Origin of the sequence: Marinobacter sp. KM021 (assembly GCF_050707965.1) — a bacterium.
Classification (GTDB): domain Bacteria; phylum Pseudomonadota; class Gammaproteobacteria; order Pseudomonadales; family Oleiphilaceae; genus Marinobacter; species Marinobacter shengliensis.
The window spans coordinates 1,312,315-1,369,985 of sequence record NZ_CP136129.1; the positions used below are offsets into that span (position 1 = coordinate 1,312,315).

56 protein-coding genes (2 of these 56 only partly in view) are annotated in these 57,671 nt (G+C 59.2%); 33 read left to right on the top strand and 23 right to left on the bottom strand.

The window, feature by feature from the left end; genetic code table 11:
• Positions 1–1,265: the beginning of a chromosome segregation protein SMC gene (smc, locus tag RVM24_RS06140; protein ID WP_431475137.1), read on the bottom strand. 2,227 nt of this gene lie to the left of the window's left edge; only the first 1,265 of its 3,492 coding nucleotides appear in the window; its start codon is at positions 1,263–1,265; the stop codon falls past the left edge of the window.
• Position 1,266: 1 nt separating this feature from the next.
• Positions 1,267–1,947: a GntR family transcriptional regulator gene (locus RVM24_RS06145; protein WP_061332186.1), complete on the bottom strand. Its 681-nt coding sequence runs from the start codon at positions 1,945–1,947 to the stop codon at positions 1,267–1,269.
• 285 nt (positions 1,948–2,232) lie between these two features.
• Between RVM24_RS06145 and RVM24_RS06150 the strand changes: the two genes are divergently transcribed.
• Entirely contained in the window at positions 2,233–3,159 is a 927-nt protein-coding gene (locus RVM24_RS06150; protein WP_106695871.1) for a GGDEF domain-containing protein, read from the top strand.
• A gap of 16 nt (positions 3,160–3,175) precedes the next feature.
• Here RVM24_RS06150 and rluB read toward each other — a convergent pair whose 3' ends face one another.
• From rluB to sdhC, 13 genes are all read right to left on the bottom strand, one after another.
• Positions 3,176–4,198 carry a 23S rRNA pseudouridine(2605) synthase RluB gene (gene rluB, locus RVM24_RS06155; protein WP_106695872.1) on the bottom strand — a complete coding sequence of 341 codons (1,023 nt, stop codon included), beginning with the start codon at positions 4,196–4,198 and terminating at the stop codon, positions 3,176–3,178.
• 38 nt (positions 4,199–4,236) lie between these two features.
• Positions 4,237–4,905: an SMC-Scp complex subunit ScpB gene (gene scpB / locus RVM24_RS06160; RefSeq protein WP_431475138.1), complete on the bottom strand. Its 669-nt coding sequence runs from the start codon at positions 4,903–4,905 to the stop codon at positions 4,237–4,239.
• Positions 4,906–4,919: 14 nt separating this feature from the next.
• Positions 4,920–5,747, bottom strand: a complete 828-nt coding sequence (locus RVM24_RS06165) for a segregation and condensation protein A (protein WP_431475139.1) — start codon at positions 5,745–5,747, stop codon at positions 4,920–4,922.
• Between the two features lie 37 nt (positions 5,748–5,784).
• Positions 5,785–6,999, bottom strand: coding sequence for a tryptophan--tRNA ligase (locus RVM24_RS06170; protein ID WP_082780552.1), 1,215 nt, complete (start codon positions 6,997–6,999; stop codon positions 5,785–5,787).
• Positions 7,000–7,194: 195 nt separating this feature from the next.
• The gene (gene sucD, locus RVM24_RS06175) at positions 7,195–8,067 is read right to left on the bottom strand and encodes a succinate--CoA ligase subunit alpha (protein ID WP_011784666.1); all 873 of its coding nucleotides are present in this window, start codon (positions 8,065–8,067) and stop codon (positions 7,195–7,197) included.
• Positions 8,067–9,233 carry an ADP-forming succinate--CoA ligase subunit beta gene (sucC, locus tag RVM24_RS06180; RefSeq protein ID WP_061332180.1) on the bottom strand — a complete coding sequence of 389 codons (1,167 nt, stop codon included), beginning with the start codon at positions 9,231–9,233 and terminating at the stop codon, positions 8,067–8,069. The genes sucD and sucC overlap by 1 nt, the downstream gene beginning before the upstream one ends.
• Before the next feature lie 195 nt (positions 9,234–9,428).
• On the bottom strand, positions 9,429–10,871 hold the full coding sequence (gene lpdA, locus RVM24_RS06185) for a dihydrolipoyl dehydrogenase (RefSeq protein ID WP_431475140.1): 1,443 nt from the start codon (positions 10,869–10,871) through the stop codon (positions 9,429–9,431).
• A gap of 35 nt (positions 10,872–10,906) precedes the next feature.
• A complete protein-coding gene (gene odhB, locus RVM24_RS06190; protein WP_072677188.1) occupies positions 10,907–12,124 on the bottom strand; it encodes a 2-oxoglutarate dehydrogenase complex dihydrolipoyllysine-residue succinyltransferase in 1,218 nt (405 codons plus the stop codon).
• Between the two features lie 25 nt (positions 12,125–12,149).
• The gene (locus RVM24_RS06195) at positions 12,150–14,987 is read right to left on the bottom strand and encodes a 2-oxoglutarate dehydrogenase E1 component (RefSeq protein ID WP_061332177.1); all 2,838 of its coding nucleotides are present in this window, start codon (positions 14,985–14,987) and stop codon (positions 12,150–12,152) included.
• 317 nt (positions 14,988–15,304) lie between these two features.
• Positions 15,305–16,009, bottom strand: a complete 705-nt coding sequence (locus tag RVM24_RS06200) for a succinate dehydrogenase iron-sulfur subunit (RefSeq protein WP_058091183.1) — start codon at positions 16,007–16,009, stop codon at positions 15,305–15,307.
• Positions 16,010–16,024: 15 nt separating this feature from the next.
• Positions 16,025–17,797, bottom strand: a complete 1,773-nt coding sequence (gene sdhA / locus RVM24_RS06205; protein WP_058091184.1) for a succinate dehydrogenase flavoprotein subunit — start codon at positions 17,795–17,797, stop codon at positions 16,025–16,027.
• Between the two features lie 3 nt (positions 17,798–17,800).
• Positions 17,801–18,145, bottom strand: a complete 345-nt coding sequence (gene sdhD, locus RVM24_RS06210) for a succinate dehydrogenase, hydrophobic membrane anchor protein (RefSeq protein WP_061332176.1) — start codon at positions 18,143–18,145, stop codon at positions 17,801–17,803.
• Positions 18,139–18,513 (bottom strand): succinate dehydrogenase, cytochrome b556 subunit, encoded by a 375-nt coding sequence (gene sdhC / locus RVM24_RS06215; RefSeq protein ID WP_058091197.1) that lies wholly within the window; start codon positions 18,511–18,513, stop codon positions 18,139–18,141. The genes sdhD and sdhC overlap by 7 nt, the downstream gene beginning before the upstream one ends.
• A gap of 477 nt (positions 18,514–18,990) precedes the next feature.
• On the opposite strand from sdhC, the gene gltA reads away from it, so the two are divergent.
• Together gltA and RVM24_RS06225 are read left to right on the top strand one after the other, a co-directional pair.
• Complete coding sequence (gene gltA, locus RVM24_RS06220; RefSeq protein ID WP_061332175.1) at positions 18,991–20,265, top strand: citrate synthase; 1,275 nt, start codon at positions 18,991–18,993, stop codon at positions 20,263–20,265.
• Positions 20,266–20,370: 105 nt separating this feature from the next.
• Positions 20,371–21,240, top strand: a complete 870-nt coding sequence (locus tag RVM24_RS06225) for an NAD(P)-dependent oxidoreductase (RefSeq protein WP_431475141.1) — start codon at positions 20,371–20,373, stop codon at positions 21,238–21,240.
• A gap of 36 nt (positions 21,241–21,276) precedes the next feature.
• Here RVM24_RS06225 and topA read toward each other — a convergent pair whose 3' ends face one another.
• From topA to fadB, 3 genes are all read right to left on the bottom strand, one after another.
• On the bottom strand, positions 21,277–23,916 hold the full coding sequence (gene topA / locus RVM24_RS06230; protein ID WP_286922355.1) for a type I DNA topoisomerase: 2,640 nt from the start codon (positions 23,914–23,916) through the stop codon (positions 21,277–21,279).
• A gap of 264 nt (positions 23,917–24,180) precedes the next feature.
• Positions 24,181–25,356, bottom strand: coding sequence for an acetyl-CoA C-acyltransferase FadA (gene fadA / locus RVM24_RS06235; RefSeq protein ID WP_106695880.1), 1,176 nt, complete (start codon positions 25,354–25,356; stop codon positions 24,181–24,183).
• Between the two features lie 32 nt (positions 25,357–25,388).
• Complete coding sequence (gene fadB / locus RVM24_RS06240; RefSeq protein WP_286921198.1) at positions 25,389–27,536, bottom strand: fatty acid oxidation complex subunit alpha FadB; 2,148 nt, start codon at positions 27,534–27,536, stop codon at positions 25,389–25,391.
• Between the two features lie 314 nt (positions 27,537–27,850).
• On the opposite strand from fadB, the gene RVM24_RS06245 reads away from it, so the two are divergent.
• Entirely contained in the window at positions 27,851–28,669 is an 819-nt protein-coding gene (locus RVM24_RS06245; protein ID WP_431475142.1) for a hypothetical protein, read from the top strand.
• Between the two features lie 130 nt (positions 28,670–28,799).
• The gene (locus tag RVM24_RS06250; RefSeq protein ID WP_072677182.1) at positions 28,800–29,231 is read left to right on the top strand and encodes a universal stress protein; all 432 of its coding nucleotides are present in this window, start codon (positions 28,800–28,802) and stop codon (positions 29,229–29,231) included.
• 46 nt (positions 29,232–29,277) lie between these two features.
• Here the strand turns inward: RVM24_RS06250 and RVM24_RS06255 are convergent, their stop codons facing one another.
• From RVM24_RS06255 to RVM24_RS06265, 3 genes are read right to left on the bottom strand one after another with little or no spacing between them, the layout of a single operon-like run.
• Positions 29,278–29,946 (bottom strand): DUF6901 family protein, encoded by a 669-nt coding sequence (locus RVM24_RS06255; protein ID WP_061332169.1) that lies wholly within the window; start codon positions 29,944–29,946, stop codon positions 29,278–29,280.
• Positions 29,943–31,880, bottom strand: a complete 1,938-nt coding sequence (locus RVM24_RS06260) for an ATP-binding cassette domain-containing protein (RefSeq protein ID WP_431475143.1) — start codon at positions 31,878–31,880, stop codon at positions 29,943–29,945. Before RVM24_RS06260 ends, RVM24_RS06255 begins: the two co-directional genes overlap by 4 nt.
• A gap of 5 nt (positions 31,881–31,885) precedes the next feature.
• The gene (locus RVM24_RS06265; RefSeq protein WP_374786544.1) at positions 31,886–32,683 is read right to left on the bottom strand and encodes an MOSC domain-containing protein; all 798 of its coding nucleotides are present in this window, start codon (positions 32,681–32,683) and stop codon (positions 31,886–31,888) included.
• A gap of 545 nt (positions 32,684–33,228) precedes the next feature.
• Between RVM24_RS06265 and RVM24_RS06270 the strand changes: the two genes are divergently transcribed.
• The 7 genes from RVM24_RS06270 to RVM24_RS06300 all read left to right on the top strand — a co-directional run bounded on the left by RVM24_RS06270 (position 33,229) and on the right by RVM24_RS06300 (position 39,191).
• Complete coding sequence (locus RVM24_RS06270; RefSeq protein ID WP_427776057.1) at positions 33,229–34,251, top strand: hypothetical protein; 1,023 nt, start codon at positions 33,229–33,231, stop codon at positions 34,249–34,251.
• Positions 34,252–34,369: 118 nt separating this feature from the next.
• Positions 34,370–34,609 (top strand): AlpA family transcriptional regulator, encoded by a 240-nt coding sequence (locus RVM24_RS06275; protein WP_003296444.1) that lies wholly within the window; start codon positions 34,370–34,372, stop codon positions 34,607–34,609.
• A gap of 10 nt (positions 34,610–34,619) precedes the next feature.
• Positions 34,620–35,483: a ParA family protein gene (locus tag RVM24_RS06280; RefSeq protein WP_106763485.1), complete on the top strand. Its 864-nt coding sequence runs from the start codon at positions 34,620–34,622 to the stop codon at positions 35,481–35,483.
• Positions 35,467–35,727, top strand: coding sequence for a type II toxin-antitoxin system HicA family toxin (locus tag RVM24_RS06285; protein ID WP_003296446.1), 261 nt, complete (start codon positions 35,467–35,469; stop codon positions 35,725–35,727). The genes RVM24_RS06280 and RVM24_RS06285 overlap by 17 nt, the downstream gene beginning before the upstream one ends.
• Positions 35,720–37,414: a ParB family protein gene (locus RVM24_RS06290; protein ID WP_106763754.1), complete on the top strand. Its 1,695-nt coding sequence runs from the start codon at positions 35,720–35,722 to the stop codon at positions 37,412–37,414. Before RVM24_RS06285 ends, RVM24_RS06290 begins: the two co-directional genes overlap by 8 nt.
• Positions 37,415–37,425: 11 nt before the next feature.
• Positions 37,426–37,986, top strand: a complete 561-nt coding sequence (locus RVM24_RS06295; RefSeq protein ID WP_003296448.1) for a DUF2857 domain-containing protein — start codon at positions 37,426–37,428, stop codon at positions 37,984–37,986.
• Entirely contained in the window at positions 37,986–39,191 is a 1,206-nt protein-coding gene (locus tag RVM24_RS06300) for an STY4528 family pathogenicity island replication protein (protein WP_106763487.1), read from the top strand. Before RVM24_RS06295 ends, RVM24_RS06300 begins: the two co-directional genes overlap by 1 nt.
• Before the next feature lie 79 nt (positions 39,192–39,270).
• On the opposite strand, the gene RVM24_RS06305 is transcribed toward RVM24_RS06300, so the two are convergent.
• A complete protein-coding gene (locus tag RVM24_RS06305) occupies positions 39,271–39,528 on the bottom strand; it encodes a hypothetical protein (RefSeq protein ID WP_041609531.1) in 258 nt (85 codons plus the stop codon).
• A 21-nt stretch (positions 39,529–39,549) separates the two neighbouring features.
• Here RVM24_RS06305 and RVM24_RS06310 point away from each other — a divergent pair, with 21 nt between their 5' ends.
• The 6 genes from RVM24_RS06310 to RVM24_RS06335 all read left to right on the top strand — a co-directional run bounded on the left by RVM24_RS06310 (position 39,550) and on the right by RVM24_RS06335 (position 46,170).
• Complete coding sequence (locus RVM24_RS06310) at positions 39,550–40,338, top strand: PFL_4669 family integrating conjugative element protein (protein WP_003296450.1); 789 nt, start codon at positions 39,550–39,552, stop codon at positions 40,336–40,338.
• Entirely contained in the window at positions 40,335–40,865 is a 531-nt protein-coding gene (locus tag RVM24_RS06315) for a DUF3158 family protein (protein ID WP_015879464.1), read from the top strand. The genes RVM24_RS06310 and RVM24_RS06315 overlap by 4 nt, the downstream gene beginning before the upstream one ends.
• Before the next feature lie 73 nt (positions 40,866–40,938).
• On the top strand, positions 40,939–41,340 hold the full coding sequence (locus RVM24_RS06320) for a single-stranded DNA-binding protein (RefSeq protein WP_003296452.1): 402 nt from the start codon (positions 40,939–40,941) through the stop codon (positions 41,338–41,340).
• Between the two features lie 274 nt (positions 41,341–41,614).
• Positions 41,615–43,624 carry a DNA topoisomerase III gene (locus tag RVM24_RS06325; protein WP_106763491.1) on the top strand — a complete coding sequence of 670 codons (2,010 nt, stop codon included), beginning with the start codon at positions 41,615–41,617 and terminating at the stop codon, positions 43,622–43,624.
• 351 nt (positions 43,625–43,975) lie between these two features.
• The gene (locus RVM24_RS06330; protein WP_003296454.1) at positions 43,976–44,287 is read left to right on the top strand and encodes a hypothetical protein; all 312 of its coding nucleotides are present in this window, start codon (positions 43,976–43,978) and stop codon (positions 44,285–44,287) included.
• A gap of 290 nt (positions 44,288–44,577) precedes the next feature.
• On the top strand, positions 44,578–46,170 hold the full coding sequence (locus RVM24_RS06335) for an ATP-binding protein (protein ID WP_106763493.1): 1,593 nt from the start codon (positions 44,578–44,580) through the stop codon (positions 46,168–46,170).
• On the opposite strand, the gene RVM24_RS06340 is transcribed toward RVM24_RS06335, so the two are convergent.
• Positions 46,160–46,393: a hypothetical protein gene (locus tag RVM24_RS06340; protein WP_431475144.1), complete on the bottom strand. Its 234-nt coding sequence runs from the start codon at positions 46,391–46,393 to the stop codon at positions 46,160–46,162. The genes RVM24_RS06335 and RVM24_RS06340 overlap by 11 nt on opposite strands.
• Positions 46,394–46,531: 138 nt before the next feature.
• On the opposite strand from RVM24_RS06340, the gene RVM24_RS06345 reads away from it, so the two are divergent.
• The 15 genes from RVM24_RS06345 to RVM24_RS06415 form a co-directional block, all read left to right on the top strand.
• A complete protein-coding gene (locus RVM24_RS06345) occupies positions 46,532–47,095 on the top strand; it encodes a hypothetical protein (RefSeq protein WP_106763496.1) in 564 nt (187 codons plus the stop codon).
• Between the two features lie 332 nt (positions 47,096–47,427).
• Positions 47,428–47,640: a hypothetical protein gene (locus RVM24_RS06350; RefSeq protein ID WP_106763498.1), complete on the top strand. Its 213-nt coding sequence runs from the start codon at positions 47,428–47,430 to the stop codon at positions 47,638–47,640.
• Positions 47,641–47,663: 23 nt separating this feature from the next.
• Entirely contained in the window at positions 47,664–48,056 is a 393-nt protein-coding gene (locus RVM24_RS06355; RefSeq protein WP_003296459.1) for a hypothetical protein, read from the top strand.
• Positions 48,057–48,153: 97 nt separating this feature from the next.
• On the top strand, positions 48,154–48,615 hold the full coding sequence (locus tag RVM24_RS06360; RefSeq protein WP_058167139.1) for a hypothetical protein: 462 nt from the start codon (positions 48,154–48,156) through the stop codon (positions 48,613–48,615).
• Between the two features lie 101 nt (positions 48,616–48,716).
• Positions 48,717–49,379, top strand: a complete 663-nt coding sequence (locus RVM24_RS06365; RefSeq protein WP_058167138.1) for a hypothetical protein — start codon at positions 48,717–48,719, stop codon at positions 49,377–49,379.
• 120 nt (positions 49,380–49,499) lie between these two features.
• Positions 49,500–50,243 (top strand): hypothetical protein, encoded by a 744-nt coding sequence (locus RVM24_RS06370; RefSeq protein ID WP_058167137.1) that lies wholly within the window; start codon positions 49,500–49,502, stop codon positions 50,241–50,243.
• Between the two features lie 291 nt (positions 50,244–50,534).
• Complete coding sequence (locus RVM24_RS06375; protein ID WP_003296462.1) at positions 50,535–51,347, top strand: hypothetical protein; 813 nt, start codon at positions 50,535–50,537, stop codon at positions 51,345–51,347.
• A gap of 592 nt (positions 51,348–51,939) precedes the next feature.
• Positions 51,940–52,854 carry a DUF3577 domain-containing protein gene (locus RVM24_RS06380; RefSeq protein ID WP_033947817.1) on the top strand — a complete coding sequence of 305 codons (915 nt, stop codon included), beginning with the start codon at positions 51,940–51,942 and terminating at the stop codon, positions 52,852–52,854.
• A 153-nt stretch (positions 52,855–53,007) separates the two neighbouring features.
• Positions 53,008–53,835 carry a DUF932 domain-containing protein gene (locus tag RVM24_RS06385; protein WP_003296474.1) on the top strand — a complete coding sequence of 276 codons (828 nt, stop codon included), beginning with the start codon at positions 53,008–53,010 and terminating at the stop codon, positions 53,833–53,835.
• Between the two features lie 98 nt (positions 53,836–53,933).
• Positions 53,934–54,620, top strand: coding sequence for a DUF3275 family protein (locus RVM24_RS06390; protein WP_058167136.1), 687 nt, complete (start codon positions 53,934–53,936; stop codon positions 54,618–54,620).
• A gap of 89 nt (positions 54,621–54,709) precedes the next feature.
• Entirely contained in the window at positions 54,710–55,051 is a 342-nt protein-coding gene (locus RVM24_RS06395) for a hypothetical protein (RefSeq protein WP_106763501.1), read from the top strand.
• Positions 55,052–55,133: 82 nt separating this feature from the next.
• On the top strand, positions 55,134–55,790 hold the full coding sequence (locus tag RVM24_RS06400) for a hypothetical protein (protein WP_106763503.1): 657 nt from the start codon (positions 55,134–55,136) through the stop codon (positions 55,788–55,790).
• Positions 55,791–55,856: 66 nt separating this feature from the next.
• The gene (locus RVM24_RS06405) at positions 55,857–56,966 is read left to right on the top strand and encodes a DUF6094 domain-containing protein (RefSeq protein ID WP_058167133.1); all 1,110 of its coding nucleotides are present in this window, start codon (positions 55,857–55,859) and stop codon (positions 56,964–56,966) included.
• A 55-nt stretch (positions 56,967–57,021) separates the two neighbouring features.
• Positions 57,022–57,342: a hypothetical protein gene (locus RVM24_RS06410; RefSeq protein WP_015879475.1), complete on the top strand. Its 321-nt coding sequence runs from the start codon at positions 57,022–57,024 to the stop codon at positions 57,340–57,342.
• Positions 57,343–57,440: 98 nt separating this feature from the next.
• Positions 57,441–57,671: the 5' portion of a hypothetical protein gene (locus RVM24_RS06415; protein ID WP_427776059.1), read on the top strand. The gene runs 66 nt beyond the window's last position; 231 of the gene's 297 nt are visible here — the first part of the coding sequence; the start codon lies at positions 57,441–57,443; its stop codon lies beyond the right edge, outside the window.

Genomic DNA, 57,671 nt, shown 5'->3' on the forward strand with positions numbered 1-57,671 from the left:
AGTTTGCCGTGACGGTTCTGTAGTTGGGCAATAGCGTCTTCAAGCGACCGGATTCGGGATTGGGCGAGTTCCGCCTGGCGCCGAGCGTCGGATGACCGGGTGCTGAACTCCTCCCACCGGTGCTGCCAGTCACTCATGGCGTCTTCGGCCAGCTGGAGCTTCTCTCCGGATTCTTCCGAACGCAGGGCCAGGGCTTCCTGCTCCGGCTCGATCATATCGAGCTCTTCCTGAATGCCCGCCAGCTTTTGTTCATCCTGTTCAAGCTCGCGCCCGAGCTCACGCTGGTTAGCCATGGCCTGATCCAGCTCTGCGGCGGTCTGGCGGCTACGCTCCCTCTGGTGCTCCAGGCTTTGTTCGATCCGGGCAATATCGGCGCCGGCTTCGTAGTAGCGTGCCTGGGCCCGGTTGAAAAGTTCGGTGCGTTCGTGGTGGTCTTCCCGAAGCGATTCCAGGGAGGTTTCGAGATTAACCCGTTCGGTCAGCAGTTTTTCCAGCTCGAGTTCGGTATCCCGAATCTTTCCACGCCAGGACTGTAAGTCATTATCCAGCGCCTGCCAGCGCAGCACCGTAAGCTCGGCCTTTTTCTGCCGTTCTTCCTGCTTGTAGGCCTTATACTTCTCGGCCGCGGCCGCCTGCCGCTCCAGATGCTGCAACTGGCGCCCTAGCTCCTCCCGGAGGTCGGTAAGCCGTTCCAGGTTCTCCTGGGTGCGCTTGATCCGGTTCTCGGTCTCGCGCCTTCGTTCCTTGTATTTGGAGATTCCCGCGGCTTCCTCGATGTATACGCGCAGCTCTTCAGGCTTCGCCTCAATCAACCGGGAAATCATGCCCTGCTCGATGATTGCGTAGCTACGAGGGCCAAGGCCGGTGCCCAGGAACAGATCGGTGATGTCCCGGCGGCGACATTTGGCGCCATTCAGGAAGTATTCCGATTGCCCCTCACGGGACACACGGCGCTTGACCGAAATTTCGTTGAACTTGACGAATTCACCAGGCGCGGTGCCATCACCGTTATCGAACACCAGTTCGATAGACGCCTGGCCGACAGGCTTACGGGCACTTGAGCCGTTAAAGATGACGTCCGTCATGGACTCGCCGCGCAGATACTTGGCGGAGCTTTCACCCATCACCCAGCGCACGGCGTCGATGATGTTGGACTTGCCACAACCGTTTGGCCCCACCACCGCCGTCATGTTGGACGGGAATGGCACCGTAGTGGGATCAACAAACGACTTGAAGCCAGCCAGCTTGATGGACTTGAGCCTCATATCAGGCGTTCTCCTCCGTGAGAATGCTCAAAACCTGTGCTCTCTGGTGTTCGCCGAAATCCTGGATAACCCGCTCCAGGAGAGCTGAATCGCCCTTAACCGCCGCATCTGCCAGATGACGGAAGAAAGTGCCGGTTTCGGCGATCTCACTTCTGAAATGCTCAAGGGCTACGTAATAGGTGCGGCTGATGGCGGGCCGGAAATTCTCAAGGGTTTCTTCAAGAAACGGGTTTTCGACCAATCGGTAGGCGTAACGCATGACGCCGAAGCCGGCGTCTATGACCTGTTCCGCGGCATCAGTGGCATTGGAATTGAGTGCATCAATGACCGCCTGAAGCTCCTTGACCTGGCTCATCACGCCACCAAGCTCGGAACCGGACCACCGCTCCAGCACTTTGCGCCCGAGCATGCATAGCAGATCGATGTAGATATCGTACAGGGCGTTGACCGAACCCGGGGTCAGGTCAGACACCACCGCCCCCCGGCGCGGAAAGATTTCCACCAGGTGGCGGCGCTCAAGTATCAGCAGCGCTTCGCGCACCGAGCCACGGCTGACATTCAGCTCACCGGCCACCTTCAGTTCCTGAATCCGCTCCCCCGGCTTGAGATCACGAATGATGATCCGTTGCCCGATATGCTGCGCGATTTGCTCTGAAAGGCTCTCCGGTGCCTGAAATCTCATAAACCTGATGCTCTCTTGTTATGACAGGACATGGTCAAGCGCAGAAGTTTATCACAGCCTCCGGCCAGCCCCACCCCTTGTCTGACATTTTGATTGCAGGTTTTGCACCAGCGGCAATGCCCTGCCGGAAAAATGGCGCTTTCAGACAATCACCCCATCCAAAACCTCAAAACGCAATAAAGAAAACATCATATTTCATTGTTTATAATGCCTTTATTTTCAATGGCACAGTTCATGCTGGTGAGGCTGTCACTATACCCTTTTCCAGAAGCAGAGCGAGCCATTGTGAAAAACCTGACTTCGATTCAGCCGTCAAAGACGCAGCCGGCCAGGCTGGCCGCCCTGAAGCAGTCGTTTCATGACTGGAACCAGTCCCCTGATGTTCTCACCAAGCTCGCCAAACGGCTGTCTACCACCCTGTCACTGGAAACCCAACTCGGTATCATCGCAGACGAGATTGCACAAACCATCCCGTTTGATGCCCTCAATTACCGGCATCGGATTGCCCGGCAGGATTTTGTGTTCTCAACCGGTATGGGCGGGCCCCATCGCTGCGAATACCGCCTCACGCTGGAAGGAAGTTACTATGGCACGCTCGCGTTTCAGCGCCGGCAAAAGTTTACAGACGAAGAACTTACTGGCCTGGAGATGATGCTCTCGGCAGCCATCTGCCCACTGCGCAACGCCTGCCAGTACATCGCCATTGAGCAAGCCGCGTTGACCGACGCCCTGACCGGCATTGGTAACAAACGTGCCCTTGACGAAGCTCTGCTGCGGGCAAGCGCTCTGGCCGACCGGCATGGCGCGCCCTGGAGCCTCATCCTGTGCGACCTGGATCACTTCAAACTGATCAATGACAACCACGGGCACGTGGTTGGGGATCATATCCTGACCAGAACCGCAGAGAAGCTGGAACAAGCCATTCGAAATTCAGACACCGTGTATCGATTTGGCGGGGAAGAATTTGCCGTATTACTGCCTCACACCAGTGAGCAGGAAGCACGGGAAGTTGCCGAGCGCATTCGCCTGGCGATCGAAAGTATTCGGGTGGATGGTGGTGAGACGCCACTGACGGTTACCGGCAGCTGCGGTGTGGCAACCCACCTTGCAGACGAGGCGCCGGAGCAGTGGCTGGCCCGGGCAGACGAAGCGTTATATCGGGCGAAAGCACAGGGCCGCAACTGCACCCGCGTTTTCGCCAGTATTTCCTGAGCGACAGTTGGGGGGCTTATTCGCCCCGATTGTTACGAGCCGGCTTCTTTGCGCCTGACCTTGCTTTGCGGTCATCGCGCTTTGGCTTGGCGGGCGCAGAGTCGCTGACCTGCCAGGTTCCCTTGCGGGCACGCTGCAGAGACTTTCCGGGACTTTTTCGTCGCCTGCGATCGTGAGCCGCCTGCTCACCGGGGGTCTTTTGCGGAATATCCACCGCAGACAGCCCGACGGCCTTGCTCAGGGCATCCACACCTTTCTGATCCAGCTCTTCCCATTTGCCCAGGGTAAGACGGCTTGGCAAGAAAATTGGCCCATAGCGCACCCGCTTAAGCCTGCTGACCCTAACCCCCTGGGACTCCCACAGGCGCCTGACTTCCCGGTTCCGTCCTTCCATCAGGGTCACGTGGAACCACTGGTTGATGCCGCTGCCGCCAGCGGGAGCCAGGTCGGAGAACTTGGCCATGCCGTCATCCAGTAACACACCTTCCAGCAAACGCTGCTGCATGGCGTCGTCTACCTCACCAAATACCCGCACGGCATATTCCCGGTCAATCTGGCTCGACGGGTGCATCAACCGGTTGGCAAGCTCACCGTCGGTTGTGAACAACACCAGCCCGGTGGTATTGATATCCAGCCGCCCGATGGCGATCCAGCGCTGGTCTTTCAGGCGTGGCAAGCGGTCAAATACCGTTGGCCTGCCTTCCGGATCTTTCCGGGTGGTGACTTCGCCCTCGGGCTTGTTGTAGATCAGCACCCTGCGAACCACCTGGGCGGCGGCTGACACATCCAGCTGCTTTCCATCCAGCTCAAAACGGTCGTCCGTAGTGGCTTTCTGGCCTGGCTCCGCCGGCTGGCCGTTAACCTGTAACCGCCCGGATTCCATCCACCCTTCAATCTCCCGGCGAGACCCAACACCCGCTCTTGCGAGCAGTTTCTGAATGCGTTCAGGGCCCGCCGTCAGAGCCTTATCGCCCTGAGATGCTCGGGTTCTGGAACCTGGTTTTCCAGGGCCTTGTTTTCCGGGGCTAGATGCCGCCATGTAATACGTCCTTACCGATTAACCGATGTCTTTTGACATCAGTGAAGTGTCTGTTCCGATTCAGCAGTCTGGATGTCTCCGGGTTGTCCGGGGTCGTCACTGCTGTCATTTTGGGATGATTCAAACTGAATCTCCCCCTGTATGTTTCGTTCGATCTCCCGGCCAATTTCCTCGAGATCACGAACCTCAGACAGCGGTGGCAGTTCATCCAGCCCTGTCAGGTTAAAATAATCCAGAAACTGTCGGGTGGTGGCGTACATTGCAGGGCGACCCGGCACGTCACGATGTCCAACAACCCTTACCCACTCTCGCTCAAGCAGGGTACGAATGATATTGCTGCTTACCGTAACACCGCGAATATCTTCAATTTCACCCCGGGTGATTGGCTGCCGATAGGCAATCAGGGCCAGGGTTTCGAGCAGTGCCCGGGAATACCGTTGGGGTTTCTCCTCGAACAAGCGACCAACCCAGGGTGCCAGCTCTTCCCTCACCTGCAGTCGATAACCGCTGGCCACCTTTTTCAGCTCAAAGCCTCGTCCCTCGCAGGCTTTGTCCAGCTGCACCAGCACGTGCTCCATCACCTGCCGGGATGGCCGCTCATCTTCCACAAACAATTCTCTGAGCTGTTCCAGCGACAGGGGCTTTCCAGCCGCCAGCAGGGCCGCTTCGGCAATCGCCTGAACACGCGCAAGATGTTCTTCGTTCATAATCTGGCCTTCACCTAGCTGGCAGCCCGGGCACGCACGTGAATCGGGCCCAGCACCTCTGCCTGTACAATTTCAATCAGCTGCTCTTTCACCAGTTCAAGCGTTGCGAGGAACGTCACCACCACACCCAGCCGCCCTTCCTCAATGGTAAACAGGCTTTCAAACGTGACAAACCGGTCGCCCTGGAGCACCGAGAGAATGTGAGCCATTCGCTCGCGGGTCGACAGCCGCTCTTTCTCAACATGGTGACTGGTGAATAGATCCGCCCGTTTCAGAACGCCATGCAAAGCCAACAAAAGCTCCCGCATATCCACTTCCGGGTGGGGCTGAGACGAAGGCAGCTTCGGCAAGGCGGCTGACGCTGCAAAAATGTCACGCTCCAGACGCGGCATTTCATCGATATCTTCGGCAGCCTTCTTGAACCGCTCGTACTGCTGCAACCGGCGAATCAGCTCCGCCCTGGGGTCCAGCTCCTCGTCATCGTCTGTTTCATGGCGGGGCAGCAGCATTCGGGATTTTATCTCTGCCAGCGTGGCCGCCATCACAAGGTATTCGGCCGCCAGTTCAAAGCGCATGGCTTCAACGGCGCCGATGTAGTCCATGTACTGGCGGGTGATTTCACTCACATCAATATCAAGGATGTTCATGTTTTGCCGGCGTATCAGATACAACAGCAAATCAAGGGGACCCTCAAAAGCCTCCAGAAACACCGCCAGGGCATCGGGAGGAATGTAGAGATCCTTGGGGATATCCACCAACGGCTTGCCGGAAACCAGAGCCAGAGGCACCTGCGCGCCGGCCTCAGCCGGGGCGTGTGTCAACTCGTCAGTCTCGTCGGTCATGGCCTCTCCAGCCGTTGGCAGTGGCGACAGGGTAAACTCAGCGGTAGCTGAGGCCCATTGCAGTGCGTACTTCTTCCAGGGTATCGCGAGCCGCATCCCGCGCGTGTTCGCGGCCTTCTTCCAGAATGGAGCGAACCACATCCGGGTTTTTCTCATAATCCCGGGCCCGTTCGTGAAGCGGCCGCTGCTCTTCAATCACCGCATCGATCAACGGCTTTTTGCAATCCAGGCAACCAATGCCTGCGCTGCGACAGCCTTGTTGCACCCATTCGCAGGTCTCGGCATCTGAGTACACTTTGTGCATACTCCAGACCGGACATTTCTCCGGGTCACCCGGGTCGGTCCGGCGCACCCGCTGCGGGTCTGTCTGCATGGTGCGGATCTTCTGGGAAACGCTGTCTGGCTCTTCCCGCAGGCCGATGTAGTTGTTGTAGGATTTGGACATCTTCTGTCCATCCAGGCCCGGCATTTTCGATTCCGGCGTCAACAACGGCTGGGGCTCTGGCAGGATTACCTTGCCGCCGCCTTCGATATAGCCGTACAACCGCTCCCGGTCACCCAGGGAAATGTTCTGCTGCTCTTTCAACAGTGCCCGTGCGGTTTCCAGGGCCTCCATGTTGCCCTCTTCCTGATAGCGTTTCTTCAGGTTGCGGTAGAGTTTGGCGTTTTTCTTACCCATTTTGACGATGGCCGCCTCGGCCTGCTCTTCAAAACCGGGTTCGCGGCCATAGATGTGATTGAAGCGGCGAGCGATTTCCCGGGTAATTTCCACATGGGACACCTGATCGGCACCCACCGGCACCTTGCCGGCCCGGTACATCAGGATATCCGCGGTCTGAAGCAGCGGATAACCCAGGAAACCGTAAGTTGCCAGGTCTTTCTCTCGCAGCTTTTCCTGCTGATCCTTGTAGGTGGGAATGCGCTCCAGCCAGCCCAGCGGCGTAATCATCGAGAGCAACAGGTGCAGTTCTGCGTGCTCCGGCACCTGAGACTGGATAAACATGGTTGAGGAGCCGGGGTTAACACCCGCGGCCAACCAATCGATAACCATGTCCCATACGCTTTGCTGAATGCCGGAGGTGTCATCGTATTGCGTGGTCAGGGCATGCCAGTCTGCCACGAAGAAGAAGCACTCATACTCGTGCTGGAGTTTCACCCAGTTTTTCAGCACACCGTGATAGTGGCCGAGGTGAAGCTTGCCGGTCGGTCGCATACCGGACAAAACCCTTTGCTGGGAATCTACAGAACTCAAAGCACGAACTCCTTATTTCTGTTTATTAGGCGCCTGGTTTCACCACCGGAGGTGGCTCAGGAAATCAGGCTGACCGGGCATTATAGTCTTTACACCTCGCTGCGTTAAGCAAAGCGATATAAAACACCGGCGCCATAACGCAAAACCCCCGGAATTCTCGCGAACCCGGGGGTTTTGGTGAAGGTTATGGCGGGCTTACCAGCCAGTCACTTCCTTCAGGGCCTTGCCGATTTCGGCCAGGCTGCGCACGGTTTTAACGCCGGCATCTTCCAGGGCGGCAAACTTCTCGTCTGCGGTACCCTTACCACCAGAAATGATGGCGCCAGCATGGCCCATACGCTTGCCAGGAGGTGCAGTGACACCGGCGATGTAGGAAACCACAGGCTTGGTGACGTTCTCTTTGATGAACGCAGCCGCTTCTTCCTCAGCGGTACCGCCGATTTCGCCGATCATCACGATGGCTTCGGTTTCCGGATCTTCCTGCAGCAGCTTCAGAATGTCGATGAAGTTGGAGCCAGGAATCGGGTCACCACCAATACCGATACAGGTGGACTGACCGTAGCCGAAGTCAGTGGTCTGCTTGACCGCTTCGTAGGTCAGGGTGCCGGAACGGGATACGATACCAACCTTACCCTTCTTGTGGATATGGCCAGGCATAATGCCGATCTTGCACTCGTCCGGAGTGATCACACCCGGGCAGTTCGGTCCGATCATGCGAACGCCTTTACGGTCAACGTATTCTTTGGCGTAGAGCATGTCGATGGTCGGGATACCTTCAGTGATACAAACGATCAGCTGAATGCCGGCATCGGCCGCTTCGATGATGGCGTCCTTACAGAACGGAGCCGGAACATAGATGACGGTCGCTTCTGCACCTGTCTTCTCTACCGCTTCACGTACAGTGTTGAACACCGGCAAGCCCAGATGCTCAGTGCCGCCCTTACCGGGGCTGACACCACCGACCATCTTGGTGCCGTAGGCAATGGCCTGCTCAGAGTGGAAGGTACCCTGTGCGCCGGTAAAGCCCTGGCAGATAACCTTGGTGTCTTTGTTGATCAGGATGCTCATTATTTACCCCCTGCGGCTTTAACGACTTGCTCTGCGGCGTCCGCCAGACTGGTAGCGGCGATAATGTTCAGGCCGCTGTCCTTGAGCACCTTGGTGCCCAGTTCGGCATTGTTGCCTTCGAGACGAACCACAACCGGCACTTTCACGCCCACTTCCTTGACCGCACCGATGATGCCTTCAGCAATCATGTCGCAACGCACGATGCCGCCGAAGATGTTGACCAGAACGGCCTGCACAGCGTCGTCAGACAGGATGATCTTGAACGCTTCGGAAACGCGCTCTTTGGTCGCGCCGCCACCTACGTCCAGGAAGTTAGCAGGCTGGCCGCCAGACAGCTTGATGATGTCCATCGTACCCATGGCGAGGCCAGCACCGTTAACCATACAACCGATGTTGCCTTCCAGCGCTACGTAGTTCAGTTCCCACTTGGCCGCTTCGGCTTCGCGAGCATCTTCCTGGGAAGGATCACGCATCTCGTGGATTTTCTTCTGACGGTAAAGCGCATTACCGTCGATGCCGATCTTGGCGTCCAGACAGTGCAGGTCGCCAGCCGGAGTGATCACCAGCGGGTTGATCTCTACCAGCGCCAGATCGCGCTCTTCAAACAGCTTGGCCAGGCCCAGGAAAATCTTGGTGAACTGACCAATCTGCTTGCCTTCAAGACCCAGTTTGAATGCCAGCTCGCGGCCCTGGTACGGCTGAGCGCCTACCAGCGGATCGATTTCGGCTTTCAGGATTTTCTCGGGAGTCTCTTCAGCAACCTTCTCGATTTCCACGCCACCCTCGGTGGAGGCCATGAAAACGATACGGCGGGTGCCACGGTCAACGACCGCACCCAGATACAGCTCCTGATCGATGTCTGTCAGGGATTCAACCAGAATCTTGCTTACCGGCTGGCCATTCTCGTCAGTCTGGTAGGTTACCAGGTTCTGGCCCAACCACTTCTGGGCAAACTCACGGATGTCTTCCTTGTTCTTGACCAGCTTTACACCGCCGGCCTTACCGCGGCCACCCGCGTGAACCTGAGCCTTGACAACCCATGCGTCACCGCCGATTTCAGTGGCAGCGTCGACAGCTTCTTGAGGCGTATCGCAGGCAATGCCCTGAGATACTGGCAGGCCATACTCAGCGAAAAGCTGCTTGCCCTGATATTCATGCAAATTCATAGTTAATGTCCCGTCTATTGATGGAGGATAACCACGTACGGAAATGAACCCGCTGGCACACCGCCCTTGGCATACCAATCGCGAATTCGTTCTGGCGGGCAAGGGATCGCCTGAACCCGCCGGTTACGCACACAGAAAGCTGCCTTTATGATGGCAGCGGGGCGCCGACATTGGCGCCCCGATTCCGGTGTTGCGTTACTTCTTCTTGCGACGGTTGGCGACGTGAATCGCACCGCCAGCAACAGCCAGGGCCGCCTCGTGCACTGACTCTGATAGAGTCGGATGCGCAAAGCAGGTCAGGGCCAGATCTTCTGCACTGGAACCGAATTCCATGGCAATGACGCCCTGGGCAACGATTTCAGACGCCTGAGGACCAACAACGTGAAAGCCCAGGATACGATCCGTCTTCGCGTCTGCGATGATCTTGACCATACCGGCGGCCGCATTCGCCGCCATGGCTCGGCCGTTGGCGGCAAACGGGAAGCTGCCTACGTTGTATTCTTCACCTTCGGCCTTCAGTTGCTCTTCGGTCTTGCCGACCCAAGCCACTTCCGGGAAGGTGTAGATCACGTTAGGGATGCAATCGTAGTTGACCTGCGGCTTATGCCCGGCAATACGTTCGGCAACCATCACACCCTCTTCAGAGGCTTTGTGTGCCAGCATCGGGCCACGAACAATGTCACCTACCGCCCAGACACCCGGCGCTTCGGTTTTGCAGTTGTCGTCCACAAAAATGAAGCCGCGCTCATCCATGGTCACGCCGGAATCCTCGGCCAGGGCGCCGTCAGTGTACGGACGACGGCCAACAGCAACGATCAGCTTGTCGAACTTCACTTCCTGCTTGCCCTTGGAATCTTCGTAGCTAACATTCACCAACTTGCGCTTGACCTCAGCACCCGTCATGCGGGCACCGGTGATAATATTCAGACCCTGCTTCTTGAACTGCTTAAGCGCATCCTTGGCGACCTGCTGGTCCACCGCGGGGAGAAAGCTATCCTGAGCCTCAAGGATGGTTACTTCTGAACCCAAACGGGCCCAAACGCTGCCAAGCTCAAGACCAATCACACCGGCACCGATAACACCAAGACGCTTGGGCACTTCGGTGAACTCCAGAGCGCCCTCGGAATCGACGATATACTCGCCATCAAACGGTGCAGGCGGAATCTCGATCGGCTTGGAGCCCGTCGCCAGAATAACGTTGTCGGCTTCGTAGGTCTTGGTCTTGCCGTCTTTATCGGTAACTTCCACCTTACGACCAGCCAGAAGCTTGCCGTGACCGTGAATGGAGGTCACACCATTAGCCTTGAACAGGCCGGCAATACCGCCAGTCAGTTGCTGCACGATGCCGGACTTGCGCTCCATCATCTTCGCCACATCGATATCAACACCCTTGGTCATGATACCCATGGACTCATAATCGTGGCTGGCTTCCTCAAATTTGTGAGTCACCTCAAGCAGTGCTTTGGACGGAATACAGCCCACGTTCAGGCAGGTGCCGCCCAGAACCTGGCTTTTACCGTCTTTGCTTGTCCAGAACTCCACACAGGCCGTTTTCAGGCCAAGCTGGGCCGCCTTGATAGCTGCAACGTAACCGCCGGGGCCGGCACCAATGACAATAACATCGAACTTATCGGACATAATCTTTCCTGTTATCGAATTCGTTGAGTGTCAGCTTACACGTCCAGCAGGATACGGGCCGGGTCTTCCAGCATTTCCTTGATCGCAACCAGGAACTGCACCGCTTCCTTACCGTCGATCATACGGTGATCGTATGACAGCGCCAGGTACATCATCGGCAGGATCTCGACCTTGCCGTTCACCGCCATCGGGCGCTCCTGGATCTTGTGCATGCCCAGAATAGCGGTCTGCGGCGGGTTCAGGATCGGCGTGGAGATCAGTGAACCGAAGATACCACCGTTGGTGATGGTGAAAGTGCCGCCAGTCATGTCTTCGATGGCCAGCTTGCCTTCCTTCGCCTTGGTACCGTACTCGACAATCTTCTTCTCGATATCAGCCAGGCCCATGGCGTCGGAATCACGAAGTACCGGAACCACCAGACCACGATCCGTGGATACGGCAACACCAATATCCTGATAGCCGTGATACACCATGTCATTCCCGTCGATCGAGGCATTGACAGCCGGGAAGCGCTTGAGAGCTTCGGTGGCCGCCTTGGTGAAGAACGACATGAAGCCAAGCTTGATGCCGTGGCGCTTCACGAAACTGTCCTGGTACTGCTTACGCAGCTCCATGATGGGCGCCATATTCACTTCGTTGAACGTGGTCAGCATGGCTGCTGTCTGCTGGGCATCCACCAGACGCTTGGCGATACTGGCGCGCAGGCGAGTCATCGGAACACGCTTCTCCGGGCGCTCACCCTGGGCAACATTTACCTCAGGCATGGCTGCCGGCTTGGCAGCGGCACCACCGGAGGACTTGCTGCTGTCCACAAAGTTCTGCACGTCTTCTTTCGTCACACGACCGTCTTTGCCGGTGCCCTTGACAGAGGCCGGATCAACGTTATTTTCCTCGGCCAGCTTACGGGCAGCCGGGCTCAGGATGGCGTCGCCGGAAGTTGCAGCCGGGGCTTCTTCTTTCGGCGCCTCAGCCTTGGCTTCAGGCTTGCTCTCTGCCGGTTTGGATTCACCCGCAGCGCCTTCCTTGAATTTGCCGATCACCTCACCGCTTTCGCAGGTGTCGCCTTCGCCCTTGAGAATTTCTTCGATCACACCATCAGCAGGCGCAACCACTTCGAGCACAACCTTGTCGGTCTCGATATCGACAATCAGCTCGTCACGGGAACAGGCCTCACCGGGCTGCTTGTGCCAGGTCGCGACGGTGCCTTCGGCGACCGACTCAGGGAAAACGGGGGCTTTAATCTCTGTTGACATTACGGATCCTTAGTTCGGTAGCTCGTCAGATTTCAAACGCGTCGTTAACCAGTTTCTTTTGCTCCTCGATGTGAACAGACATGTGTCCACAGGCAGGAGCAGCAGAAGCCTCACGACCGGCATACTGAAGGTATAACTTGGGGTTCAGGCGCTGCAGCGCGTTACGCATATGATGCTGACTGCAGTACCAGGCACCCTGGTTCATCGGCTCTTCCTGGCACCACACTACATGCTTGAGCTTGGGATACTGGGCCAGGAGCTCGTCCAGATCATCACCGGGGAACGGGTACAGCTGCTCAATCCGGACAATGGCGACGTCGTCTCGCTCATCCGCCTTTTTCTTCTCCAGAAGGTCATAATAGACCTTGCCGCTGCACATAATCAGTCGGGACACCTTCTTGGGATCAGAAGGCTCTTTCTCGGGCAGAACGGTCTGGAAGGTACCGGAGGTCAGATCATCGAGGCCGGAAATGGCTTCTTTATGACGCAACAGGCTCTTGGGGGTGATAGCCACAAGCGGCTTACGCAGCGGGCGCTTGACCTGCCGACGAAGCATATGGAATACCTGGGATGGCGTGGTGGGCACGCAAACCTGGATGTTGTGCTCCGCACACAGCTGCAGGAAGCGCTCCAGACGCGCCGAACTGTGCTCCGGTCCCTGGCCTTCATAACCATGGGGCAGCAGCAGCGTCAGGCCACACAGACGGCCCCACTTGTGCTCCCCACTGGTCAGGAACTGATCAATAACCACCTGGGCGCCGTTGGCAAAATCACCGAACTGGGCTTCCCAGACAATCAGTGCGTCCGGCGTGGTGGTGGAATAGCCATATTCGAATGCCATAACCGCTTCTTCGGAAAGTAGCGAGTCATAGATATCGAACTTGGGCTGTTCGTCTTTCAGGTTCTGCAGGGAAATATGGGTAGACCCGTCTTTCTGGTTATGCAGAACAGCGTGGCGGTGGGAGAAAGTGCCCCGCCCCACGTCCTGACCGGTCAGGCGGATCGGGTGACCTTCATTCAGCAAGGTGGCATAAGCCATCATCTCACCGTAGCCCCAGTTCAGTGAGAGTGCGCCGGCCGTCATCTTCTCGCGATCATTGACGATCTTGGAAACCTGACGCTGAATGCTGAAGCCTTCAGGCACCTCGGTAATCTTCTTGCCCAGTTTCTGGATGGTCTTCAGAGCCACACTGGTCTTGCACTTGGCGGTCCACTCATGACCAAGGTACGGAGCCCAATCCACGTACAGTTCTTTGTTGGGCTCTTTCACCAGCGATTTGACCACGTGATCGCCCTTATCGAGCGCATCGCGGTAGTCGGTTTCCATCTGCTTGGCTTCTTCTTCAGTAATCACGCCAGCTTCAACCAGATGGTCTGCGTACAGATTGCGGGTGGTCTTGAGCTTACGGATCTTTTCATACATGAGCGGCTGGGTAGCAGCCGGCTCATCGGCTTCGTTGTGACCGCGGCGGCGGTAGCACACCAGATCAATAACCACATCCCGCTTGAATTCGTTGCGGTAATCCATGGCCATCTGGGTAACAAACATCACCGCTTCAGGATCGTCTGCGTTTACGTGCAGAATCGGCGCCTGAACCATTTTGGCGACGTCTGTGCAGTATTCAGTCGAGCGCGCATCTTCCTGCCGGCTGGTGGTAAAACCCACCTGGTTGTTGATCACGATGTGAATGGTACCACCCACACCGAAGCCCCGGGTCTGGGACATCTGGAAGGTTTCCATCACAACACCCTGACCCGCAAACGCTGCGTCACCGTGCATGACGATCGGCACAACCTTGCTGCCGTCGGTATCGCCACGGCGATCCTGACGGGCGCGTACAGAGCCCACCACTACCGGAGATACAATTTCCAGGTGCGACGGGTTAAACGCCATGGCCAGATGCACTTCGCCACCGGGTGTCATCACGTTTGAAGAAAAGCCCTGGTGATATTTCACGTCACCGGAGCCTGAATCCGCGAGCTTCTTGCCCTCAAATTCATCAAACAGTTCTTTCGGGTTTTTGCCGAGAGTATTAACCAGCACGTTGAGGCGGCCACGGTGGGCCATCCCCAGAACAATTTCCTTGGCGCCGTATGAGCCTGCACGCTGGATCAGTTCATCCAGGCATGGAATCAGGCTTTCGCCACCTTCCAGACCAAAGCGTTTTACGCCCGGATAGCGGGAGCCAAGGTACTTTTCCAGGCCCTCGGCAGCTGTCAGACGCTCCAGGATATGCTTGCGGGTCTGAGCTTCGTACTCAGGGCGCGAGCGCACCGGCTCCATACGCTGCTGAAACCAACGTTTGATGCGAGTATCTACCACGTGCATGTACTCAGCACCGATGCTCTCGCAATACGTCTGGCGCAGGCCCTGCACGATGTCGCCGAGCTTCATCGTTTCGGAACCGAAGTTCAGTGAACCGGTCTGGAATTCCAAATCAAGATCCGACTCGCCCAACTCGTGGAAAGACGGCTCGAGATCTTCAACAGACTCACGCTGCCAGACACCCAGAGGGTCAAGCTTGGATTCCTGGTGTCCGCGGAAACGGAACGCATTGATCAGCTGAAGAACACGAATCTGCTTTTTATCGGCATCTGAGGTGGCACTGGCGGGTACGCCACTGCTGGCCAGGAAACGCTGATTGCGGGAGATATGCTCAAACTGTTCGCGGATGGTTGAGTGGACAATGTCGCGGCCATGATAGCCATCAACACTGGGAAGCTTGTCGAAGTAGCTTCGCCACTCTTCAGGAACGGCGTTGGGGTCTGTCAGGTAGGTTTCAAAAAGCTGTTCAACATAGGCCAGATTGCCACCTTGCAGGTGGGAAGTCTGCCATAACTGCTCCATGATGCTTTCGTGCATTTTGAATAGCTCACCTTGGGCTGGTGCGGGGGAGCCGGTATGGTCGGCCAGGGGTAATTCACAGTCAATACGGGTTATTACGGCATGACTTTGGCCACCACACCCAGCAAGGATGTTTTCCGTCCCCAGTGATTTTTTATACTCGGCAACGCTGCCCGGCATCCTGGATAAGTCAACCGAAGCAGCGGGCCTAAGTTTGCACTCCATTAAGACCTTTGACTATAAGCCTTTGGTTGAAGGCCCCGCGTAATGCGAGGCCTTCGGGGTACTAAACTGGTGCCGAAACACCAGTATAGCTGGTGCTACAGAATTTGCGCTCAGGTAGCGCGCTGCAGCAACAGGTTCCGAATGTGGCCAATTGCCTTCGTGGGGTTCAGGCCTTTCGGACAAACACTGACACAGTTCATGATACCCCGACAGCGGAAGACGCTGAACGGGTCATCCAGATTGGCCAGACGCTCCGCCTGTGCGGTATCACGACTATCCGCGAGGAAGCGGTAGGCCTGAAGCAGGCCTGCCGGGCCGATGAACTTGTCCGGATTCCACCAGAACGATGGGCAGGACGTGGAACAGCAGGCACAGAGAATACACTCGTACAGGCCGTCCAGCTTCTCACGATCTTCCGGAGACTGCAGGCGTTCAATGGCGGGTGCCGGGGTGTCATTCACCAGGTACGGCATCACCTTTTCATATTGCTTGTAGAACAGGCTCATGTCGACCACCAGGTCCCGGATCACCGGCAAACCAGGCAGCGGGCGCAGAACCAGCTTGTTATTCTTGACCACATCCGACACCGGAGTGATACAAGCCAGGCCGTTCTTGCCATTCATGTTCATACCATCAGAGCCACAGACACCTTCCCGACAGGAACGGCGATAGCTCATGGAAGGATCCCTCTCCTTCACCAGGTTCAGAACATCAAGGACCATCAGGTCTTTACCTTCCGGAATCTCAACCTCTACATCCTGCATGTAAGGGGCATTATCGGTTTCCGGATTGTAGCGATACAGGCTTACCAACATTTTCAGGATACCCCCTTAGTAGGTCCGGACTTTCGGCTGGAAAGTCGGAACCGTTTTCGGTGCAAAGTTCACGTCACGCTTGCCAACACGCTTGTCCAGCGGGAAGTACATGGAGTGCTTGAGCCAGTTTTCGTCGTCACGCTCAGTGAAGTCGTTACGGGCGTGGGCACCGCGACTTTCCTTACGCTCGATCGCAGACTTGGCGGTGGCGTATGCAACTTCGTACAGGTTATCCAGCTCGAGCGCTTCAATACGCGCGGTGTTGAACGCCTTGCTGGTATCGGCCAACTTGGTTTTGCGTACACGCTCGCCGATTTCTTCCAACAGCTTGATACCCTTCTCCATGCTGTCGCCATCGCGGAACACGCCGAAGTAGAGCTGCATGCAGTTCTGCAGATCCTTACGGACCTTAGCCACATCTTCGCCTTCAGAAGCACTATCCAGACGCTCCAGACGGGCCATGGCGCGTTTGATGTCTTCTTCGCTGGCACCATCAACCTCGAAACCGCCGCGCAGCTGCTCTTCAATGTGCAGGCCAGCCGCACGACCGAAGACCACCAGATCCAGCAGGGAGTTACCACCCAGACGGTTGGCGCCGTGTACCGATACACAGGCAGCCTCACCGCAGGCAAACAGGCCGGGAATCGGTTTATCGTTGCCGTTTTCGTCCTGAGTCAGTGCCTGACCACCCACGTTGGTGGGAACACCACCCATCATGTAGTGACAGGTCGGAACGACCGGGATCGGCTCTTTCACCGGATCAACGTGCGCAAAGGTACGGGACAGTTCGCAAATGCCCGGCAGGCGCAGGTTCAGGGTTTCTTCGCCCAGGTGATCCAGCTTCAGCAATACGTGATCCTTCTCGGGACCACAACCACGGCCTTCCAGGATTTCCAGAACCATGGAACGCGCGACCACGTCACGGCCAGCAAGATCCTTTGCGTTCGGAGCATAACGCTCCATGAAACGCTCTCCCTCAGAATTGATCAGGTAACCGCCCTCACCCCGACAACCTTCAGTAACCAGGGTGCCAGCACCGTGGATACCGGTTGGGTGGAACTGCCACATTTCCATATCCTGCACCGGGAAGCCGGCTCGCAGCGCCATGCCAATGCCGTCACCGGTATTGATCATCGCATTGGTGGTGGAGGCATAAATGCGACCAGCACCGCCAGTAGCAAGGACAGTAGCCTTGGATTTGATGTACGCCACTTCACCGGTTTCGATCTCGATGGCTACGACACCAACCACTTCATCCTTGCTGTTCTTGACCAGATCAACCGCATACCACTCATTAAGGAAGGTGGTACCGCCCTTCAGGTTGGCCTGATAAAGAGTGTGCAGCAAGGCGTGACCGGTACGGTCCGCAGCAGCACAGGTACGAGCGGCCTGGGTGGGGTTATCCGGACCCTTGGACTGTCCACCGAACGGACGCTGGTAGATACGGCCCTGCTCGGTACGGGAGAACGGAAGGCCCATGTGCTCCAGCTCGAATACTGCCTGGGGGCCCACAGAACACATGTATTCGATGGCGTCCTGGTCACCGATATAGTCGGAACCCTTGACGGTATCGTACATGTGCCAGCGCCAGTCATCGTTAGGATCGGCGCTTGCGATCGCACAGGTAATCCCACCCTGGGCGGATACAGTGTGCGAGCGAGTCGGGAATACTTTCGTAATACACGCAGTTTTGACGCCGGTCTCGGTCAACTGCAGGGCGGCTCGCATACCGGCACCGCCGCCACCGATAACAATCGCGTCGTAAGACATGGTCTTGATGTTAGCCATCGATTAAAGCCCCCAAAGAATCTGAATGCCCCAGATCAGGTACACAAACATGGTCAGACCGCACAGCGCCTGCACAAGGAAACGGGGCGCCATGGATTTGAGATAATCAGTCGTCACAGTCCAGAGACCAACCCATGCATGGGCACCCAGGGAAAGCAGTGCCAACAGGGTAAAAATACGGAACCAGGTCTGATCGAACAGCGCGCTCCAGGTTTCATAGTTGATGTCTGTCATCACCATGAAGCCCAGAAGAAACACTGTGTAAATAGCCAGTACGTAGGCAGTGACACGCTGGATCAGCCAATCAAAAACGCCACTGCGGCCGAGGTTAGTTACGCTGCTTACCATACCCAGACTCCTGCCAGAATGATGAGAACAATGGAAACCACAACAGTGATCTTCGCGGCGAGGCGACCGCTCTCAAGCTCTTCTGCAATACCCATGTCCATCAGCAGGTGTTTAATGCCCGCAACCAGGTGGTACAACAGAGCAGACAGGATGCCCCAGATAATCAGCTTCGCCAGGAAGCTGTCCAGCAGTTCGCTCACCCGGGCGAAACCATCTTCTCCGGACAGGGAGAGATCCAGGCCGTACAACAGGAAGGCAACACCAACGAAAATGATGATGCCGCTGATGCGATGCAGGATCGACGTGATGGCAGGCAGCGGGAAATGGAACTTGCCGAGATCGAGATTTACTGGTCGTTTGCTATTCACAGCGCTCTCACACTCTCTCTTGGTTCCGCAGGGCCGAAAACCGGCTGCGGATGGTTGGTATGTTGGGATCGGAGGATCGATACGAGACCGATAACCGATTGGTTCAGGAGGGCGGATGGTAACCCGGTAGCTTGCTATGCTGAAGCGTACATTGAGGTTCATCCCCGATTCCGGGCTACGGATTATAAGGAGACACCCCGGTAATTACAAACTTGCAACAACGCCCAAAGCCTTGGCCACAGGCGCCCCACACCCTCTATAAGCATTATTGACAAATTCAATTTCACCCGTTTGGCACCGTTATTCCGGATATCCCTCATTTACACGGGAAATTTAAATTGCCGCTTTTCGAGACTTGTGCATTGACAAAAAAGGCTGACGCCCTATATTTTGCCGCCAGTTTTGCGATAATACGCGCTTTCTGGCGCATCTACATATGCAGAAAAGCTGTTACAGCTAATCAAACAGGAGAGCACCATGACCGACAGGAAAGCCACGCTCTCGGTGGGAGATAAGTCCATTGAGCTACCGGTTTATTCCGGCACCGTCGGCCCTGACGTTATCGACGTACGCGGCCTAGTCCAGGAAGGCGTTTTTACCTACGATCCGGGTTTTGTATCCACTGCAGCCTGCGAATCCGCCATCACCTACATTGATGGCGCCAAAGGTGTATTGCTGCACCGCGGTTACCCGATTGACCAGCTGGCCGAGCAATCTGACTTCCTTGAAGTGTGCTACCTGCTCCTGAACGGCGAGCTGCCCAGCGAAGACGAAAACAAGCGCTTCCACGACACCATCAAAAACCACACCATGCTGCACGACCAGATGCGCAACTTCTTCAACGGCTTCCGCCGTGACGCGCATCCGATGGCTATCATGTGTGGCGTTGTTGGCGCCCTGTCTGCGTTCTACCACGACCAGATGGACGTAACCGACCCCAAACAGCGTGAAGTAACAGCTCATCGCCTGATTGCCAAGATGCCAACCATCGCGGCCTGGTGCTACAAGTATTCCGTTGGCCAACCATTCATGTATCCGCGTAACGATCTCTCTTACGCTGAAAATTTCCTGCACATGATGTTTGGCACACCGTGTGAAGAGTACAAGCCGAACCCGGTTCTTGCCAACGCAATGGACAAGATCTTCATTCTGCACGCCGATCACGAGCAGAATGCCTCTACCTCCACCGTCCGCCTGGCCGGCTCTACCGGTGCTAACCCCTATGCCTGTATCGCTTCCGGTATCGCAGCACTCTGGGGGCCCGCACACGGTGGCGCAAACGAGGCGGTTCTGGACATGCTGGCTGAAATCGGTGACGAGTCCAACATTGAGACGTTCATCGCCAAGGCCAAGGATAAAGATGATCCTTTCCGCCTGATGGGCTTTGGCCACCGCGTGTACAAGAACTTTGACCCGCGCGCCAAGGTTATGGCACAAACCGCTCACGAAGTGCTGAGCGAACTGGGCCTGGAGAACGACCCACTGCTGAAGATCGCCCAGCGCCTTGAAAAGATCGCCCTGGAAGATGAGTACTTTGTAAAGCGCCAGCTTTACCCGAACGTCGACTTCTACTCCGGCATCATCCTGAAGGCCATCGGTATTCCAACGTCCATGTTTACCGTTATCTTCGCGATGTCCCGCACCATTGGATGGTTCTCACACTGGAACGAGATGGTCAGCGGCAACTACCGCATCGGCCGCCCGCGCCAGCTGTATACCGGCTCGCCAAAGCGCGACTACCCGAAGAAGTAATCCGTTCGGATTGTCCGGAAATGAAAAAAGCCGCTGACCCAGCGGCTTTTTTCGTATCATGGCAATACAAAACTCTCCCAATCCAACGATGACAAGGAGCAGACCATGGCAACCATCGCTTTTATCGGGCTTGGCGTAATGGGCTTTCCGATGGCCGGTCACCTGGCCCGAGCCGGCCATGACGTATCCGTGTGGAACCGCAGTGGCGCAAAGGCTCAGCAATGGGCGAAACAGTACCCAGGAAAAGCCTGCAACAGTATTGCAGAAGCGGTCAACAATGCCGATGTGGTACTGACCTGCGTTGGCGCCGACAAAGACCTTGAAGAGGTCTACACGGCCCCTGAGGGGATCATCAGCAATACGCCGGGCACCGCTATTCTGGTAGACCACACTACGGCCTCTGCCGGCATTGCCGAGACATTGGCTGAAGCCGCGCAGGCCAAGGGTCAGGGTTTCATTGATGCCCCGGTATCCGGCGGCCAGCAAGGGGCTGACAACGGGCTTTTAACCATTATGTGCGGCGGAAATGATGAAGATTTCCGGAAGGTTCAACCGATACTCCAATGCTATGCCCGGGCACTCAACCTGATGGGCCCGGTGGGTAGCGGCCAGAAAACGAAGATGGTCAATCAGATTGCCATTGCCGGTCTGGTTCAGGGCCTGTCAGAAGCCCTGCACTTTGCCGAACAGGCAGAGCTCGATGTACGCAAAGTGGTTGACGTGATTTCCAAGGGGGCCGCGCAGTCATGGCAGATGGAAAACCGCTCCGGCACCATGATTGACGGCGAATTTGAGCACGGTTTTGCGGTGGACTGGATGCGCAAGGACCTGGCTATCTGCCTGGAAGAAGCCCGCAAAAACGGCTCCAGACTGCCGGTAACGGCGCTGGTGGACCAGTTCTACGGAGATGTGCAGGAGATGGGCGGAAACCGCTGGGATACGTCTTCGCTGATTCAGAGGCTTCGTAAGAAATAATGATTTGCCACGGACACACACGTCCGTGGCAAAAAATCACTTCTTCTTGTCCCTGGGCACCCAGCGGCCGTTTTCATACCAGGCGGACCAACCGGTGGCTTTGCCATCCTGTTCCGACATCACGTACTGCTCTTTGGACTTCCGGCTATAACGGATCACCGTCGGGTTACCCTCGGGATCCTTCTCCGGGGCGTCCATCAGGTAATCGTATTTCGGATCAATTTCCTTCCGGTGTGGCTTGATTTCCATCACCAGCGGTGGACGGGTTTCCCGGTTTTTCGGGAACTTGCTGGCAGCCAGGAACAGGCCGGAAGCACCATCGCGGAGCACATAAGTGTCATCCACTTTCTGGCACTGAAGCTCCGGCATGGGTACCGGGTCCATTTTGGGCGGGGCCGGCTCGCCGTTCTTGAGTAATTTGCGAGTGTTCTTGCACTCGGTATTGGTGCAACCGAAATACTTGCCAAATCGACCGGTTTTCAGCTGCATTTCCGAGCCACACTTATCGCACTCGAGTGTCGGCCCGTCATAACCCTTGATGCGGAAACTGCCCTCTTCGACTTCATAGCCAGAACAATCCGGATTGTTACCGCAAACGTGCAGCTTGCGTTTCTCATCAATCAGGTAGCTGTCCATGGCAGTACCACACTTCGGGCACCGGCGCTTCTTGCGCAGCAAGCGGGTTTCGCCCTCGCCCTCCACATCCTCATCAGCACTGACCACTTCGTCGCCAGAGACCAGATTGATGGTCGTCTTGCAACGCTCCTTGGGCGGCAATGAGTAACCGGAACAGCCAAGGAACACACCGGTGCTGGCCACGCGAATCTGCATATTACGGCCGCAGCTCGGGCAGGATATGTCTGTCTCTGTCGGGGTGTTGGCACGCATCCCGCCATCAGACTTCTCAGCGCTTTCGAGCTGATTGCGGAACTTGGCGTAGAAATCGTTCAGCACTTTCTTCCACTGAACATCACCCTCTGCGATTTCGTCCAGCTCACCTTCAAGACGAGCCGTAAAATCGTAATCCATCAGGTTCGGGAAGGACTCGGCCAGCCGTTCGGTAACAATTTCACCCATTTTCTCGGCATAGAAACGGCGATTCTGAAGGCGAACGTAGCCACGGTCCTGGATGGTCGAGATGATCGAAGCATAGGTGGAAGGCCGGCCAATACCCTGCTTCTCCAGCTCTTTAACCAGGCTGGCTTCGGTATACCTTGGTGAGGGCTTGGTGAAGTGCTGGGTTGGGTCCAGCTTTTTCAGATCCAGCGACTGGTCCACCTTAATATCGGGCAGAGCCACATCTTCATCTTTCTTGGCAGACTGGGGCGCAGCTTTCAGGAAGCCGTCAAACTTGACGATACGACCACGGGTTCGGAGCTCATAATCGCCATTGGCGACCACAATGGACGTACTCAGGAACTCGGCATCCGCCATCTGGCAAGCAATAAACTGACGCCAGATCAGGTCATAAAGCTTCTCAGCGTCTTTTTCCAGGCCGCTTATATCCGTAGGCCTGCGGGATACGTCAGTAGGACGAATCGCTTCGTGGGCCTCCTGAGCGCCTTCCTTGCTGCCATACAAACGGGGGCTGTCCGGCAAATAGCGATCTCCGAACTGCTTCTGGATAAATTCACGGCAGCCCGTTACCGCATCCTGACTCAGGTTGGTGGAGTCAGTACGCATATAGGTGATAAAACCGGCTTCATAAAGGCGCTGGGCCAGCATCATGGTTTTCTTGACACTGAAGCCCATGCGATTGCTCGCCGCCTGCTGGAGCGTGGATGTAATAAACGGCGCCGACGGGCGTGAGCGTGTCGGCTTGTCTTCCCGCTTTGAAACCCTGAAGCCGCCAGATTTCAGGCGATCGACGTGCTCTTTGCTCTGAGCCTCGTTTACCGGGCGATAGGGTTTGTCATTGTAACGCGTAACCTCGAACCGCACTGGGTCTGCGGAACCATCTGCGGTCAGATCCGCATGCAGCTGCCAGAACTCTTCCGGTACGAATTTCCGGATTTCCCGCTCCCGCTCAACAATCAACCGAACGGCAACAGACTGCACCCGGCCGGCAGACAGCCCCCGGGCAATCTTTGCCCACAACAGCGGAGACACCATATAACCCACGACACGATCCAGAAACCGGCGCGCCTGCTGGGCATTTACACGGTTGTTATCGAGGTTTCCAGGTTCTTTGAACGCTTCCTGAATGGCTCGCTTGGTAATTTCATTGAACACCACCCGGCGATACTTTTCCGGTTCGCCACCAATGGTCTCCTGAAGGTGCCAGGCAATGGCCTCCCCTTCTCTATCCAAATCCGTTGCGAGGTAGATGTGGTCGGCGGATTTGGCCAATCGCTTGAGCTCGCTGACAACTTTTTCCTTGCCGGGCAGTATCTCGTAGCGGGCGCTCCAGTCGTCATCAGGGTTTACGCCCATGCGGGCAACCAGCTGCTCCCGTGACTTACGCTTCTTGTGCTCGGCTTTTTCTTCCGGGCTCATCTTGCGGGTGGCGGCGGCCTGCTTTGCCCGTTCTTTCGGGTCTGACTGGCTGCCACTACCACTGACAGGCAGGTCACGAATGTGGCCAACACTGGACTTAACGATAAAATCCGAGCCCAGGTACTTGTTGATGGTCTTCGCTTTCGCTGGTGACTCGACAATAACGAGACTTTTACCCATATCGGAGATCTGTATCCTTGGCGATAATTCGGTTAATAGCTGAACAAACCGCAAACTCGCATAAAAATCAGGCAACTGGAAAACACAGAGCTGCCATTGTGTATAGGCTCACTGTTTTACAGGGTCAACAATTGCAAGACAACCCATTCTTTGATTTCAGTCAGCCTTTTTTTCAAATATCAGCAGCAGACACCAGGCCCTGAAACAGGAAGGCCCGGCAAAAGCCGGGCCTCCTGATGAGCGTTACTGATTCGGATCAACCGATCAGAGGCGCTCCCACACAGTGGCAATGCCCTGACCAAGACCGATACACATGGTGGAAACACCAAGCTTACCGCCTTTGGCCTGCATAACATTCAGCAGTGTGGTGGAGATACGGGCACCAGAGCAGCCCAGCGGATGGCCCAGGGCAATCGCGCCGCCGTTCAGGTTGACCTTCTCTTCCATGACGCCCAGCAGTTTCAGATCTTTCAGAACCGGCAGGGATTGGCCAGCGAAGGCTTCGTTCAGTTCCCAGAAGTCGATGTCTTCGACTTTCAGGCCTGCACGCTTCAGCGCCTTCTTGGTAGCCGGAACCGGACCGTAGCCCATGATCGCGGGATCACAGCCGGCAACTGCCATGCTGCGAATCTTGGCGATCGGCTTCAGGCCCAGGGCTTCTGCCCGCTCGGCTGACATCAGCACCATCGCAGCGGCACCGTCGGTCAGCTGGGAGGAAGTACCGGCAGTGACCGTGCCGTTCTTCGGATCAAACGCCGGACGCAGCTGGCCGAGGGACTCAGCCGTGGTTTCCGGACGAATGGTCTCGTCTTCTTCGATCAGCTTCACAAAGCCATTTTCGTCATGACCTTCAACCGGAACGATTTCGTTCTTGAAGCGGCCTTCAACGGTAGCTTCGTGAGCCAGGCGATGGGAACGGGCACCGAACTCATCCTGTTGCTCACGGGTAATGCCGTGCATTTTCGCCAGCATTTCTGCAGTCAGGCCCATCATGTTGGAGGCCTTGGCAGTGTACTTGGACGCAGCCGGGTTGTGGTCAAAGCCAGCGGTCATGGGTACGTGGCCCATGTGCTCGACACCACCCACCATGAACACATCACCGTTGCCAGTCTGGATAGCCTGGGCAGCTGTGTGGATGGCGCTCATGGCGGAACCACACAGACGGTTAACGGTCTGGGCAGCGGACTCGTGAGGGATACGGGTCAGCAACGAAATCTGCCGTGCCACGTTAAAGCCCTGTTCCTTGGTCTGGTTTACACAGCCCCAGATCACATCTTCTACTTCTTTCGGGTCGAGCTTCGGGTTGCGCTCAAACAGTGCTTCAATCAGCGCAGCGGACAGAGTCTCGGCGCGAACGTTGCGGAAACAGCCGTTTTTGGCACGACCCATCGGAGTCCGCACGCAATCGACGACGACAACGTCTCTCGGATTAAGGCTCATAGATCTTTCTCCGTTCGGAAATCTCGTTAGGGTTAGCCAAAGAACTTCTTGCCGGTCTTGGCCATTTCACGCAGCTTCTCGGTCGGCGCGTACAGCGGGCCAAGATCTGCGTACTTGTCTGCCAGTTCGACGAACTTGTCGACGCCCATGTCGTCGATGTAGCGCAGAGCACCACCACGGAACGGAGGGAAACCGATACCGTAGATCAGGCCCATGTCTGCATCGGCCGGGTCTTCAACAATGTTGTCTTCCAGGCAGCGAACGGTTTCCAGGCACAGAGGAATCATCATGCGGGCGATGATTTCTTCTTCGTCGAAGTCCTTGCTGCCGTTAACCACAGGCTCGATAAGCTTGTAGGTTTCTTCGTCGACAACTTTCTTCGGCTTGCCCTTCTTGTCTTCTTCGTACTTGTAGAAGCCCTTGTCGTTCTTCTGACCGTAACGGTTGTTCTCGAACATCACGTCAATGCCAGACTTGAAGTCGGCCTTCATGCGATCCGGGAAGCCCTCTGCCATCACCTCGTTGGCGTGCTTGGCAGTGTCCATACCTACAACGTCGAGCAAGTAAGCCGGGCCCATGGGCCAGCCGAACTTTTCCATCACCTTGTCGATCTTCTGGAAATCAGCACCGTCACGCAGCAGCGCGGCAAATCCACCGAAATACGGGAACAGAACACGGTTAACCAGGAAGCCCGGGCAATCGTTGACCACGATCGGGGTCTTGCCCATGGCCTTGGCGTAAGCAACAGTGGTCGCGATGGCGCGGTCACTGGTCTTCTCGCCACGGATAACCTCAACCAGCGGCATCATGTGCACCGGGTTGAAGAAGTGCATGCCACAGAAGTTCTCCGGACGCTTCAGGTTCTTGGCCAGAAGGTTGATGGAGATGGTAGAGGTGTTGGACGTCAGGATGGTGTCCTCGCGAACCGCGTCTTCAGTTTCACGCAGAACCGCATCTTTAACCTTCGGGTTCTCAACAACCGCTTCAACAACCAGATCTACGCTCTTGAAATCACCGTAGTTCAGGGTCGGCGTGATGTTGTTCAGAACGTCGCCCATCTGGCCGGCGTCCATCTTGCCCTTGGCAACACGCTTGGACAGCAGCTTCTTGGCTTCATTCAGGCCCAGCTTGATGCCGTCCTGATTGATGTCCTTCATGACAATCGGGGTGCCTTTCAGTGCAGACTGGAACGCTACACCGCCACCCATGATACCAGCGCCCAATACCGCAGCCAGTTTCACGTCGGAAGCTTCTTTTTCCCAAGCGCTGGCTTTCTTCTTCAGGGCCTGGTCGTTCAGGAACAGACCAACCAGACACGCGGCAACGTTGGTCTTGGCCATCTTGGCGAAGCCTTTGGCTTCCACTTCGATCGCCTTGTCACGAGTCATGCCGGCATGCTTCTGCATGGTCTTGATGGCTTCCACCGGCGCCGGGTAGTTCTTGCCAGCCTTGCCGGCCACGAACGCCTTGGAAATCTCGAACGCCATCATGCTTTCCATGGCGTTCAGGTTGATCTTGCCTTTCTTCTCTTCACGACGGGCCAGGTTATCCAGCTTGCCTTCGTTGCACTGGTTGATAATGGCAACGGCAGCGGCTACCAGCTTGTCGGCTTCAACCACGGCATCAACAGCACCAACCTTCAGAGCGGCATCGGCACGGTTTTCGGTACCACCGGCAATCCACTCAACGGCGTTGTCCACACCCACCAGACGGGACAGACGTACAGTACCGCCAAAGCCCGGGAAGATACCCAGCTTCACTTCCGGCAGACCAACCTTGGCCTTGGGAGCCATAACACGGTAGTCGGTGGCCAGACACATCTCAAAACCACCGCCCAGAGCGATACCGTTGATAGCGGTAACCGTCGGGAACGGCAGATCTTCGATGGCGTTGAAAACTTCGTTCGCCTTCAGGTTGTTAGCAACGAGGTCTTCCTCGGAACCTGCAAACAGCTCGGTGAACTCGGTGATATCCGCACCGACAATAAAGCTGTCCTTGGAGCTGGTGACTACCAGGCCCTTGAGGTTCTTCTGGGATTTGAGTGCTTCAGCTGCGGCGCCCAGCTCTTCGATGGTGAGACGGTTGAACTTGTTAACTGACTCGCCCTGCAAGTCAAAGTCCAACTGAGCGATCCCGCCTTCGATCTCTTTAACCGTGATGGCTTTACCTTCGTAAATCATCAACTGATCTCCAGTCTGTGTTTGGAACTGCTGACAACCGGTTGGCGAAACGCCGAGCCGACTGCCTGTGCAGCGAGATTTCGGTCACTGCCCGATCATTCGATCCAAAAAATTCATACAGTCGTTTGAATCGTGAGGACACACGATGAAAAAAAAAGACGCGTTTGTCAATTTGTTTCTTGATGAAACCTGAAGAAAAAAGGGAGTACAGCCTGTAAGAGCCGGAAACTACTTGATTAGCCGGCAGAGTTACTTTAACTTCGAGATGCGACTTTAGTCCACAATAATAAAACAGTATTACGGAGACTCATCCGATGAAAGACGCTCGCCTGCGCATTCAGTCACTGCTTGCCGCACTGCTACTACTATCCCTGACCGCGTTTGGCGCCCAGGCACAGGACACCGGCGCAGAATTCCTGTCAGATCTGCACGATTTCCGCATCAACAATTATCTGGCCCTGGACTCGTTCTACGCATTCAGCGCCAACGGCGACACGGAAGCCCTCAATCGTATCGTGGGCAGTATCAATGCCTCCAATAATGCGATGAACGCCGTGATCGCCAGCACCAGTGGCGTTCTGTCGCCACAACAAGTAGAAGGACTGAATCAGGATTTCGATCAGTTCAAGGATCTCATGCGCGGAAACATCAACGAAGTCCGGGATCGCGGCTACCCTGACCTCCGTTTGATGGCCGATCTCGCTAACAAGGCGTCAAGCATGAACGAGCGCGCTACCGAGCTTTATGGTGTTGCCCAGGAGAACAGCGGCACCCAGGCTGACGCGCGTATTGAGTCTGCTCGCTCCGCAGCCGTGGTGATGGCACAAATGATGGCAAGGTACTCCGCGCGCACCCACTCGTCCGTGGCCCAGACGTTCCAGGGCGCATCGGACGAAGCGTCGCTGGACCAGCAGGCTCTGATGTTTGACAGCTTGCTGGCCCGGGTACAATCCGGCTCCGCCAGTGCTGAGCTCAAGGCCGCCATTGATGATGTCAGCTCCAAATGGCAGTTCATCCGCAGCTCCTACATCAACTACAACGAAAACAACGTCAGCTTCGTCATTGACCGCTATTCCAAAGGGATCATTCGCAGCCTGACCACCACCATCGAAATCCTCGAAAGTAACGCCTGATGTGTCTTCGGGCGGACTAACGGTCCGCCCGAAGTTTTCCTTCCTGTTGATGCCCGTCAGAATCCCGCTACACTTTCTCGTATAAACTGTTGATACTGACTATTACCCCAATTCGCAAAGGAGTGACTGAATGTCGACCTACAACAAGATGCTGGTTGCCATTGACCTGACAGAAGAAGCCCCGCAGGTTCTGAACAAAGCAAAAGCGATCTGCGACGCCTATGGTGCCGAGCTTTTTCTCGTCCATGTTGTTGAGCCGGTGGGTTACGCTTACGGTGGTGATATCCCGATGGACCTCACCGAACTTCAGGACCAGTTGGACAAAGCCGCCCGCGAGCAGCTGGCGAAGTACGGTGACCAGTACGGCGTACCGAAAAGTCACCAGATTGTCACGGTTGGCCGTCCGGAATCCGAAATCCATCGTCTGGTAAAGGACCAGGGCGTTGATTTGGTGATCGTTGGAAGCCATGGCCGCAAGGGGTTTCAGTTGCTCCTGGGCTCAACTGCCAACGGCGTACTGCACGGCACCCAGTGCGATGTTCTGGCCATCCGGATTCACTAAGCCACCCCGCCCAAACGCCGATTGAGGCACCATGACAAAGGGAGGCTTACGCCTCCCCTTTCATTCTCGCCTGCAGTTTTCTGAGTTGACTCTCCAGTGACACGCTGACACTCGATGCCATGGAGAAGAAATTCAGCAATGCCTTTAGGTTGCTGTCGCCTTTGCAGACCGCATGAATCCGTTGCCAAAGCGCCTGATTCACCAACTGAAGCCTCTGATTCCGTTCTACCAGCCCTTTTAGCTCCCAATCAGCCTGCTCCTGGTTCCGCTGGGCAAACAATTGCTGCAGCAGATAGTAGCCGACGCTCCGCATAACGAATTCGTCGCTGTTAGCGAATGGAAGATGATGCAGCGCCATCGGTTTAAGTTCTGACAGGACCGGGCAGCCACTGGTTGCCATCTTCAGCCCAAGTAACGAACGCAGCGCTTCCTCAAGCGTCGTCTGCTTGGAGTAAGTGCGCCGGTCGTCGGTGACCTCTACATCTACTTTCTGGTAGGCATCTTCGGCCTGAAACGCCTCAACCACTGGCAGGATTTCAACTGCCGCCGGGCAGTATTCCACCTCCCCCGCTTTCAGCGGACAATTTGAGCACTTGCAGTGCTCAAGCCTGACCCAGGAAGGGAATCCCGATACCGGTGGCTTCGCGGGCTCACCGGTCACCTTGAATTCGATGTTTCGTCCATCATGAAATTTAAAATTATAATTGATATTCATTGACTCGCCTGTTCTTCCAGCTCCATCCACCGCTCGATAACCGACTCCAGTCGGGTTTCCGTTTCCGACAACTTTTCAAGAGTGGCTGAGACTTCGTCCGGTGGGCCTGAATAAAAGTCCGGGGCAGAAATGGATTCCTGAAGTTCTGCCACCTCACGTTCCAGTGCCTCAATCTTGCCCGGCAACTGTTCCAGTTCCAGTTTAAGCTTGTAACTCAGCTTTGCGGCCTTCGGTTTTGCCGACTGCGACACAGTCTCTGACACCGGCTGCGTATTTTTGTCCGAACTGTCGGATTTATCACGCTTGTCCTGCTTGTCGAGGCGACTTCCGGAGGTCTCCGAGGGAAACCTGCCGCCCTGCCGACGCCAGTCTGTGTACCCGCCAACGTACTCCCGTACCGAACCGGAGCCATCCAGAAAGATGGTATCCGTCACCACATTATCGAGAAATTCCCGATCGTGACTAATGACGATGACTGTACCGTTAAAGTTCCCTAGTTGTTCTTCCAGCAATTCAAGGGTTTCGACATCCAGGTCATTGGTAGGTTCATCCAACACCAGTATATTGGCCGGCTTGCTGAAAAGCTTGGCCAACAGCAAACGCGCGCGTTCGCCACCAGAGAACACCCTGACCGGGGAACGGGCACGCTCAGGTGTAAACAGGAATTCCTGGAGATAGCCCAGAACATGCTTGCTCTGGCCGTTGATATCAATGAATTCGCGGCCTTCAGCCAGGTTATCGAGGGCATTACGTGAGAGATCCAGCTCTCCCCGAAGCTGATCAAAGTACGCCACTTGCAGGTTGGTCCCCAGGCGGATACTACCCTCAGTAGGCTCAAGCTCACCAAGCAGCAACCTGACCAGGGTGGTTTTACCGGTGCCGTTCTCCCCCACCAGACCAATCTTGTCGCCCCGGATCACCGTCAGGTCCATATCGCGCACAACCTGTTGACCGCCCGGGTATGAGAAGCCAGCCTGTCGCGACTCTGCCACCAGCTTTCCGGATTTCGCCGCCTCTTCCACGGAGAAGTTTGCCGTACCTCCTCGCACCCTACGCTGTCGATGCTCCTCGCGCATAGCCTTCAAAGCCCGCACGCGCCCCATGTTCCTGGTGCGGCGGGCCTTTATACCCTGGCGAATCCAGGCCTCTTCCTGTTTCAGGCGCTTATCGAACAATGCGTTCTGGCGCTCTTCATCTTCCAGCGCCTTCTCCTTGAGCTCGAGATACCGGTCATAGCTGGCAACAAAACTGATCAGCTGCCCACGGTCGAGTTCAACCACCCGCGTGGCCATGCGCCTGATAAATGCCCGATCATGACTGACAAACAGCATCGCCCCGCGAAACTGGGTCAAGGCCTCCTCCAGCCAGGCAATAGCGGGCACATCAAGGTGGTTTGTTGGCTCGTCCAGCAACAGGATATCCGGCTCTGCCACCAATGCCTTTGCCAGCAAAACCCGGCGTTGCCACCCACCTGAGAGGGTGTTGAGGCGGCGGTCCGGGTCTATGCCATATTGCCCCAGAATGGTGTTCACCTTTTGATCAAGGCGCCAGCCATCCAGTGACTCCAGGCGCTCCTGGACCTTCATCAGACTATTCATGGAGGCCTCGTCAGCACTTTGGGACAGCCGATGAAACTCCGCCAAGAGTTCGCCGGTTTCCGGAAACGCCGAAGCCACAACGTCATAAGCCGTCCGGACATCGTCTGCTGGCAGGCTCTGAGGCAATACCGCAAGCACCGAGCCTTCCTCAAGACGGACAACACCCGCATCCGGGGTGACGTCACCACTGACGATTTTCAGTAAGGTTGACTTGCCCTCGCCGTTACGCCCGAGAAGGCACACTCGTTCCCCGGGATCAATCATCAGGGTTGCCTCATCCAGCAATGGATGCATGCCGAAAGCCAGGGATATTTTTTCCAGTGTTAACAAAGGCACCTTGATCAAGACTCCTGTTGGGAAATGTCTACCGCATCACCGACCGAAAGGCGCCCGCTACCCTGGTGAACGACATTCTGGCCGAAAATCACACCATCCCCGGTTTTGCGATAACGGGAGAGCGTTCTGAGGGGCTCGGTATCCGGATCTTTCAGGCCAGTATCCGGGTCCACCGTGGTCATGATGCACCGGGAACAGGGTTTTGCGACCGAAAACCGGGTTTCACCGACGGTAATACTTTGCCAGCTATCTTCAGACCAGGCCTCAGCCCCTGAAATGACAACGTTCGGCCGAAAACGTCGCATTTCCACGGCTTTGGCCAGCCGGCTATTGAGCTCATCCAGGGATGCCTGATTGGTTATCAGCAAGGGGAACCCATCGGCAAATCCGACCCGGCGGTTTTCCGGCACCCGCAACGGGTCTACACGACGAAAACTCTCATCGGGCATGTACACAAAACGAAGGGACTGGCCTACGTAACGACTGATCGCCGCATCGGCCGGCTCAGGGCCGGTCACGGCGTCCACGGTATCGCGCCAGACCTTGACCGCCATCCTGCCATTGCCGGGACTCAGGCCAAAGTCACCCTGCCCCGGAACACCGATCTCAACACCCTGAGGCCCTAGACGGGTCGCAACGTTTGCCAACAAAGGCAGCTGTCGCTGGGTAATAAACTGCCCCTGATCGTCCACCAGCATCCAACGGCGGTCCCCCGCGGGTCCGAATTCATCCAGTTCGAATGAAGACACTTCGATGCCAGCCAGAGACTTGACCGGGTATATAAAGAGGGATTGAACACGCATGATGACCACCCTTGCAAGTAACAGGTTTGGGATGGAAGTGAGCGAGTATAACCGACGAACCCATGCCCATGGGGGAGAAATGCGGAGCAGAAAACAAAAACCCGGCCTTGTGGGCCGGGTTTTTCCTGAATCTGGAGCGGGAAACGGGACTAGCACTGACGCGCTAAGCGTATGTTTTCCAACTCTTTTCTTCGCTGAGGGTCTCAACGAAGGCCTCAATTTTAGCCTCGTTTTCGGGCGTCGTCAACGAAGACCGTCCACCAATTTCCACTCGCCGCCAACACCATCCGCTCACCTGCGTGCTACCCCGTGCCGAGGCAGTCCGCTGCATCGCGTACGTGTGCGCGAACTGAGTGCGCATCTCTCAGCCTTGCACAGCTGATCATGCGCAAGGCGGAGCGAGGCAGTCAGTTGCTATGTCGATCTATCAGGATGCCGTGGAAGTCTCACCGGCATCGCCTCCCCCCTGGCCAGCACCAATCAAACCGCATAGACGCAGCGCCGAGGCAAGTCGGTTAGACCCCTTATAGAACACGCGATACGAAATGAGTCTTGATGAAAAAATCAAGGCCGACGACGCTGACAGGCGTGTACAAGCGCAACCAGGTGCGGTCACTAATCGCTCGATGGTCGAAGCATCGCGATTTTCACATATCGAGCGGGCAATGGCCACTGGCCTTGAGCATGTGGACCCAACATGCTTCGGCATACCCCGCCAACGTGCGCCCAAGAAGCCAAACAACAAATGCCGTGACCATACGTCGATCGGCAGCAGAGGAGTCGGTGATGTAGCGCTCCCGCAAGGAGATGGAGACATGCATGAAGAGCTGCCAGCTTCAAAGGTGTTCTATCGTCCGATTGAGGCCGCCATACGCTGGGCAGGATTATGGCGTTACTCGCAAGAAATCCTGTCCTCCATCTCGTCGCCTAGAAATCTGCCGAGAACGCTCAATTGCCCCCGATGGGATGAACTGCGACTCTGCACGGAACGCATCTACGATGCCATCGTCAACGGTGAGCTTCCCTATGGTCGAAACGGCATCACGTTGAACGATGAATCCCTGCTTGATTCCCATGAGTTGACCGTGCGCCACCTCGATCTCAAACACTGGATGCAAACCCACTACCCAGGGCATCGACCTGCTTTTCTTTTCAGTCGCATCGAGCGCATCGCGCACCCCGTCATCACGCTGGAAGCCGGACAGGCCATGTTGGTGGAACGCCAAGCCATGAAGGCGGAGCTTGAGCTTTGTCGTCGCGAACTGCGGAACCTCAAGGAGCGTCACGAAGAACTGCTCAAGCAATCTGGGGCAATCCCAGCCTGCGGCCAGTGTTCTCTCAGTGATCGTGCGGAGGCCACCTACCTGCACATCATTGGCAGCATGTTGGAGCTGATGCTGAGCAGATCTCCTTCGGGCAAGCCGCACTCTTGCTTCAGCACCCAGGAGGCCATCGTCAGCGCGTTGATCGCTCATCGTGGCGGCACCATGGGCATCACCGAGCGCACGCTGAACGGCAAGTTCGCCAGCGCACGGAGGAAGCTGGGCAGCGCTAGCGTAGTTGCTTGAGGTTTTCCAGCTTGTATCTGCAGTCTGGGAAATTGCATTTGCAATGTACTTCGGAAGCCATGTCTATTGAATAGAGGTCACCCCAACAAACGCCACTGAGCGTTAAGGAGTGACCACTATGTCGCAGCCCACTGCACTGCTGCCCGGCGAGCGCCGCATCCTGCGGCTGGACGAAGTCGAGGCCAAATCCGGATTCAAACGCGCGCATATCTACTCGCTCATGAAAAAGGGTGAGTTTCCCCAATCGCTACGCCTCGGCGTTCGCGCTGTCGGATGGGATTCCACCGAGATCGATCTGTGGATAACCGAACGTCTCAAGAACCGCGCGCAGCAGCCAGCTCTCCCGAGCGATGTCTGAGGAGAGCCCTATGCAGGTCGTATCCATCATTTCGACCAAAGGCGGCGTGGGCAAGACCACCGTCGCGGCCAACCTCGGCGCATTCATCGCCGACGCAGGTCTGCGCGTGCTGCTGCTCGACCTGGACATGCAGCCAACCCTGTCGTCCTACTACGAGCTGAAGCATCGCGCACCGGGCGGCATCTACGAGCTTCTGGCCTTCAACGAACGCGACCTGGCGAACCTGGTGTCGCGCACCGTCATCGACAACCTGGATCTGGTGCTGTCCAACGACGAGCACCGGCAGCTCAATACCTTGCTGCTGCACGCCCCAGATGGACGCCTGCGGTTGCGCAACCTGATGCCAAACTTCCAGCCGCACTACGATCTGGTGGTCATAGACACCCAGGGCGCGCGCAGCGTATTGCTGGAAATGGCACTGCTGGCGTCCCAGCAGGCCGTGTCGCCCGTCACACCGGAAATCCTGGCTGCACGCGAACTGCGGCGTGGAACCCTGCAATTGGTCGAGGACATCACGCCGTACCGAAAGCTGGGCATTGAACCGCCCGCACTGCAGTTGCTGATAAACCGCGTCCCCGCCGTCTCGTCCAACGCGCGCCTGATCCAGCAGACGCTACGCCTGATCTTCCAGGAGCAGGCCAGCATCCAGGTACTGGCCACTGAAATTCCTGCGATCGAAGCTTTTCCGCGCGCAGCCACCCGAGGCCTGCCTGTTCATCGCGTCGAGCATCGACGGCCTTCGGGCCGTCAGGCATTGGCCGCGTTGGAGATCGTGCGCGGCCTGGCAAATGAGCTATGCCCTCAGTGGCAGGAACGGTTCGCAGCGGTCACCGGCAAGGCCGGAGGGAGGTTCGCCCATGTCGAACGCCCATGAACTGGCCCGCGGCCACAAGCGGTTGCTGCCGCTGATCGAGTATGCCCTGAGCGAAGGATGGGAGGTCGTTCGTACCCCAGGTGGACATCTCAAGTTCACCCGGCCGGGCCTGCCACCGATCTTCACCAGCGCCACCGCCAGCGACCACCGAGCGGGGCTCAACGCCCGCGCCATGCTGCGGCGAGCCCAGCGTGGGCTCGAACCCTCGGAGCTTCCTACGCAGGAAGGAGATGGCCATGCCTGACATCTCCCCCCAGGACGTTGCAAACAAGCTCCTGAGCGATGGCTTCACGCGCAGCGGCCCCGTCGCGAGCAGCTTGAGCGATCCGATTGAGGATACGCCGATGGTCGTGACGCTCGATGAACTGCGGCCGTATGAGCTTGATCCGCGCCTCACCCGCAACCCGCTTTACGACGACATCAAGGCGTCGATTCGCGAACGCGGACTCGACGCTCCCCCGCCCATCACGCGGCGTCCAGGCGCGGATCACTACATCATCCGCAACGGCGGCAATACGCGTCTGGCGATCCTGCGCGAACTCTGGAGCGAGACACGGGACGAGCGCTTCTTCCGCATTGCCTGCCAGTTCCGGCCATGGCCAGAACGCGGAGAAATAGTTTCCTTGACGGGCCATCTCGCGGAAAACGAGCTGCACGGCGGCCTGTCGTTCATCGAGCGCGCATTGGGCGTGCAGAAAGCCCGGGAACTGTATGAAGAGGAAACCGGCAAACCCTTGTCCCAATCCGAGCTGGCACGCCGCCTCAAGGCGGACGGCTATCCCGTGCCGCAACCCCACATCAGCCGGATGCAAGAGGCCATCCAATATCTGCTGCCCGCCATCCCGACCGTGCTTTACGCCGGCCTGGGGCGGCACCAGGTCGAGCAACTGACCAGCCTGCGGCGCGCCGCCGACAGAGTCTGGTCGGCCCGCAATCGCCAGGCCCACTCCCACCTCGATTTCCCCACGTTGTTCCAGGACGTGTTGGCACTGTTCGACAGTGCGGCGGGCGGCTTCAGCGTTCAGCGCGTCCAGGACGAACTGGTCGGCCAGATGGCCGATCTGCTCGACATGGAATACGACACGCTGCTCTTCGAGATTACCGACTCGGATCGGCGCTGGCAGGTCCTCAGCAGCGAGCCTGCCGGCGAACCCGAATCACCTCCCGCGCCAGCACCATCCCTGTCGTCGCCATCGACAGCGTCGACCGGGCAGCCATCCTCGCCCCCGCCACCGGAGCAGACATCGACGACGCCTTCGGCGCCGACAGCCGCGCCGCCCGCACCGGGTCCGGAGGAATCCGACGATGCGCAGCGTGCCACCCTGTTGCAGGAGCACATCGTATCGCCAGCCGGCACAACCGAGCGGCTGCAATCCATCCAGCGCCTGGTCGCGGATCACACCGGCGAGACGTTGCCGGATTTCGAGCGCAACGTCTTGCAGTCGATCCCGATTCAGGCAGGAAGTCTCTATCCGATTACCGACGTCTGGTACATCGAACCCGCGCTGGACGACCCCGATCGCCTGCGCACGCATATCGCGCAGTTCGCCCGCGAGATTGCCGGCGAAGCCGCTCTGCAAGACCTGGTCGAGGCGTGCCAGGAAGGCATCGGTTTTCGATGCCGGCAGCCCGAGGCCGAGCCAACACCCGATCGGCACGCCCAGGCGACGCTGGCACTGCTGCATGCCCTGAGCACGCCTTACTTGGCGACCGATCAGTCGGTCACGAGCATCGATCTTTCGATTCTCACCGAAATGCTGGGAGCGCTTCTACAAGGTACCCCGGCAGTCACCGGAGCGCAGCAAGGCTTGCCACACAGGCTCAGCGACAACGCCCTGGTGAAACTGTTCCGCCTGCTGCGGCTTGCCCGTCGCTTGAGGGACATCGAGTCCGGCATCGCCGATGGCGACCATGCCATCACCGGATCATGAGAGGCGTAGCCATGTCCGGACCTCACCCACTTAACCAGGCAGTGATCGCCCAGGCACTTCATGATCTACGCAACGGCCAGTTGCGCCGGGCCAAGTCGATGGGGTTCGACGACAAGGATCTGGATGCCCTCAAGCATCCCGCGATGGCCAGCGTGCTGGCCAACGCCAACGTGTCGTGGTGCTCGGTAGTCGTCAACCGCGATGTGCTGCGTCGTCTGCTGCACCAGGTAGAAGACGTCACCGAGGAGGTGGTGAAGATCGATCGGCTACTGCGCCTGGGCGCCAGCACGGAGCTGATCAGCAAATTCTTCGGCTTGACCCACCAGGAGATCGCCTTGCGTCGCAGTGTCATCGGCCTGCCGAAACGCAAGGGGCGGCATCCGGTATTGACCGAGGAACAGGACACCGACCTGTGGAAGCGCTGGTCCTCGACAGTGAAGGAGCAGGAAGTCGACAGCAACGACGACATGGGAATGCTGGGCGTCGCGGCGGATCTCGCCGAGGCCACTGGGCTGCCTCTGTCCGTGATCTGGAATGCCTTGCGCGGATGGATCGATGAAGGGCTGACCTGATGACGGATGGGCCACACCCTACGCGCGGCCCCGTCCGGCTGGGCGAGCTGTTCGAGCAGGCGCTCGGCCAACTGGCACCTCAACAGCCGCCGCCGGCCCCATCTGCAGTCTCACCACCGACCGACGGCTTTCTCTATAGTGGCAATCGACACGACAGCGTGCCGCGTGCATTGCTGCTGGACCGGCGCCTGACACCGCTTGAACGCAACGGCTGGCAGGTGTTCCGCCTGATGCTGGCGGACGACGGCATCACCGCCATGCCCACCTACGACCAGCTTGCGCCTTGGCTGGCCTCCATGCCTTGTGCCGAGAGGGCATCGCACGAGACGGTGGCCCGAGCGCTGACCGTGCTGCGACTGACGCGCTGGATCAGCCTGGTGCGGCGCCGGCGTGATCCCAGAAGCGGGCGCATTCAGGGCAACCTCTACGTCCTGCACGACGAACCGCTCACCCCTTACGAAGCCATCCAGCTCGATGCCGATTATCTGGAGTTGGTCAGCCAGGCACTGACGCATGCCAGCAAATCCGTCCAGCGCGTGGGCGCGACCACCCTGCAGGAGTTGACGCAAGACCCCATGCTCAGCGGCCGAGTGCTGCCGAGTCGCCTGGAGATTCTGTCACAGCGGCTGTCAGCGCAGGGCTGGAACGGCACATCGAGTTATCCACAGGGCGGCGGCGAACACGATTCCGAAGACGGCTCCGACGACCGTCTTCGGAATCTGGCGAACCTCTCTTCGGATTCCGAAGCAGGCCGGAAAAGCCCGGAAAACGGCGCACTTCGGAATCCGAAGTCGGACCGTACAGTACGTATAAAAGAAAGTATTAAAGAAGTACGTACAGTACCGCGCGCGCAAGAAGAACGTCAGCAACTGCAGTTGCCCAGGCGCTTCCTGGCGCTGAAGGCGGAGCAGCAGAACGGCGCGCTGGCCGCGATGCAGTCAGTGGATCACGATCTGCGGCAAGCCCTGCTGGACGAATGGGATGCACGTTGCGCCTCCACGACGATCCGCAATCCCACCGGCTACCTGTTCGGCATCATTCAGAAAGCCTTACGGGGAGAATTTCGCACCTGGGCTGCACAGAAGGCGCCTGCGGCGCCAGTCAACAGGACACCAGAGCCCGATCCGCCGCCCGCCACACCTGCTGATGCGGAAGTCGCGAAAGCTCATCTGGCGCGCCTGCAGGAACTGTTGCGCTCGACCTGACACGCCCGCGAGCCGGCACGGCGTCGAGAGTCATCAGCCCGGAAGCTGCTCTGCAATGTCCAAGGTGTTCCACCGTCGCCTATACCCCGGGTATAGCGGAACACACCGCCTTCCGCCCGCAGCGGCCCTGATCCACACCGTGCTCCCCCGGCAGCATCCACTGAGCGCCATGGACGCCTATACCCCGGGTATAGCGCAACACGCAGCCTTCCGGTGCGGCATCGCAACGGTGCTTCCGAACGATGCGCGCGGCTGGCCGCTCCGACAAATCAGGCAAGCGGCGGGTTCGGTTTGATGACTGACGGCCTTCCGGCCAACCCGGATGCTGACGACTCATTCATCACCGAGAGTCGTCACCATGGCCCAAGAGAACAATGCCACCGAATCCCTTCAGTTGAACCTGGGATCGCTGCGCAGCGCGATGTCCCTGACCCTGCACACCCACCATGCGTCCCGCATCTGGCATGGCCGCGCCCCGGCCGAAGGCAGGCCCGGCATCATCGGCCTCAACGGCTTTGTCTCCATCATGAACAAGCTCAAGCGCGGTGCCGAACAGGACGACCCCTATTCGGACTGGTGGATGCTGCGCATCGAGGACAAGCTATCCACCACCAAGGAACAGCTCCAGACCCTGCGTCAGCAAGTAGACCAGGCACTGGCCGGCGTGCCGCCTGCGTTGAGCCTGGGCGAGAACCTCAACGTCCAGCCGGTCAAGCTGCCGCTGTTCGTGTCCTCGCAGTTGGGCTTCATGGCGGTGTATCTGCTGGCGGACTACGACGATCTTGCCCGACGTCTGATCCTGGCCCACCACACCGCGCTGATCGATCGCTCGACACTCGAACGCTGGCTCAACGACGGCGCGCACTCATTGCGCAGCCTGTTCTCGCTGGCGCAGCAGTACCGGTATTCCGGCACCACGCGCGACGACTTCGCGGCGAAGAATGCCGCAGCACGGGCGGCGCTGGAAAAGTACGGTGAATTGCCCCAGGACGTGCTCGAAGGTACCCGGCGCAGCCGCTTCGCGCCGCCGATCGCACGCCGTGGCCTGCAGCAGCGCACCGCCCCCGAAACCGAACCAGCCAGCGAGCCGGATGCTGCGGCAGACCCCGCCGAAGCAGCCTCATCCGACGAGGGTGAGTCAGCATGACAGTACGCGAACCGAACCAACGCCGGCACTTCCAGCCCCTGGAACAGGCGGACTTCATCCAGTTGGAACAGGCGGGCTATCTAAAAGGCCTTTTAAGGGCTTTTAAGGGTAAAGGGGATCTCGAAGACTGGGTCAACCGGTGTCACGCGCTCAGGGATGAGTTGATTGACCTGGCGCAGCGGCGCGTGCTGGCGCAGGCGCGAGGCTATCCCTTCCGTCTGCTGTCCATTGAACTGGCCCAGCAGCGTACCGGCGCAGGCACGACCTTTCTGCGCTGGCGCAAGCACGACCGCTCGGCGATGGGCGTCGCCCTCTGGCAGGAGGTCATGGCCTCCACGGCCACGCCGGTGAATCTGCTGGAGGATCTGCTCGCGCTGGAACAGCAGCGCATCGCGTTGAACATGCAGATCAGTCTGCTGCATACCCTCGGCCGGCAGGCCCAGGACTGCGCCGGCAAGATGGCCCAGGCCGAGGACGCTTATCTGCGCCGGCTCAAATCCATTCCCGCCGCAATGCACGATCGGTGATTGCGCCAGGCATCCCAGCACGCGCCCGGGGCCGGCTTGGCACGGGCATTTCAACCACCACGGAGATCACAACATGAGCACGCATTTTTCTGGAGAAGGCAACATCGGCTCGCCGCCCGAGTACCGCGAGTTCCCGAATGGCAACGACGAACCCAGTCGCCTGCTGCGCCTGAACGTCTATTTCGACAACCCGGTGCCCAAGAAGGACGGCACCTTCGAGGACCGTGGTGGCTTCTGGGCGCCGGTCGAAATCTGGCACCGCGATGCCGAGCACTGGAAGGATCTGTACCAGAAAGGCATGCGCGTTCTGGTCATCGGCCGCATGGAGCGCGAACCCTGGGAGGACAAGGATGAGAAGCCGCGCGAGACCTGGCAGATCAATGCGCGCAGCGTCGGCATCCTGCCGTACCGGATCGAGTCGGTCACGCTCAGCCCGAAGCCGACATCAGCGGAGCAGCCGCCACCGTCGGAGTAGGCGCATCTCCAGGGGCGAGCCTACCGAGGCTCGCTCCGTCTTCCTGTCTTCGGGAAGCGAGGTTCCACCAACATCCACCGCGTTTTCGCGCGCCCAGCGCAAGAAGCTCCAGTACACATCAACACTTCGCACGCCCAACGCCCCCGGTCGGATATGCCGCCGTTTCCGTGATCAAAGCGGGTGCCTGCACATTCCTCTTGTTTGCGGTGAGGTTCGCAACATCCAGACATGCTGCTGCCCAGATACATCGGCAATGTGATTTGGATGGACAGGCATGCGGCTATTTCTCTGCGAAAAACCTTCGCAAGGCAAGGACATCGGGCGCCTGTTGGGCGCAAGGCAGCGCGGCAATGGTTGCCTCAACGGCCCCGGCGTTGTCGTGACGTGGTGCATTGGCCACCTTGTCGAAGCCGCGCCGCCGGAAGCCTATGACGAACAGCTCAAGCGCTGGACGATCGAGCAACTTCCCATTATTCCCCAGCACTGGCGGGTTGAGGTCAAACCCAAGACCGCAGCGCAATTCAAGGTCGTCAAAGACCTTCTGAGCAAGGCGACCGGACTGGTCATCGCCACCGACGCCGATCGCGAAGGCGAACTGATTGCGCGCGAGATCATCGATCTCTGTGGCTATCGCGGCCCCATTCAACGGCTGTGGTTGTCAGCACTGAACGACGCCTCGATCCATGCCGCGCTCGGCAAGCTGAAGCCTTCGGGCGACACGCTGCCCATGTATCACTCGGCGCTGGCGCGCTCCAGAGCGGACTGGCTGGTGGGGATGAACCTGAGCCGCCTGTTCACCCTCCTGGGGCGCCGGGCCGGCTATGACGGCGTGCTGTCGGTCGGACGCGTGCAGACCCCCACGCTCAGACTGGTGGTCGATCGCGATCGTGAAATCGCGGCCTTCGTCTCCGTCCCGTTCTGGTCCATCGAAGTGGCGCTGTCCTGCACAGGCCAGACATTCACCGCGCAGTGGCTGCCGCCATCGGCCAGTACCGACGATGCAGGCCGTTGCCTGCAGGAGCCTGTTGCGCAGCAGGCGGTGCAGCGCATCCGCGCCGCTGGCGCTGCTCAGATGGTATCGGTCGAGACCGAACGCATGCGCGAAGGCGCGCCATTGCCGTTTGATCTCGGCACCTTGCAGGAAGTGTGTTCCAAGCAGTTCGGCCTCGATGTCCAGGAGACGCTAGAGATCGCCCAATCCCTGTACGAGACGCACAAGGCCACCACCTATCCACGTAGCGACTCCGGCTATCTTCCCGAAAGCATGCATGCCGAAGCGCCCACGGTGCTCGACAGTCTGCTCAAGACCGATCCGAGCCTGCGCCCGATCATCGACCAGCTCGACCGCACCCAGCACTCGCGCGCCTGGAACGACGCCAAGGTATCGGCCCACCACGGCATCATCCCCACGCTCGAACCCGCCAACCTGTCGGCGATGAGCGAGAAGGAACTGGCCGTCTACCGCCTGATCCGCGCCCACTACCTGGCGCAATTTCTTCCGCCGCACGAGTTCGACCGCACGACAGCAAGGTTCTCTTGCGGCGACCAGACATTGCAGGCCGTGGGCAAGCACGTAGTCGTGCCGGGTTGGCGCCTGGTACTGGCCGAGCCGCAACCCGACGATGCCGGCGATGACGCCGCACCCCGCAGCCAGGTGCTGCCAGCGCTACACCAAGGGCTGGCGTGCCAGGTGGCTGGGGTCGATCTGAAGGCGCTCAAGACGCTGCCGCCGCGCCCGTACACCCAAGGTGAGTTGGTCAAGGCGATGAAAAGCGTCGCCAAACTGGTGTCAGACCCACGCCTGAAACAGAAGCTGAAAGATTCCGTGGGCATCGGCACCGAAGCGACCCGCGCCAATATCATCGGCGGCCTGCTGAACCGTGGCTACCTGATCAAGAAAGGACGGGCCATCCGCGCCTCGGATGCCGCCTTCACGCTCATCGACACCGTGCCCGCCGCGATCGCCGATCCCGGCACAACCGCGGTGTGGGAACAGGCGCTCGACATGATCGAAACCGGACAGCTCGCGCTCGATACCTTCATCGACAAGCAGGCGGCCTGGGTCACGCAGTTGATTGCGCAGTACCGTGGCACCTCGCTGTCCATCAAGATTCCCGAGGGGCCAGCATGCCCGCAGTGTGGCGGTGCCACGCGCCAGCGCAGCGGCAAGAGCGGTCCATTCTGGTCCTGCGCGAAATACCCCGACTGCAAGGGAACGCTGCCCATCGAATCGGGCAAGCGTGCCGCGCCGCGCAAGCGCCGCGGTGGCCCGAAGGCCTCCTGAAAGACAGAGAACCCGTCGTCGCGTTGACCACCCCCGGCAACGTGACCACCGCCCCGCAGCCCTGCGAGGCTCCCAGCACGCGATACCTTCTGTTGCGGTGTGCGCGCCCCTTGCGAGGGGCGAGAAGGCCTTTTTTCCTCGAATCACGCACCGCGTATTCCCTCGATCAGTAACAGTCCCGCCCGCTGCGAAGGGTCTCCTGATGCCTTGCCTGCCATGGGGGTCGAGGCATCAGGAGACCCTTCAGGGTTGGCGGTATTCGACACCGGCGCCCACCGGTGAAAAGAACGGGCTCCCTTTGTGCGCGGATGTGCGCCAGACGATGCCGGCCCCAACCACGACAAGGGCCGGGTGAATGCTGAGACAGCGAACGGTTCCACCGACGACCGCAACCTGAACCAGTACACGGGTGGTTTCCTCCTCCAAGCCGAAGGCGGCCAGCCTTCGGCGTGTTTTCTCCTGCGCATCCGCCATGACGACCCGGCAATTCTGCCTCGGTCACACGAACAGGAGACACCCGAACGAATCCTCAACCACAAGCCGGCCGCCGAGGCGCCGCGCTACAAGGCGATTGGCAATTCGATGGCGGTGCCGTGCATGGCCTGGCTGGGCCGGCGCCTGCTGCAGACTCTGGACAACGCGGGGCGCACGACTGCGCATTGATCAGCGACACCACGCAACGGCAGGCGCATTGTCGGGCCTGCATCGCTGATTCGTCAGCCGTTGCCAGCAGCCAGGGTCGTGCAGGCTGCGTCGCGGACCCTCCGCGCCGACCGTCCTTGTCCGCATCGCATCGTGCCGCGGACACGCGCCCATTCCGGGCGTCGATGCTGCTTCTCCCTCGGGCCGACCGGCCCATTCCCCTTCCCACCGGCATCCGCCTGTTCAGTGCCCCGTCGCACCGGGCAGCGCTGTGCCTGTCCGGTGCAAACCATTATCCAAGGAGTCATCTCATGAGAACCCTTCGTCTCAAGACCAACCAGCACAGCCTCATCGCCAATCTGCGCCATGCGTTCAACCAGGGCTCGATGCTGGGCGAACTGTTACAGAACGCCCGCCGCGCCCAGGCCAGCGCGATCCACATCACGGTGAACCAGGACAGCCTGACCATCACCGACGATGGCATCGGCATTAGCGACCTGCAGACCTTGATCTTCATCGCCGAATCCGGCTGGGACAAGCAACTCAAGGCGCGCGAGAACGCCTTCGGCCTCGGTGTGCTCTCGACCTTGTACTTCGCCAAGACTCTGACGGTGCATTCGCGCGACAAACTGTTCAGCGCGCGAACCGCCGAGATCATTGCCGGCGAGCCGATCGAGGAAGACATCGCAGGCTCCCATCTGGAGGGCACCGCCATCCACCTCGAAGGCGTCAAGCCGGTGCAGGCCGGGCAGGATCTGCCCACCTGGGTGGAGCACGAGCTCCAGCGTCTGTGCGAAGCCTTTCCGGTGCCGGTCTGGCTCAACGGCGCTGAAGTGCCACGCCCGTTGGCGAAGCCCGATCTGCACTGGCGCGAGACGTCCATGGGCAAGGTCTTGATCAATCTGTCCGGTACGCGCACGCAGTGGCGCTGCTTTCTTCAGGGACTGCCCATCGGCGGACGACCTATCGACAGGCTGCCCACGAGCCAGGAACGCCAGGTCGTCCTGCTGCCTGACAACACGCTGGCGAAGCTCCCGGATCGGCAGCACCTGCTGAACGAGACGGAAGATCATCCACGTATCCAGGCTGCGGTCGATCAGGCCTACCGCGAGGCACTGATCGAGAAGAAGCAGGCGCTTGCCGCCAGCGACTTCGTCACGCACTACGCGCATGTCTGCCTCAACTCGTCGAACGCCGATCTGCTCAACGACGTGCCCTTCGTTCCTCTGTCCTGGTTCCGGGACTGGGACGAAGAGCCGGCCGGCTATCGTCAATACTGGCGGCGTTATCTGGGCGGAAATGGCGTGATCGCCCAACAGGCCCTGGAAGTGCTTGGTGTCTGGCAGATCGAGCCCGACGACGAAACCGCGCCGACCGCCGAGATCTACCTGGAAGCGGCCAAAGCGTATGTACTCGACGAGCCCGGTCTGGATGACGGCCACTGGCTCAAGCGTCTGATCAAGGTCGTCAGCCCTGAGCAGGTGCGCATCAGAACCGGCACCACCTTGCATCGAGAGGTCAATCCCGGACTTGCCGACTACGAGGTGGAGCTGGAATTGGTCGATACCCTGCATGTCGGGCTGGAGGGCCATCTCGGGACGGTGGAGTACGCAGTGGAGGCCGTGCGCAAGGGATACACGCTCTACCTGACCCCCTCGGCGGGGGCCAGAACCGGGCTGGTCTGCGACTATGTGTTCGACGATCGCTACGGTGAGGATCGTGAAGACGAGGACGCACTCCTGATCGAAACCTTCATCGCCGTAGGCTGCTCGTCATCAGCCGATCGCGTGGTCCAGGCGCTGCTGCCGTACGCGCTGCGCCATGGCGTGCAACCCAAGCTGGCCGGCGCCACCGTGCGCCTGGTCTTCGATGACACCGGCAAATTGCAGGCGGTCACTGCCTGATCGGTGCCATCTCTCCACGCCCCCGATTTCGGGGGCGTTTTTTCTTCTTGTGGGCCGACGAAAAACCGGTTCTCGCTACCGGGTGCGGGCGAATCCGGCTGTGCTGATTTCCCGTTTCCGGATGACGCGGACAGTACCAGAACCGATGCTGGCATCCGCTGTTGCCGACATTGTCGGCTTCGCCAGCAGCCAGGGTTTCAGGCTGCCGTGGAGCTTGCTCCATGCCACCCGCCAGTTCGCCGTCGCATCGCTCGGGCGAACGCTGCCCATGCGGGCATCGATGCCTCTTTCTCCAACCTACGGGATGAGCGCTTCGTCCCGCAGGGGCGTGGCGTTTCCCGACTGATCTCAAGGAATGTCCATGGAAACCATCATCACGCAAGACCGCATCACCCTGAAACACCTCAAGGTCGCGGATTTCGCCAGCGAAGAGACGCTGTGCTTCACTGCCACCGTCCTGTTCGATGGCGTTGCCATTGCCGATGCCCGCAACGACGGGCACGGCGGTTCCACCTTCATCCGCGCACTCGGCGGTCAGGCTGCACGGCTGGCCGAGGCCGAAGCCTTCGCCAGGAGCCTGCCCCCCGACATGCTGAAAGGTGGCATCTCCGGCGAGGACGACGACCCGCTGGTCATCGACATCACGCTCGACTACCTGGTCGATCATCTGGCTGAAGCACAGCATGCCGAGCGCAAGCTGCGCACCGCCTACACCCGCGACATCGCCAACAAGGTGCTGTTCATCAGGGACGGCAAGCTGCTGTTCCTGAAAGGCATCAAGCTCAAGGCCATCGCCGACCGCGCCGGGTACTTCGCGGCGCTGCGCGCACGGCAGGAAACACCCATCGTCATTCTGGCCGAGCTGCCACCAGACGAGGCTTTCGCCTTGTGGAAGCAGCATGTCCTGGGCGGCGAATCGTCCTGATCCCCAAGGCTTCCCGAGCCTCCACAGCCCCGCGATTGCGGGGTTTTTTTCGTCCATCAATCGGGACGCCTCGGATTCCCATTTGCGCATGACGCCGGCGCGGCGCTGGCTGAATCTGCCTGCATGTGTCGCTGACCTGGTCAGCACCATGCCAGCAGCCAGGGTTTCAGGCTGCCGCGGGATTTCCCTCCCGTGCGACCCACACCAGTCCGCCATCGCATCGAGTCCGCGGACGCGCGCCTTCATGGTGCCGATGCCGATTCATCCACCGCCAGCGGGAGCTGCCATCCCGTCAGGGGCAGGGCCGCCTCGCTTCTTAAAGGAGTCCGTCCATGTTCCAGCAAAGCTCGTTCGGCCACTTGGCCCTGATCTACGCAGGCAAACACCTACCCCTCGAAGTGCTTCACAGCGCCGCCGGCCACTACATCGGTACGCGCGACATCGAAGGCCCCGTCTCCCGCGAGTCGGCCGAGTACTTCCGCAGTTCGGCGGCAGCCCAGCGAGCCCTCGACCGAGGCGGCTGGACCCAGCTGCCCACCCCTTGATCCCCATCCATGAGGAGACCGTCATGAATCAGCTTCTACCAACCGACGTCGTCGATCAGATCATGCGTGAAACGCGCCATTTCGAGCGTGCGCCCGAGGCCTTTTTCGAGGCTTGGAAACGCGGTGCGGAAATCGCCGGGCCCGAGTGGTTTGGCGATGGCACCCGCGAAGGCCTGCGCCGTGCCGCCAGCAAGTGGGACTTGCGTCCGAACCTGCTGGAACTCAACGACGCCCTGGGCGTTTTGAGCGGCGGACAGCGCATGTTCCTGTCCGCGATGGTGAGCTTCTACAACTCGCGCGAGGGCGCCGCGATGCTCAAGCGCTGCGGCTTCGAGGGGCTTTCCGACCTCGGTGGCCTGGATCTGGAGCGGCGTCAGGTGATCGCCGATCTGGTACTCAACTACAGCGGCTGGTAGGTCCGAACGACCGACCACCGCCATTTTCTCAACCCCCAGCGAGGGACATCCGTCCCTTCGGGGCGGTGTCCCTCCATTCTTCCCACAGGAGCGACCCATGTCCCGAAATCCATCCTTTGCCGTCGTCCTCGAAGGAGGCCTGGTGCAGGCCATCGTCGTGCAGGACTGGCCCGATCATCTCCCGCTGCCGCCATTCGCGGTAGTGGACTACGACACCGAAGGCGCGGCCGACGACGAAATCGTCTGCTTCGACATCGGCAACTCCGAAGCCGAAGCCCTGTGCCGCAGCAACACCCCCACGGTGTTCGAGTCCTTGCCGGACGCGCTGTCACCACGGGTTGTGCTTGCCGCACTGGGCGAGCCCGTCCTGGATGACGCACCCGAACCGCTGGCGATCGCCCGCCGGGTGCGGCAGAACGTCCTCGATCTGGATGCCCGGATCAACACCAGCGAGCAGGCACCGACGGGCGACGACTACAACGCGCTCTACGTCCTGGCCAACTGCGGCCTGATCGAACTGCTGAAGTCTCTGGGCGACCCCACCGACTTCGGCGAATAGCGCTTTTCCCACCATTGCCCGAAGCCACGGTTTCGGGTTCATCCCCGCGGATGCCATGTCCGCAGGGGCTGGCTCCGCATCACCAACCAGGAGCCACCCCCATGGCAAACAACTACTACGACGCCACCGGCGTCCTCGTTCTCGACCAAGTCACCCCGGTGATTACCGCGCTGTTCGGCGGTTTGAAGCTGGATGCCTCATACCCCGGCAACGGCGAGGTCTACATCGCCCAGATTGCCGAAGACAGCGGCGCGCATTGGGACGATGTCTGCGAAGACCTCGTTGCACTGGCCCAGTCGCTGGGGCTGTCCGTGCCCAGCGAGGGCCCTCCCACGATGGACGACGTTCTGGCCGTGCTTTCCAGGCATTTCGGCACCGACCAGGACGAAGATCTGCAGCACCTGATCGAACACCATCGTTTCGAGGATGACTCGGATCTCGACGCGCTGTTCCTGATCGCCACGCGACTCGACGATGGTCACGGCCTCAAGGAGATTCGCTTCGAGGGTTGCTGGTATTGCAGCAAACCACGCCTCTTCAACTTCGGCGGTGACGGTTCTTTCATCAGCCGCGAGTTCTCGGTCTTCGGTGCCTCCGGTCAGGTGCTCGATCTCGGCAACCGTATCCGGCAAGCCCTTCTGATTCAGAACCTGGAGGCTGCTGCCAATCTGTTCGCCCGGGAAACACAACGCCTGCTCGCCGGCATCACCGACGAAACGCAGCGCCGGCAATTGCAACACCGCCTGTCCGAGCTGTTGAGCTGACAGGCCGCGATACGACGCTTGATCCATACCGGTGCCGCCTGCCGGCACCACTTCCTTTCCCACTGGGTCGATCCCCGGTGGGGGTTGGCCCTGCGTCACCCCTCACCGGAGAATCAAACCATGGACCATTCATCCAATCCTTTCGCCCGCGGCTACTACGGTTTCGAGATTCGGCGCCTTGCCGTCATCAGCTACGACGAGCGCCACCCGCAAACCTTTCTGCCGCTGCATCCATCGCAGGCTCATCTACCCGATGAAAAGGTGGCGTACCAAGCGTGCATCTTCAACGATGATTTCGTGCTGATCACCGAAGGCCAAACGGTGCCCGCCGAACTCGATGCCTTGTGCGGCGGCAGCGGCGCCGTGCAGGCCGTGTACCACAGCATCTATGGCCGAACCCTCGATAGAGGCTTCATCCATGTGGGCGACAGCTACACACTGGAATATGCCCAAGCGGTGGTGCGCAATCTGCAGTTCGAGACGGGCTTCTACAGCCGTGCCTGGGAGATCAGCACGGCCCACATCACCGAAGCATCGGGCCGCTACCTGTGCGAACTGGCGGATATCGCCACACCGAGCGGGTTCCTGTTCGTCGCCTTTCGCATCCCGTACAGCCCAGCCATCGGCGTCAAGCTGATCGCCACACCCTGGACGGATGAGAACCTGATGCACGTCGAAGGCATCACCGCCGAGCAACTGCGCCGGGAGCACCTGTCCAAGGGCATGCCCGAGGATCTGGCCGACGTACTGGCGCTGGCCGGACAGGCTGACGTCAGGGTGCTGGTATTCGATGCTGATGCCAACGAGCTGGACGGTCTGACCGTCTTCGAGGAAGAGGACGACACCCCCTCTGTGGACACCTGACCAGTCATGTCCCCCCGAGCCCCTCCGATGAGGGGCTTTTTTCTGCCTCGGGAATGCGGTGCAGGCCGGTTCGGTTTATCGCAGGCCGGGCCGGCCAGGCTCTGCCATCCTGCTGCCATGTTCGCTGGCGTAGCCGGCAACATCCCAGGCGGTCAAGGCCATCGAGACCGCGGCATGCCGATCGCGTGCTGGCTTTCATCCTCTTCTGGACGCACCGCGTCCATCCAATCCACCCACTTGGGACAACCCGCCCCCTGTGGCCGGGAAGTCCCTTTTTTCTGGAGATTTCCCATGGACCATCAACTCATTCGTCAACAACTCCCGACGCTGGTTTCCGGCCATGTGCCGTCCAATGCCCGCGGCTTCAAGTTCGTCATCTTCGACGGTGAGCCCAAGGTATCGACGATGGGCTTCCATATCGATCCCAAGCCTTTTGAAGGCAAGGTCATCGCGAGCACAGACGAGGCCATTGTCGTCAAGACCGGACGCACCCAGTTCATGGTGCTCGACCGGTCGCGCGTGACCGAGGAACCCGACGAAGGTGCCAAGGTACAGGTCGAGCCTTATGCCAGACGCCGCTTCGACGGCTTGCGAGCGGATACCCCCGAGGAACGCACCGAGTACACCCACGACGGCCAGCCCTACAAGCTGCAGACGTTCGTGCTCGGTTCGGCTCCGGCGAAACTGCCGGTCCCGCAGCCGCGCTGCCTGGAACTGCAGCAACTCATCGAGCAGTTGGAAACGCTGCCGGCGCCCGACGGCTACCGGCGCATCACGCACCTGTTGGTCGATGCTGGCGCGTGCGACTTCACTTGGGTCGATCCACTGCCCAAGGACATCATCGCCACGCCGCCGGCCATCAGTTTCAACGTGGTCACGGCGAAGTTCCAGGGGCGCGTCACCGTGCTGTACGAACGAGGCGACGATCTCTATGCGGTGGAACTGCACCGCGACGGTGAGCTGGTGGAGCGCGTGGATGAGGTGTTCTTCGATGACCTCGGCAACACGTTGGAACGCCTGATCGACGATGGCAGTTGGCGCCAGATTCGCGTCAGCACCGTGCAGAAGCCCGCACGGCGCAAGCCGCGGGCGGTATCCGCATGACTGCGCGAAGCGGCTGAGTCCGTCGGCGGCATTTCGTCCTTTCCGCACCGCCTTGTCGGAGCATTCATCCACCACGGCACTTGCCCCGGAAACTGGCCTCGCGCCAGCTTCCGGGGCTGTGCCTATCTGCTGGGAAATATCTCATGACCGTGTCGGCAGAACACTGAACCTGCCTCAGCCCCCCGGTTCCGCCGCGAGTGCGCACTTAGCTGGCCTGTTTTACCGAACGCCAGGACGACCTGTCCGACCCTGCCGAAGAGACCATCGGCTGCTATTGCGGCGATTGAATGCGGTCAGGCGACAGTACTCATTCCCGATGGTGTGCGAAGCCGCGCGGTGTGAGGCTTGCCCCATGCTTGCTGACGTTGTCAGCGACATGCCAGGCAACCATCGGTCTTCGAGGTTGCGGCGCGGCACCCGCCGCGTGACCGAGCCAGTTCGCAACGCATCCCTCCGTGCGAACGACCATCGGCTTGCCGGTGGTGGATGCACCTTCCTAGTCCATTCGCCTTATCAACCCACCGCGGGGTTACGCACCCCCCGCGCAGTCGGGTCCGGTGTGTCTCCGCTTCATTCCCATTGGAGATTCACCATGACCAATACGACTTCCAACGCGAAGAGCTACTTCGATCTTCACACCGAGGGCTACGCCCGCTTGCAGCGTGTCCGGGAGGTTCCTGTCCGTGGTGGCCGCCGTGCGCAGCCGTTCCTGGCTTGCACTGTCGCCGCACTCGTCGGGTCCGCCAAAGACCCCGTCACCCGCTACTTCGACGTCAAAGTCTCCGGTGCCGACGCCAAGAAATTGGTCGAGAGTTACATCGGCGTCGATGACCCGAGGCAGCGTCCGCTGGTCAAGTTCCGGATCGGCGATCTCTGGGGCGATGCCTTCATGCGCACCAGCGGCGACCGCAAGAATCAGCCGGCGGCCAGTCTCAAGGGCCGACTGTTGAAAGCCGAACTGATCGATCGTGCCGAACTGGCGCAGATCGAGCAGTACGAGCTGATCACCCGGGGTATCGGTTATCTCAACCGTCCGCGCGAGGTTACGCCGAAGGATGGCGATCCGTTCCTGTCGTGCTCCATCGGGGCGCTGGCCGGCCCGGTCGATGAGCCGGATTACCGGTACATCAACACCATCGTCGCCACTGCGGACGCCCAGCATCTGGTGCGCCGCTGCGTACAGGCCATCGAGGCCGAGCGCAAGGTGCTGATCGCCTTCCGTCTCAACGACATGAAGGCCGATGCGTACCTCCGCACCAAGGGCGAGCGTGCCGGCGAACCGGCGGCGAGCCTGGAATCCAAGCTGATCCACATCGGCCTGATCAAGATCGATGGCCAGCAGGTCTTTCCGGCCGCCGCACCGGCGCCCGTTTCCGAGGACGCTGCGGCGACCGAGGATGCGGATACCGCCGATGGCACCGTCGAGGCGCCGACCGCCGAGTCCGTTCAGGACGAACCCGTGCCGGCACCCGAGGCCGAGGAACCCGCACTCGCGGCTTCCTTCTGATCCACCCCCGCAAGGCCCCATTCCGGGGTCTTGCTTCTTATCCCCAACCTGCCTGCAGGCCACTGACGTGGCGCGTGGGCGTTCGTCTTTTCATCCCCGCAGTCCGTTCCGCACCGTGCGGATTCGGCTGCATAACAATCCCAGGAGAATGCCATGTCTCTCGCATCCCGTTTCGCACCGCGCTCACCGGTACTGCGCTCGGACCGTCCTCTGTTGGACGACCAGATTCGCGCCGTGGTGCCGTCGATCTTTGCGGAAACACCGCACGAAAGCCGTTCCCAGCGGTACAGCTACATCCCGACGGCCACCGTGCTGTCGGAACTTCGTCAGGAGGGATTCCTGCCCTTCATGGTGTGCCAAACACGTGTCCGCAACGAGGACCGCCGCGAGTACACCAAACACCTGATCCGCCTTCGCCACGCCAGCCAGATCAATGGCGACGAAGCCAACGAGATCATCTTGTTGAACTCGCACGATGGCACCAGCAGCTATCAGATGCTGGCAGGTCAGTTTCGATTCGTCTGCCAGAACGGGCTGGTCTGCGGCGACACGTTCGCGGACATCCGCGTGCCTCACAAGGGCGATGTCGCGGGCCAGGTCATCGAAGGTGCCTACGAAGTCCTGAAAGGCTTCGAGCGGGTGCAGGAAGCGCGCGAGAGCATGCGCGCGATCACGCTGGAGGCTGGGGAGGACGACGTTTTCGCCCGTTCGGCCCTGGCGCTCAAGTACGACGATCCGGACAAGCCCGCGCCTGTCACGGAGAGTCAGTTGTTGGTTCCCAGACGCTGGGACGATCGCAAGAGCGACCTCTGGTCGATCTTCAACCGCGTCCAGGAAAACCTCGTCAAGGGAGGGCTGACCGGACGCACTGCGAACGGCCGCCGCCAGCGTACCCGCCCTGTACAGGGTATCGATCAGAACCTGCGCCTGAACCGCGCCCTCTGGATGCTCGCCGAAGGCATGCGCCAGTTGAAGTCCTGAGCCACTACTCGGACCTCGCCCGTCAGGGCGGGTCCATTTTCTTCCTGACCCGTTGCGCGCCGCGCAAGACGGTTCCATTCATCACAAGGAGATATGCCATGGCTACAGCAGCCGTTCAATCCGATCCGCCCCTCATCGTCCGCGGCCAACTCGCCATCCGCACCATCCCGGGCCGCAACGGTCGGTTCACGGTCGGTCGCCTCACGACCCGCCTTGGACTGTTCCATGTGAAAGACCCGGAACTGGAGCAGTACCCCGAAGGGAAGTACGACGGTGAGTTCGTCATCCGCTACATCTATCCGAAGGCCTATCCGGTTGGCGATGGCATGCGCTTTGAAATCCGCGCCAACCTGGACGGCATGACCCTGTCGGGCATCGACAAGCTGAGCAAGGCCGAGGCTCGCGCCTTCGCCGCACAGGACGTCGATCCGCTCGATGAAGAGCTGGGCACGCCACCGGCGACAACGCCGGCAACAGCCGAGAAATCCAAGTCCCGGTCCAAGCCGGAGCCTGCGCCCGTGCAGGCATCGAAGGACCCGCTGGTCGATACCACGCCATTCGGCGTCGATACGCCGTCCGCCACCGTGGCCGCTTCGGATAGTCCCGAGAGCGACGACGCGGCGCTGTTCGGCATTCTCTGGCCGTTGGAAGAGTCGGTGAAACTTGACTCGACCATCGATCGCCGCACCCTGCGTCTGCAGATCGCGCGGCTCAACCAGTTGGGCTATGCCTTCGACGCCACGGCCCAGCAATGGAACCTGCAACTCGAACCGCAGGCTGCCTGATCGTCCTGCCGCATCCGCGGCATTTCATCCACCCGCCGGGGCAGCCCCGATGGGGAGGTTCCCGGCTATTTCAATCGAGGAGCTTCACCATGAGTCGGCACTACTTCGACACATTTCACAAAGGATTTTCCGTCACCGTACTACTCGGCTGGGATCGGCCGATGAACTACTTCTTCTTGGTCATCGAGAAGCCAACCGAGTTGATCGACGACACCATGAAGGTCGAGAGCGACGACTTCTTGTACAGCAATCTGCACGAGAGCGATCCGTTCAACCATGACCTGGACTACTACCGTGAGGTCTTGCGTCATTTTCAGATCCTTGTGCCGGAAAGCCTGTTCATCGAGGTCCAGCACGACGCTGAAAGGAATGTCGGCAACCGCGTAGTCAAGCATCAGGCCGACGGTTCGTTCACCGAACGTGAACTCTGAGTAGTCCGCGTTCTTTCATCCCTAACGGGGCATTCACTGCCCCTGCGGGTGGTGGTGCCCCTCACTCATTGAGGACTCCACCATGTCTGCATCTTCATCCCCACAGCTGCTGTACCGCATCGACGAATGCGGCGACGTGATGGCCGATGCCTGCGTCTGCGGCGAAGACGGCGATCTGGTCTTTCTGTCGGTCTGGGCGCGGGACACCGCGATCCAGCAGTTTCTCGCCCGGCTCACCTTGGGCCGCGACGAGGATGGACTGGACCAGTTCCATCTCATCACCGACCAGGGCGGCTCCGTGCCCGTGTTCGTTCCCTCGGTCGAGCGTCTGGAAAAGCGCTTGACCCGCAGCTATCGCCGCACCCTGTTCGGGTCGCTCGTCAATCTCTGGCTGTTCGATCGGCGCTGCATCCGGCCGGACAAGGCCACCACCAGCGCGCTCGCACTGTTGCCGCGCGCGGCGGCCGATCCTACGTCGCGCCTCTGGCTGCTCGTCAAGGAGACGTGCCCGCTGCCCTTGCTGGATCACTGGCAAGGGACGGTGCTGGCACTGCTGCGAGACCGCGACATGCTCCGCGACCTGCCGACGGCCCTCGGGCCGCTGCGTGGATTTCGTCTGGGGCTGGACGTGCCAGCGCTCACCGAAGCGCTGGGCAGCCTGATCCGCCAGGGCGTACTGACCGCCCATCCGCTCCCGCAGCCGGCGACCACCCAACGGTCGCTGGAAGCGGTGGCCTGACCCACGGCAGGTGCGTGTGACCGACACGCACCCGCTTTCCTTCATCCCCGCTACAGGAGATTTCTTATGGCACTCATGTTCCCGCGGCTCGCCCGCAACTTCATCAAGGCTGGATATTTTCCGACCGACGAGCCCACGCTCGAAAGAGCGCTCAGCGCACTGGCGCCCGGCGACGGGCCGATGTGCATTCTCGATCCTTGTGCAGGCGAAGGCGTCGCCATCGCGGAGGCTGCGCATGCCCTCGGGCGTGACCAGGTCACCGCCTATGCGGTGGAGTTCGACCCGGAGCGCGCCAACCATGCGCGTCTGCTCGTCGATCACTGCATCCAGGGCGACCTCATGGACACCTTGATCGCACGCCAGAGCTTCGGTTTGCTGTGGCTCAACCCGCCATACGGGGATCTGTCCAAGGATGCGAACGGCAACATCGGCTACGACGGCAAGGGCCGCGCACGGCTGGAAAAGCTGTTCTATCAGCGCACGCTGCAACTGCTGCAGTACGACGGCATCTTGGTTTTCATCGTCCCGCACTACGTGCTTGACCAGGAACTGGTCGGTTGGCTCACGCGGCACTTTGCCGATCTGCGCATCTACCGAGCGGTGGATACGCAGTTCAAGCAGGTGGTCGTGTTCGGTCGCCGGGTCCGCCAGCGCGAGCTGGTGGGCGATGAGGTCAAGAACGTCCGTGCTCGCCTGTTGCAGATCGGGCAAGGCGACCTGGAAGCGGAGGAACTGCCACCCGCGTGGCCATCGCTTCCGTATGCCGTCCCTGTCGCCCAGCACGAGCCGGAGCATTTCTACCGTCTGAGCATGGAGCCGGCGCAGTTCGCCGACGAAGTGCAGCGCCTGCATGGCCTGTGGCCGTCGTTCGAGACCCATCTGGGCGCCGCCCAGCAGTCCTTGCGCCGCCCGGCGCGCGCATTGTCCCAGTGGCACCTGGCACTGGCCCTCGCGGCCGGCGCGATCTCCGGTGTCGTGCAGTCGAAGAACGGCCGCACCCTGGCCGTGAAAGGCGACACCTACAAGCAGAAGGCGACGACCACCGAATATCGCGAGCGCGATGACGGTTCAATCGCAGAGACACGCATCCTCACCGACAAGTTTGTCCCCGTGATTCGTGCCTGGGACTTGTCCCCGGACTCGGCCACCCTCGGCCGGATTCTCACCATCCACTGATCGCATCGGGCGGCTCGCCGCCTTGCTTCATTCATCCACCAGAAGGAGAACTCCCATGCTTTCGCGTTTGTTCGCGCGGCGCGAGCCGCAAGCCCGTCCGTTGTTCGCCCTCGGTTCGCTGAGGCTGAGCGAGAAGGTGCACTGGTTGGCCAGCAAAGGCCTCATCGATCCCTTGCCTTATGTGCAGCGCCATGTGCGAGGCGATTGGGGCGATGTCGACGAGACCACCCGCCAGGTCAATGATGTGGCACTCGACCAGGACAATCCCATGATCTCTCGCTACAGGATCACGCCGCAGCTGCTGCTGATCGTGATGACCAGCGAGGATCACCGCACCACCGTGGTCCAACTGCCCGAAGAGCAGTCCTCGATCTAGCACCAGCCCATTTCATCCACCCACCGGGGTCATGTCGCCCCGATGGGGACGCCATGGCCCTTTCTTTCATCGAAGGAGCTATCACCATGGCAACTGTAATGTCCATCAGCGCGGCCCCCAATCTGCGCTTCTCGCCGGGTGCGACGGTCATGACCGTCGGCGTGGCCAATCTGGTCGAACAGGGACGGCTCAACCCGAGCCCGTACCTTCGCCGCCACCTCAGCGGCGACTGGGGCGACCTCGACGAGGACGATCGGCGATCGAACGATGCCGCGCTGGCATCGGGCGAGGCCCGGTTGCTCTCTTCGTACCAGGTCGATCCCGATCTG

Bases quoted from the DNA above. Each gene is read 5' to 3' on its own strand.
- RVM24_RS06145 (WP_061332186.1), bottom strand. From the start codon at position 1,947: ATGAGATTTCAGGCACCGGAGAGCCTTTCAGAGCAAATCGCGCAGCAT.
- rluB (WP_106695872.1), bottom strand. From the start codon at position 4,198: ATGGCGGCATCTAGCCCCGGAAAACAAGGCCCTGGAAAACCAGGTTCC.
- scpB (WP_431475138.1), bottom strand. From the start codon at position 4,905: ATGAACGAAGAACATCTTGCGCGTGTTCAGGCGATTGCCGAAGCGGCC.
- RVM24_RS06165 (WP_431475139.1), bottom strand. From the start codon at position 5,747: ATGACCGACGAGACTGACGAGTTGACACACGCCCCGGCTGAGGCCGGC.
- sucD (WP_011784666.1), bottom strand. From the start codon at position 8,067: ATGAGCATCCTGATCAACAAAGACACCAAGGTTATCTGCCAGGGCTTT.
- sucC (WP_061332180.1), bottom strand. From the start codon at position 9,233: ATGAATTTGCATGAATATCAGGGCAAGCAGCTTTTCGCTGAGTATGGC.
- lpdA (WP_431475140.1), bottom strand. From the start codon at position 10,871: ATGTCCGATAAGTTCGATGTTATTGTCATTGGTGCCGGCCCCGGCGGT.
- odhB (WP_072677188.1), bottom strand. From the start codon at position 12,124: ATGTCAACAGAGATTAAAGCCCCCGTTTTCCCTGAGTCGGTCGCCGAA.
- RVM24_RS06195 (WP_061332177.1), bottom strand. From the start codon at position 14,987: ATGCACGAAAGCATCATGGAGCAGTTATGGCAGACTTCCCACCTGCAA.
- RVM24_RS06200 (WP_058091183.1), bottom strand. From the start codon at position 16,009: ATGTTGGTAAGCCTGTATCGCTACAATCCGGAAACCGATAATGCCCCT.
- sdhA (WP_058091184.1), bottom strand. From the start codon at position 17,797: ATGGCTAACATCAAGACCATGTCTTACGACGCGATTGTTATCGGTGGC.
- sdhD (WP_061332176.1), bottom strand. From the start codon at position 18,145: ATGGTAAGCAGCGTAACTAACCTCGGCCGCAGTGGCGTTTTTGATTGG.
- gltA (WP_061332175.1), top strand. From the start codon at position 18,991: ATGACCGACAGGAAAGCCACGCTCTCGGTGGGAGATAAGTCCATTGAG.
- RVM24_RS06225 (WP_431475141.1), top strand. From the start codon at position 20,371: ATGGCAACCATCGCTTTTATCGGGCTTGGCGTAATGGGCTTTCCGATG.
- topA (WP_286922355.1), bottom strand. From the start codon at position 23,916: ATGGGTAAAAGTCTCGTTATTGTCGAGTCACCAGCGAAAGCGAAGACC.
- fadA (WP_106695880.1), bottom strand. From the start codon at position 25,356: ATGAGCCTTAATCCGAGAGACGTTGTCGTCGTCGATTGCGTGCGGACT.
- fadB (WP_286921198.1), bottom strand. From the start codon at position 27,536: ATGATTTACGAAGGTAAAGCCATCACGGTTAAAGAGATCGAAGGCGGG.
- RVM24_RS06245 (WP_431475142.1), top strand. From the start codon at position 27,851: ATGAAAGACGCTCGCCTGCGCATTCAGTCACTGCTTGCCGCACTGCTA.
- RVM24_RS06250 (WP_072677182.1), top strand. From the start codon at position 28,800: ATGTCGACCTACAACAAGATGCTGGTTGCCATTGACCTGACAGAAGAA.
- RVM24_RS06255 (WP_061332169.1), bottom strand. From the start codon at position 29,946: ATGAATATCAATTATAATTTTAAATTTCATGATGGACGAAACATCGAA.
- RVM24_RS06265 (WP_374786544.1), bottom strand. From the start codon at position 32,683: ATGCGTGTTCAATCCCTCTTTATATACCCGGTCAAGTCTCTGGCTGGC.
- RVM24_RS06270 (WP_427776057.1), top strand. From the start codon at position 33,229: ATGAGTCTTGATGAAAAAATCAAGGCCGACGACGCTGACAGGCGTGTA.
- RVM24_RS06275 (WP_003296444.1), top strand. From the start codon at position 34,370: ATGTCGCAGCCCACTGCACTGCTGCCCGGCGAGCGCCGCATCCTGCGG.
- RVM24_RS06280 (WP_106763485.1), top strand. From the start codon at position 34,620: ATGCAGGTCGTATCCATCATTTCGACCAAAGGCGGCGTGGGCAAGACC.
- RVM24_RS06285 (WP_003296446.1), top strand. From the start codon at position 35,467: ATGTCGAACGCCCATGAACTGGCCCGCGGCCACAAGCGGTTGCTGCCG.
- RVM24_RS06290 (WP_106763754.1), top strand. From the start codon at position 35,720: ATGCCTGACATCTCCCCCCAGGACGTTGCAAACAAGCTCCTGAGCGAT.
- RVM24_RS06295 (WP_003296448.1), top strand. From the start codon at position 37,426: ATGTCCGGACCTCACCCACTTAACCAGGCAGTGATCGCCCAGGCACTT.
- RVM24_RS06300 (WP_106763487.1), top strand. From the start codon at position 37,986: ATGACGGATGGGCCACACCCTACGCGCGGCCCCGTCCGGCTGGGCGAG.
- RVM24_RS06305 (WP_041609531.1), bottom strand. From the start codon at position 39,528: ATGAGTCGTCAGCATCCGGGTTGGCCGGAAGGCCGTCAGTCATCAAAC.
- RVM24_RS06310 (WP_003296450.1), top strand. From the start codon at position 39,550: ATGGCCCAAGAGAACAATGCCACCGAATCCCTTCAGTTGAACCTGGGA.
- RVM24_RS06315 (WP_015879464.1), top strand. From the start codon at position 40,335: ATGACAGTACGCGAACCGAACCAACGCCGGCACTTCCAGCCCCTGGAA.
- RVM24_RS06320 (WP_003296452.1), top strand. From the start codon at position 40,939: ATGAGCACGCATTTTTCTGGAGAAGGCAACATCGGCTCGCCGCCCGAG.
- RVM24_RS06325 (WP_106763491.1), top strand. From the start codon at position 41,615: ATGCGGCTATTTCTCTGCGAAAAACCTTCGCAAGGCAAGGACATCGGG.
- RVM24_RS06335 (WP_106763493.1), top strand. From the start codon at position 44,578: ATGAGAACCCTTCGTCTCAAGACCAACCAGCACAGCCTCATCGCCAAT.
- RVM24_RS06340 (WP_431475144.1), bottom strand. From the start codon at position 46,393: ATGGAGCAAGCTCCACGGCAGCCTGAAACCCTGGCTGCTGGCGAAGCC.
- RVM24_RS06345 (WP_106763496.1), top strand. From the start codon at position 46,532: ATGGAAACCATCATCACGCAAGACCGCATCACCCTGAAACACCTCAAG.
- RVM24_RS06350 (WP_106763498.1), top strand. From the start codon at position 47,428: ATGTTCCAGCAAAGCTCGTTCGGCCACTTGGCCCTGATCTACGCAGGC.
- RVM24_RS06355 (WP_003296459.1), top strand. From the start codon at position 47,664: ATGAATCAGCTTCTACCAACCGACGTCGTCGATCAGATCATGCGTGAA.
- RVM24_RS06360 (WP_058167139.1), top strand. From the start codon at position 48,154: ATGTCCCGAAATCCATCCTTTGCCGTCGTCCTCGAAGGAGGCCTGGTG.
- RVM24_RS06365 (WP_058167138.1), top strand. From the start codon at position 48,717: ATGGCAAACAACTACTACGACGCCACCGGCGTCCTCGTTCTCGACCAA.
- RVM24_RS06370 (WP_058167137.1), top strand. From the start codon at position 49,500: ATGGACCATTCATCCAATCCTTTCGCCCGCGGCTACTACGGTTTCGAG.
- RVM24_RS06375 (WP_003296462.1), top strand. From the start codon at position 50,535: ATGGACCATCAACTCATTCGTCAACAACTCCCGACGCTGGTTTCCGGC.
- RVM24_RS06380 (WP_033947817.1), top strand. From the start codon at position 51,940: ATGACCAATACGACTTCCAACGCGAAGAGCTACTTCGATCTTCACACC.
- RVM24_RS06385 (WP_003296474.1), top strand. From the start codon at position 53,008: ATGTCTCTCGCATCCCGTTTCGCACCGCGCTCACCGGTACTGCGCTCG.
- RVM24_RS06390 (WP_058167136.1), top strand. From the start codon at position 53,934: ATGGCTACAGCAGCCGTTCAATCCGATCCGCCCCTCATCGTCCGCGGC.
- RVM24_RS06395 (WP_106763501.1), top strand. From the start codon at position 54,710: ATGAGTCGGCACTACTTCGACACATTTCACAAAGGATTTTCCGTCACC.
- RVM24_RS06400 (WP_106763503.1), top strand. From the start codon at position 55,134: ATGTCTGCATCTTCATCCCCACAGCTGCTGTACCGCATCGACGAATGC.
- RVM24_RS06405 (WP_058167133.1), top strand. From the start codon at position 55,857: ATGGCACTCATGTTCCCGCGGCTCGCCCGCAACTTCATCAAGGCTGGA.
- RVM24_RS06410 (WP_015879475.1), top strand. From the start codon at position 57,022: ATGCTTTCGCGTTTGTTCGCGCGGCGCGAGCCGCAAGCCCGTCCGTTG.